This is a genomic window from Streptomyces sp. LE64, assembly GCF_052606915.1.
Genome location: NZ_CP199708.1, coordinates 5,578,279 through 5,634,253 on the forward strand (window position 1 = coordinate 5,578,279; position 55,975 = coordinate 5,634,253).

The window sequence follows — 55,975 nt, forward strand, 5'->3', positions numbered from 1 at the left end:
GTCGACGGGGGAGGGAACGCCCCGCCGTCCAGCGCCGTTTCAGCAGGGCCCGGCGCCCGGCCACGGCCCCGGGGTCGCCACCTCGGGCTCCTCGGCCACCGCGGTGTCGAAGAGGCGGAAGCCCCGCCGCAGGTAGTTGTCCATCGCGTGGACGCCGTCCTTGCTACAGGTGTGGAGCCACACCCGGCGGGTGGGCGGCAGGTCCGGCCAGCGGGACGCCAGGTCCCAGGCCCGGGCCGTGCCGAGGGTGAGCAGATGGCCCCCGATCCGGCGCCCCCGGAAGGCGGGCAGCAGACCGAAGTACACGATCTCCACCGCGCCCTCGCCCCCGGTCGCCAACTCCACGTACCCCGCCGGGGTGCCCCGGTCGTACGCCACCCAGGTCTCGGTGCCCGGCCGCTCCATCTGCTCCCGCCACGCGGCGTACGGCAGGGGGAGCCGGTCCGTCCAGCGGATGTCCCCGCCCACCGCGGTGTACAGGAACCGGCTGAACTCGGGGGAGGGGACCTCGGCCCGGACGATGCGGACGTCGCCCTCCGGCTCCTTGGCGGGGATCAGGTCGCCCGGCGAGGTCTGCTCCAGGGACCAGGTGGTCACGGTGATGCTCATGGGCCCAGGGTACGGAGTGCCCCGGGCCCGTCCGACCCTCGCCCGGCGGCCCCGTCCGCCCCCCGTCCCGCGCCCGGCGAGCGGACCTCCGGGGCCGTCGAATGGGGGAGCAGGTCGCAGCGGCGCTCCGGCAGCACCACCTCGACCGCCACGTCCTCCCGGAACCGGTAGGGGCGGTGGTGGAGCAGCCCGCCCAGGTACCGACGCATCCGGGAGACCTCGGCCCGCACCGTCACGGTCCTCCCGCCGTCCCCGAACACCGCCCGGGCCAGCTCCCCCGCGCTGCGGCCCGGGCGGTGCACCGCCAACAGGTACAGCAACTCGGCGTGCCGCGGCGTCAGCTCGTGCGTCCAGTCCCCGGAGCCGCCAAAGACCGTCACCTGCCAGCGCCGCGGCTCGGAGAGGTCCAAGCGCACCCGGGTGGCGGCCGGGTCCCCCGGTTCCGCCACCCTGATCAGCCACCCGTCCGGCAGCGGCTCCACCAGACAGTCGCCCAGCGAGGGCAGCCAGGCCCGGCCCTGCCCCAGCCCTCGGGGCAGGGCCACCCGGTCCACCGGCGCCATCCCCACCACCCCGGCGGTCCAGCCGTCCCGGTCCACCGCCAGGGCCCGCCCGCCGACCCGGGCCAGCACCGGCGCCGCCGCCGACCGCAGCCGGCCCAGGCCCGTCAGGTGCTCCTCGCGCAGCCCGGACTCCGCCAGCTTCGCCACCGAGGACACCAGCGCCAGGGTGGCCGGGTGCTGGGTCCCGTACGGCCCGCTCACCACCACCGCGCCCAACAGCCGGCCGTTGCGCGGGTCGGACACCGGTGCGCCCGCGCAGGTCCACGGGTGCTGGGCGCGGACGTAGTGCTCGGCCGAGTGGACCCGCACCGGTCGGCGGACCACCAGCGGGGTGCCCACCCCGTTGGTGGCGACGGCGGCCTCGCTCCAGTCCGCCCCCGGGGCGCACCCCAGCAGGTCCGCCTGGCGCAGCACCGACGGATGGCCCTCCCGCCACAGCACCCGACCCTCCGCGTCGCAGACGGTCAGGATCGACCGGGACTCGCCGGTCACCGGCCCGAGCACCTCGCGCAGCAGCGGCAGCACCCGGCCCAGCGGCGAGCGGCGGCGCCGGTCCGCCAACTGCTCCCCGCTCAGCAACTCCCCCCGGCAGTCCCGCTCCGGGTCGATGCCGTCGCGCACCGCCCGGGTCCAGGACTCCCCGATCACCGGCCGCGGCGCGGCCTGCGCCGGGCCGCCCCTCAGCGTCGCCTCGTGGACCTCCCGCAGCAGCCGCGCGGCCCGCTCCGGGTCCATGGCCGCCAGCCGCGCCCCCTCGATGGTCGACGGCATCACCACAAGCCCTCCCGTTCACGCACCGCCCGCGCGTACCGCACCCTTCACGGGTGCGTGCGCTTCCATGGTGCCCGGCGGGGTGAGCGCGCCGTTCGGCCGGGGTGCTGCAACCCCCTGCAACTCTGGCAGACGGCCGTGACGTGCTCAAAGCTGGGCGCGGCGCCGCACGTTCGGCGCCCGCTCCGCACCACGGGGCCGTAGCGGGGGTGGCGCCGTGTCGGCGCGGCACCACCCCCGCGACCTGCTCCTCAGCGCGGCTGCGGACGCGCCCGCTCCACCACCGACGCCAGGTCGAGGGTGGGGGCGAGGGTGCCGAAGGCGCCGCCCCAGTCGCGGGCGAGCCGCGAGGAGCAGAACACGTCCGCCACCGCGGGCGGCGCGAACCGCACCAACAGCGCCCCCTGGAGCACCAGCGCCATCCGCTCCACCACCCGCCGCGCCCGCGCCTCCAGGGCCCCCAGGTCGGCCAACTCCGCGAGCAGGTCCCGGATCGCCCGGTCCAGCCGGTCGTCGGCGCCCCGCGCCCGCCCCACCTCCACCAGGAACGCGTTGAGCGCCTCCGGCTCCCGTTGCAGGGCCCGCAGCACGTCCAGCGCCTGGACGTTGCCCGAGCCCTCCCAGATCGAGTTCAGCGGCGACTCCCGCAGCAGCCGCGGCATCCCGGACTCCTCGACGTACCCGTTGCCGCCCAGGCACTCCAGGGCCTCCGCCACCAGCGGGGTGCAGCGCTTGGTGACCCAGTACTTGGCGACCGGCACCGCGAGCCGCAGCAGCGCCCGCTCGGCCGCCGCACCGGGCGCCCCGGGGTCCTGCGCCGCGTCGTACGCCGCCGCGAGCCGCAGCCCCAGCACCGTCGCCGCCTCGGACTCCACCGCGAGGTCGGCGAGGACGTTGCGCATCAGCGGCTTGTCGACCAGCGGCCCGCCGAACGCCTCCCGGTAGGTGACGTGGTGCACCGCCTGGGCGACCGCCTGCCGCATCAGCGCCGCCGACCCGAGGACGCAGTCCAGCCGGGTCGCCGCCACCATCCCGATGATGGTGCGCACCCCGTGCCCCTCGTCCCCGACCCGGTGCGCCAGGGTGCCGTCGAACTCGACCTCCGCGGAGGCGTTGGACCTGTTGCCGAGCTTGTCCTTGAGCCGTTGGATCGCGAACGGGTTCCGCGTCCCGTCGGGCAGCACCCGGGGCACCAGGAAGCAGCTCAGCCCCTCGGGGGCCCGGGCCAGCACCAGGAACCCGTCGGACATCGGCGCCGAGCAGAACCACTTGTGCCCGGTCAGTTCGTACGCGCCCGGTTCGGCGAGCGGGCGGGCGACCGTCGCGTTGGACCGCACGTCGCTGCCGCCCTGCTTCTCCGTCATGGCCATGCCGAACAGGGCGCCGGCCTTCCGGTCCGCGGTCCGCAACTCCGGGTCGTAGGTGCGGGAGGTGAGCCGCGGCTCCCACACCCCGGCCAGGGCCGGTTCGGCGCGCAGCGCGGGCACCGCGGCGTGGGTCATCGACAACGGGCAGCCGTGCCCCGCCTCCACCTGCGACCACACCAGGAACCCGGCCGCACGCCGCACGTGCCCGCCCGGCGTCGTCCAGGCCGCCGTCAGCCCCGCCCCGACCCCCTTGCCCAACAGCCGGTGCCAGGCGGGGTGGAACTCCACCTCGTCGACCCGGTGGCCGTAGCGGTCGTGGGTCCGCAACCGCGGCGGGTTCTCGTTCGCCAGCGCCCCCCACCGCTGCACCTGCGCCGAGCCCGCGGCCCGCCCGAGCAACGACAGCTCCGCGGTCGCCTCCGGCAGCAGCGCGGGGTCGAGGTGGCGACCGACGGCCTCCCAAAGTGCCAGGTCACCGGCGAAAACGTCATACCCGGTCAAGGGTGGGGGCTGGTTGGTCACGGTGTGAGTGCGCGCTGCCATGCCGCTACGGTAAGGAGGTGCACGAGGCGAACGAAACACCTGATCGGCCAGCCGGCCGTCTCCATCGGGCCAAAGCCCTGTACCGGGACGTCTCCAAGCGCAGGACCACGTGGCTCCTGCTCAAGGACACGGTCAACTCGTGCATCGAGTACCGGATCCTGGGCCTCGCCGCCGAGGCCGCCTTCTTCACCCTGCTGTCCGTGCCGCCGCTGCTGCTCAGCCTGGTGGGACTGCTCGGGTACGTGGACTCCTGGACCGGTGCCTCCACCATCGCCAGTCTGGAGTCCAACCTCCTGGAGGCGTCCCGCACCGTCCTGTCCGACCGGGGCGTCAGCGAGATCGCCCGGCCGATCCTCGACGACGTGATGGAGGGCGGCCGGCCCGACGTCATCTCCCTCGGCTTCCTGTTCGCCCTCTGGTCCGGCTCCCGCGCGGTGAACGTCTTCATCGACACCATCACCGTGATGTACGGGCTCGACGGCGCCCGGGGCATCGTCAAGACCCGGCTGCTGGCCTTCCTGCTGTTCATCGTGGCGCTGCTGATCGGCTCGATCGCGCTGCCGCTGCTGGTGGCCGGCCCCGACGCGGTGGTGAAGGTGGTGCCCTGGTCCACCACGGTCGTCCAAGTGCTCTACTGGCCCGTGGTGATCGTGCTGTCCGTCGCCTTCCTGACCACGCTCTACCACGTGTCGGTGCCGGTGCGCTCCCCCTGGGTGGAGGACGTGCCCGGGGCCCTGGTCGCCCTCGGCATGTGGGTGCTCGGCAGCTTCCTGCTCCGCATCTACCTCACCAACACCGTCGAGGGCCCCACCATCTACGGCTCCCTCGCCGCGCCCGTCGCCGTGCTCCTGTGGATCGGCGTCTCCGCCTTCGCGGTCCTCGTCGGGGCCGCGGTGAACGCGGCCATCGACCGGGTCTGGCCCTCCGTCGCCACCGCCGCCGCCCGCGCCGCCCAGGAGCGGGCCAAGCAGGAGCAGATCGCCGAGTACGTGGCCCGGGCCGCCGCCTGGCGCCGCCACGGCGGCGAACAGTACTCCGTCTTCCCCGACCTGCCCGGCACCGGCCACGAGGTCGTCGACCCCACCGGCTACTCCGACGACGCGGACTACGCCGACTACTCCGACGACCCCGAGATGCCGTCCGAGTTCCCCGAGCGGTGGTCCAAGTTCCTGCCGCCCGAGGACGTCGGCTCCCGCCTGCTCACCCCCCTGCGGCGCCCCGCGGACAGCGTCCCGCCCCTGCCGCCGCACCCCGACGACCCCACCGCCGGCGACCCGCGCCACCGAGGCGGCCACGGGCGTTGAGCACGACCCTCCCCGGCCCGCCGGAGCGCACCGGGTACGCGGAACGACCCGCCCGGGTGCCCGGCGCGGCGCTCTGGAGCAGCGGCCCCTCGCCCGGCGGCGGGACGGTCCTGCCCGACGGGTGCATGGACCTGATGTGGAGCGCGGGCCGGCTGTGGGTGGCCGGCCCCGACACCCGCCCGCACCGCCCGGACCGCACCGCCCCCTACGCCGGGGTGCGGTTCGCCCCCGGCACCGCGCACCCCGTGCTCGGGGTGCCCGCCCGGGCGCTGCGCGACCAGCGGGTGGAGCTGGCCGACCTCTGGCCCGCCCGCACCGTCCGCGCCCTGGCCGACCGGATCGCCGCGGCCCCCGACCCGGTGGCCGCCCTGGACGCCGTCGCCCTCGGACTCCGGGCGGCCGGCGGCCCCGACGATCCCCGGGTGGCCCGGATCGTGGCCGGGCTGCGCGCCGGCCGCAGCGTGGGCGCGGTCGCCGACGAGGTCGGCCTCGGCGCCCGGGCGCTGCACCGCAGGTCCCTGGAGGTCTTCGGCTACGGGCCCAAGACCCTGGCCCGGGTGCTGCGCTTCCAACGGGCACTCGCCCTGGTCCGGGCCGGCACTGCCCGCACGGACGCGGCCCTGGCCGCCGGGTACGCGGACCAGGCACACCTGGCCCGGGAGACCCGTGCGCTGGCCGGCACCACCCTCGGCCGGCTCGTCCCCGGGCCCGCGCCGGACGGTCAGGCGAGCGGCGCGAACAGGTCCACCCCGTTGCCGTCCGGGTCGGCGACCAGCGCGTACCGCTGACCCCAGGGCGCGTCCCAGGGGGCGCGCACGCCCCGGTAACCGGCCGCGAGCAGCGCGGCATAGGTGTCGTCGACGCCCCGCGCACCGCCCTCGCAGAGGAAGGCGAGGCCCACCCGCCCCTCCGGGACCCCGTGCCACTCGGGCAGGAATCCGCGGATGGTTTCCTCGGTGTCGAGGGCGAACCGCAGCCCCCCGGGCAGCTCCGCCTCCGCGTGCGGCAGTTCCTCGGACCCCGCGGGGAAGTCCAGACCGAGGCGACGGTAGAAGGCCACGGACGCCGCCATGTCGGAGACGACCACACTCACCAGATCGAATCGTGCGTTCATGCGGCGAGAGTAGGGGCACCCCGCTCCTACGGTCTTGAAGGAATCGGACAGCCGGGCGACCCCCGCCCGGGTGGCTCGGGGCGGCCGGTTGGTCCACCCTGGAGGTCCGCCCCGGCACCGCGCGGGGCTGGTGGGACGAAAGGGGAGCCGGGTGCCAGCGGTATCGGACCCGCAGGTCAGCACCGTCCACGGGACGGTGCGCGGACGCCGTGCGACCGTGGCCGGGCGGCCGATCGCCGTCTTCAAGGGCGTCCCCTACGCCGCGCCCCCGCAGGGCCCCCACCGCTTCCGGCCGCCCCGGCCCCCCGAGCGCTGGGACGGCGTCCGGGACGCCGCCGACTTCGGCCCCACCCCGCCCAAGCCCCCCTACAGCGAGCCCTTCGCCCGCATCCTCGCCGACCCGGCCCTCCCCGGTGACGACTGGCTCACCGTGAACGTCTGGACCCCGGACCCCGCCCTGGCGGCCCGGCTGCCGGTCGCGGTGTGGGTGCACGGCGGCTCCCTCACCCGCGGGTCCTCGGCGCTCCCGGTGTACGACGGGCGGGCCTTCGCCCGCGACGGGGTGGTCCTGGTCTCCTTCAACTACCGCCTGGGCGTCGAAGGGTACGGACTCTTCCCGGACGCCCCGCCCAACGCCGGACTGCGCGATCAACTCGCCGCCCTGGAATGGGTGCGCGACAACATCGCCGCGTTCGGCGGCGACCCGGACCGGGTGACCGTCTTCGGCGAGTCCGCGGGCGCCATCAGCATCGGGGTGCTGCTGGCGAGCCCCCGCGCCCGCGGACTGTTCCACCGCGCGGTGCTCCAGAGCGGGCCCCCGCAGACCGTGGAACGGGACCGGGCCCGCCGCATGGTGCGCCGGATGGCCGCCCGGATGAAGGTCCCCGCCACCGCGGAGGCGTTCGCCCGGGTCGACCCCGCCGCACTGCTCGCCGCCCAACGGGAGGCCGGCCGCCGCTCCAGCCCCCTGCTCGGCGGCGCCGCCTTCGGCGTGGTCGTGGACGGGGACCTGGTGCCCGAGGACCCGATGACCGCCCTCACCCGCGGCGACGGTGCGGCGGGCATCGACCTGCTGATGGGGTGGACCGCCCAGGAACACCTGCTGTGGCTCGGCCCCAGCGGCCTCGCCGAGCAGTTCGACCGGCTCGGCCCCCTCGCCCTGGCCTGGGCGAAGGCCCGCTGCCGGGGCGGGCCGGGAGTGGTCCGCGGCTACCGCTCCCTGCTGCCCGGGGCGGGCGCCGCCGAGGTGGTCGGCCAGGTCGTCACCGACCACTTGCTGAGACGCCCCGTCCACCGGCTGGCGGAAGTCCGTCGGCTCGCCGCTCCGGGCGCCCGCACCCACCTCTACGAGTTCGCCTGGCCGTCCGGGGTGCCCGGACTCGGGGCCTGCCACGCACTGGAGTTGGGCTTCGTCTTCGACACGGTCGACGTACCGGAGGCCGCCCAGCTCACCGGGGCCGGCGCACCGCGCTGGCTCGCCCGGGAGATGCACGGGGCCTGGGTGCGCTTCATCACCCACGGAGACCCCGGGTGGCCCGCCTGGGACGCCCGGCACCCGGTGCGCCGCTTCGGCCCCGAGCCCGGCGGCACGGTGCTCCACGGCCCCCGGGACCGGGCGTTCGCCCTCTGGGAGCAGGAACCCGGCCCCGGCGAACCCGCCCTCGCACCGACCGCCACCGGCTGAGCCCGGACCCGCTCCGCCTGCGGACCTACGTCCCGCGGCCCCGGGGGCACGTCGAACCGCCACCGGCGGGGGCATACGGTGGAGGACCGGACGCACGCACCGAGAGCGGCGGGACCCGACACCCGGGCCCCGCCGGAGACACCCTCCGCGGCCGGGGAGCGAGGAGACACACGATGGGCACCACGGGCACCGGCACCGCGGACGGCACGGTACGCCGCACCGAACTGGTCGAGGACCTGATGGAACGCTTCCCGCACGTCCCGCGGGAAGCGGTCATCAAGGAGGACCTGCTGCGCGGGGGCATGGCCTTCGACGAGTCCGCCCTCAGCGACACCGCCAACGAGGCGACCGGTGACGTCAAGCCCAAGTCGTACTTCATCTTCTCCTTCGACCACGGCACCCTGCCCGAACTGGGCGCCGCCGCGCTGCGCCGCCCGCCCGAGGAGATCGTCCTCACCGGCGGCCCCTACGACCTGCGCCGCACGGTGGTGTCGGTCCGGGTCAACCCGTCCTCCCCGTACCGGGTGGCCGCCGACGACGAGGGCATGCTGGGGCTGTACCTCGACGGACACCGGATCTCCGACGTCGGACTGCCCCCCATGCCGGACTACTACCGGCACGCCCTGGCCGGCGGGAAGTCGGTGATGGAGGTCGCCCCGACCATCCAGTGGGGCTACCTCATCTACCTGACGGTCTTCCGAGTCTGCCAGTACTTCGGCGCCAAGGAGGAGTGCCAGTACTGCGACATCAACCACAACTGGCGCCAGCACAAGGCCGCCGGCCGTCCCTACACCGGCGTCAAGGACGTGGCGGAGGTGCTGGAGGCCCTGGAGATCATCGACACCTACGACACGGCCCGCACCTCCACCGCCTACACCCTCACCGGCGGAGCCGTCACCTCCAAGGTCGCCGGCCGCGACGAGGCGGACTTCTACGGCCACTACGCCAAGGCCATCGAGGAGCGCTTCCCCGGCCGCTGGATCGGCAAGGTCGTCGCCCAGGCGCTGCCCAAGGACGACGTCCAGCGCTTCAAGGACTACGGGGTGCAGATCTACCACCCCAACTACGAGGTGTGGGACCGGCGGCTGTTCGAGCTCTACTGCCCCGGCAAGGAGAGGTACGTGGGCCGCGACGAGTGGCACCGCCGCATCCTGGACTCCGCGGACGTGTTCGGCGCCCGCAACGTCATCCCGAACTTCGTCGCCGGCGTCGAGATGGCGGAGCCCTTCGGCTTCACCACCGTCGACGAGGCCATCGCCTCCACCACCGAGGGCCTGCGGTTCTTCATGTCGCACGGCATCACGCCCCGCTTCACCACCTGGTGCCCCGAGCCCACCACCCCGCTCGGCAAGGCCAACCCGCAGGGCGCCCCGCTGGAGTACCACATCCGTCTGCTGGAGTCCTACCGCGCGACGATGGACGAGTTCGGCCTGACCTCGCCCCCCGGCTACGGCCCCGCCGGGCCCGGCCGGGCGGTGTTCTCGGTCAGCTCCTTCATGGACAGCCTCGCCCCGCAGGAGGCGGCGGAGGAGGGCTGAGCCCGTGCGCCGGACCGCCCCGGTCCCCGCGCGGGGACCGGGGCGGTGCTCAGCAGCGTTCGCCGTACTTCACGGCGTCCAGCGCGATCGGCTGCCCCGTGAACGGCGTGCCCGCCTTCGGCCGCTGGGCGCACACCTTCCAGTTGGACTCCACGATCACCTTGCGGCCCTCGCCGGTCGCGTCCTTGACGGACAGGCTGGTGGAACTGTCCAGCGACTGCCGCGCGGCCCGCACCGAGGTGCCCACGAAGTCCGGCAGGGCGTCCTCGGTGCGCGGGGGCGCCCCGTCCTCGCCCGGACACCGCTCCGCCAGCTTCACCGCGGCGAAGTCGACCTTCGTCCTCGTGGGGTGGGTGCCCGGCTTCGGGGTCTGCCCGCACACCTTCCAGTTGCGGTCCATCGCCTGGAGCCGCCCGCGCCCCAGCGCGTCGTGCGACTCAAGCCGCCGGAAGCCGGCCTCCCGGGCCTCGTCCTGCGCGTACTGGAGGCCCTTGCCCGTCAGATCGGGCAGCTTCGCGGTCTCCTCCTCGGCGGCGCCGCAGCCCGACAGGGCGGTCAGCCCCACGGTGAGCAGCACGGCGACGACACGACGGTGCACGGTTCCCCCCGGTGCGTGGTGGTTGTCCCCCTTGCCCCCCATGATGCGTCAACGGGGCGGCGCGCGGAGCGGAGTTGACCCTCCCGTGATCTACCGGCCGGAGCCGGTGCGCGGTCCGGACGGGACGTCGGCGGGGCGGCTGGGGTAGCGGCGGACGGAGCCGACGATCAGCAGGCCGGCCGCCACCCCGAGGCCGGTGGCGGTCACCGCCACCCCGGTGCCGTCGTGGGCGGAGACCGCCCAGCCGCCGACGGCCCCGGCGAGGGCGATGCCGACGTAGAGCCCACTGGTGTTGAGCGCCACGGCCTCCGCCTCCGCGCCCCGGGCCAGCGCCAGGGCACGGGTGTTCATCGGCGGGTTGAACCCCCAGCCGGCGAAGCCCCAGCCGGCCAGGAAGAGCAGCACCACCCAGACCGGGGCCTCGTCGGTCAGTAGACCGGTCACGGCGAGCGCGGCCGTGGCCGCCACCGACCCGCCGAAGGCCGCCACCAGCGTGCGGTCCGCGCCCCACCGGTCCGTGAGCCGTCCGCAGAGGAAGGAGCCGAGGGCGCCGAACACCCCGATGACGGCGATGAACAGGGCGAGCACCGCCCCGGTGCGGCCGGTCAGGTCCCGGGTGAGCGGGGCGATGTAGGTGTACGTCATCAGCCCGCTGGAGGCGCCCAGCACGGTGCCGGCCACCCCGAGCAGCACCGCGGGGCGGGTGAGGACGCGCACCTGTCGACCGACTCCGATCCCGGGCGCGCCCGGGAGGTCGGGCAGCAGCCGCCAGGAGGCGAGGGCCACGGCGAGGCCGAGCAGGGCGACGGCGACGAAGGTGGAGCGCCAGCCGAAGGCGGCGGAGAGCAGGGTGCCGGCCGGCACGCCGACGAAGAGGGAGACGGTCAGCCCCGCGGCCACCGTGCCCATGGCCCGTCCCACCCGCTCCGGCGCGGCGGCCCGCCCGGCCGTCGCGAAGACCGCGGGGGTGATGCCGGCGGCGATCAACGCGGTCAGCACGCGCAGCGCCATCAGGGTCGGGTGGTCGGGGGCGAGCGCGGTGAGCACGTTGGTGAGGGCGAAGAGGACCAGCCCGCCCACGATCACCGGTTTCCGGGGCAGCCGCGCGGTGGCGACCGCCAACGGCGGCGCGGCCAGGGCGTAGGTCACCGAGAACACGGTGACCAGCTGTCCGGCGGCGGCGGTGCTGACGTCGAGTCCGGAGGCGATCTCGGGCAGCACGCCCGCGACGACGAAGTCGTCGGTGCCGATCACGAACGTCGTCAGCAGCAGACACACGAGCCAGCCCGCCCCGCGTGGCCGGGGCGTTTCCTTCACGTCGGTAACCATGGCGGGACGGTAGGACCTTGACACCGGTGTCAAGGTCAACCCCGCGGGGTCGACCGGGGCCGCGCTCCGCCCGGGGCGCCCTCGGCGTCCGGCCCGCCAAGGACGTCGCGGGCGAAGCTCGGCCTACCGGGCTTCGCCGGGCGGCGGGGGTCCGAGGGACGCCTCCACCTCCGCCCGGTGCCGGACCAGCCGGTCCCGTAGTTCCCGGAGCCGCGAGATCCGGTCGTCCAGCGACTCCAGCCGGTGCCGCACGGTGTCCAGTTCCCCGCTGCACCGCGGTCCGTCGGTCAACGGGCGCTCCAGGCAGCCGCGTTCCAGGTAGTGGCGGACGTCCTCGGTGGTGAGTCCGGTGTCGAGCAACTCCTTGATGTTGCGGGCCCGCACCAGGGCGGCCCCGTCGTACTCCCGGTACCCGTTGTCGTTGCGGGCGGGCACCAGCAACCCCTGCTGCTCGTAGTAGCGCAGGGAGCGGGGGCTGGCCCCGATGTGCTCCGCGAGTTCCCCGATGCGCATCTTCCTCCTCCGTCCGGTGCCAGGATCCCACCCCGGCCGGCAGGCGCCCGGCCGAGGGGCGTCGCCGACAAATGGGTGGCGGACGGTCACGCGGCGGGACTACCCTTCGGACGTTCCGTCGGAAGGGCGCCGCGTCGTGCCCGCGCCGGCGGCGGTTCGTCGGTTCGTCGAGGTGGAGCAGGAGGTGAGGACAGTGGTGACGGTCATGGTCACGGGCGCTGCCCGCACGCAGGAGTTCGTCCTCCCCATTCCCGTGGTCTCCGGCTGACACCCAATCCGTCCGCGCGCAGCGCGCCGCCGGGGCCACCCTCCGAAGGGTTTCCCCGCTTTGTCCAGCAATCCGCTCGACCCCTCCGCCGGTCCGTCCGGCCCTTCCGCATCCTCCGACGGCCGTGCCGACGCCGTCCACGCCGCCCTCGCCCCGTACGGCTGGGACCGGGACTGGGCAGACGCGTTCGCCCCGTACGCCGCCCGCGGCCTGGTGCCCGGCCGGGTCGCCCGGGTGGACCGCGGACTGTGCGACGTCCTCGCGCCCGAGGGCACGGTGCGCGCCGACACCGAGTTCGTCGTGCCCCGTGACCCGATGAAGGTCGTCTGCACCGGCGACTGGGTCGCCGTCGACCCGGCCGGCGGCGATCCGCGGTACGTGCGGACCCTGTTGCCGCGCCGCACCGCCTTCGTCCGCTCCACCTCCTCCAAACGGTCCGAGGGCCAGATCCTCGCCGCCAACGTGGACACCGTCCTCATCGCGGTGTCCCTCGCGGTGGAACTCGACCTCGGCCGGATCGAACGGCTCCTCGCCCTCGGCTGGGAGTCCGGGGCACGGCCCGTCGTGGTCCTCACCAAGGCCGACCTCGTCCCCGACCCGGTGACCCTCGCCCATCTCGTCCGGGACGCGGAGACCAGCGCACCGGGCGTGCCCGTGCTCCCGGTCAGCGCCACCACCGGTCAGGGGCTGGACGTGCTCGCCGCCGTGGTCGCCGGCGGCACCGGCGTGCTGCTCGGCCAGTCCGGGGCGGGCAAGTCCACCCTGGCCAACGCCCTGCTCGGGACCGAGGCCCAAGCGGTCCAGGCCGCTCGGGACGTCGACGGCAAGGGACGCCACACCACCACAACCCGCAACCTGCTGGTGCTCCCCGGGGGCGGCACCCTCATCGACACCCCGGGGCTGCGCGGCGTGGGGCTCTGGGACGCCGGGAGCGGGGTCGACCAGGTCTTCTCCGAGATCGAGGAGCTGGCCCGCGACTGCCGTTTCCACGACTGCGCCCACCAGTCCGAACCGGGCTGCGCGGTGCAGGCCGCGGTGGACGAGGGGGCGCTGCCCGAACGGCGCCTCGACAGCTTCCGCAAGCTCCAGCGCGAGAACCGGTACATCGTCGCCAAGACCGATGCCCGAGCCCGGGTCGAGATGCGCCGCGAGGGCCGGCGCCGGGGGATGATCGGCCGGGCCGCCCAGCAGGTCAAGCGCGAGGGCCGCGGCTGACCGCGGTGCCGAGCGGCCCGGCGCATCGGCGCCGGGCCGCTCGGGCGCCGTGTCGGATTCCTGCCAGCCCCTGGGCGGGCCGCCCGGGACAATGGACGGGTGACGGAACGACGCACGAGCACCCCGACCCCGCCCCGACCGACCGCCGAACCGCTGTGGACCACGGTGGACGGTCCGCTGGGCACGCTGCTGCTGACCGCCGACGAGGACGGCGCACTGACCTCCCTGTCCGTTCCCGGACAACGCGGCGGCCGGCCCCCGGGCCCGGCTCCCCGGCGCGCCGAGGAGCCGTTCCGGGCGGCCCGCGAGCAGCTCGGCGCCTACTTCGCGGGGGAACTCACCGCCTTCTCGCTCCCGCTGCGCCCCTCCGGCACCGAGTTCCGACACCGCGTCTGGGACGCCCTCGACGCCGTCCCGTACGGGGCCACCACCACCTACGGGCGGATCGCCGCCGAGATCGGGGCCTCCCGGGCGGCGGTCCGCGCGGTGGGCGGCGCGATCGGCGCCAACCCGTTGCTGGTGCTGCGCCCCTGCCACCGGGTGATCGGCGCGGACGGCTCCCTCACCGGCTACGCGGGCGGCCTCGACCGCAAGACCCGTCTGCTCGCCCTCGAAGGAGCCCTGCCCGGCGACTGACGCACCCCGCCGGCCCGCTGCTCCGTACGGGTGGGGCCGGCGGCACGAAGGGCGCTCAGCCCCACACCAGCACCCCCAGCCAGGCCGCGATCACCAGCAGGCAGGCGAACCACTCCACGAGCACGTTCCAGCCGCCCAGCCGCAACACGGTCCGGGTGGAGGCCAGGGCCTCGCCGCGGCCGCCGAGCCGGATCCGCTCCCCGAGGTAGATCCCCGCCAGGAAGCCCGGCACCGCGCCCACCACGGGCACCAGGCAGAACCCCAGCAACGAGCCCGCGCCCGCGTACCCGGCCAGCCGCCGGGTGGCGGCGGTGTGCCGCAGCCGGCGGGGCGGCAGCAGCCAGCGCACCGTCTGGGCCACCAACAGCGCCGCGGTCGCCCCGACCAGCACGGCCCAGGCCACGGTGCGGGTGTCCTGCACCGCCCACCAGGCCAGCCCCGCCCACACCAGCCACGCCCCGGGCACCCCCGGGACCATCACCCCGCAGAGCCCGAACAGCAGCACCAGGCCGACCAGCAGGAGTTCCCACGCTCCCATCCGCCCAGCGTGCCGGAGGGCGCGCCGGCGCGCCCGGCGGGGCGTTCAGCGGGGGCGGCCCACCCAGCCGTGCTCCCGGGCGTGCCAGCCGAGCTGGAGCCGGGTGGTCACCCCGGCGCGTTCCATCAGCCCCCGCACCCGTCGCTGCACGGTGCGCAGACCGAGGTCGAGCTGCTTGGCCACGCTGGCGTCGGTCAGCCCGGCCAGCAGCAGGGACAGGATCGCCAGGTCGGTCCCGTCCGGCGTCTCCGGCACGGACGCTCCCTCGGGCTCGTGCGGGGCCCCTCCCAGGTGCAGGGGCCGGGCGTGCCGCCACACCGTGGCGAAGAGGCCGTACAGGGACTCCAGCAGGGCGCAGTCGTGCACGACGAGCGCCGAGGGCTCGTCGGCGTGCTCCGACAGCGGCACCATCGCCAGCGAGCGGTCCGCGATCAGCAGCCTGGTGGGCACCCGCTCGGCGACCCGCACCTCCTCGGCGCGGCCGAAGGCGGCGCTCACGTCCCGCACTCCGGTGGGCCGGGTCAGCACCTCGTGCTCGACCACCACCCGGTAGGCCACCCCGCGGTCGGCGGCCCGCGCCCGGGTCCCCTCCTCCGCGTCCGCACCGGCGATCGGGCCGTCGGTCACCAGGGCGCAGACCTCCTCGACCGCACCGAGTTGGAGTTGCAGGAACCGTTGTGTCACGGCCGCACGGCCGGTGACCACCTCGACCAGCTCGTGCACGCCGGGCTCGCTCCTGCGCGCCCGGTACTCCCGGGCGAGCAGCGCGGCCGAGGACTCGGCCCGTTCGAGTTCGTGCCGCCGTCGTGTCACCAGGGCGCCGAGCGCCACGTCGGGGGGTGCGGCCACCCAGCGTCCGGGGCGCCCGGACGTCTGCGCGGCCAGTCCGTGCCGCTCCAGGTGCCGCAGCGCCCGTTCGGTGGCCACCTCGCCGAGCGGGAGCCTGCGGGCCAGGTCGAGGACGTCGGCGGCGCCCAGGGAGACCAGGGCGCGGTAGGCCGCTTCATGGGTTTCGTCCAGCCCCAGCGCGGACAACATCTGACGGCTTCCTCCCCGTGCGTTCACCGTTGCCGCCCATCATCCCCGCACCCCCCGCCCTGACGGCAAGGTGCGGGCGACCGGTCCGGGGCGCTCGGCCTCGGCCGGACGCGCTCCACCGGCAGGAGGGGCGGACTTCGGCCAACTTGCAGGGGCGGACCCAGCCGCACCGCACGGGCGAGAGGGAAGGGGGGCACACCTGTGGGCACATGGTCACGGGTCCGCCCCGGGGCCGAGCGTACCGTCCTGACCTGGGGAGATCGCCATCGGGGCGGTGTCGCACCGGAACCTGCTCCGGTGCGTGGCTCGCTTTGTCGATTCATCTCCTTCCGGGTCGGCTGATTTTCTGAGTGACCGTTTTCGGGCGCGGCCGGCCGTGGACAATGTCGGCATGAGCCAGCAGGGGGAGCGGACGTCGGCCCGCCCGGAGGACGATTGGTGGGGCGACCTGTACGCGGGGTGGCCCCAAGTGGCCCGGGTGCCGGCCCAACCCTCGGCGCGCGCGGAGGGCGCCCAGGACCTCGAACACACCGCCCCGGCCGAGGCGGGGGCGAAGGCCCCGGAGCCCGCCGGTGCGGCACCGAGCGCCACCCCCGGGCGCTCGGCGGCGGGACCGGTGGAGCCGCCCGCCCCGGTGACCCCCGGCGCCCCGCCCCCGTCCCGTCCGGCGGCGCCGGCCACGGCCCCGCGGCCGCCCTGGCAGCCCGGCGGCGCCGTCTCCGAGCCGCGCACCTTCCGGCTGGGCCGGTTCGGACGCCGCAGCACCGGGGGCGGCGAGGGGGACGACCCGGTCGTGGTGGCGCTGCCGCCCCCGGTGGAGCACCTGGGCGACCGGTCGCCCGCCCACGAGGGGGAACCGACCGCCCTGCCCGCCGCCGACCCGGACGCCCTGGCCGAACTGGTCCCGGACACCGTGCTGGACGGCGCCCGGTACGGAACCGGCACCCTGCGGACCGTCTCCACCCGGGGCGACGCCGCCCGCCACGGCGGCGGAACCCGCCGGGACGCCCTGCTGACCGCCCGGTTCGGCACCGGGGACGACGCCCTGGTCCTGGTCGCCGTGGCCACCGGGGCCGGCCCGGCCGGCACCCACCGGGCCGCCGCCGAACACATCGCGGGTGCTGTCGGCCGCAGCCACGAACGGCTCGCCGCCGACCTCCGCGCCAGCCGCCGGGGCGAGTTGAAGTCGGGTCTGCACCGGCTCACCGACCGCAGCCTCGGCACCCTCCGGGCCGGCCTTCCGGGGGCGGCCACGGAGGCCGCGGCGGATGCGCTGAGCCTGCGCTGCCTGCTCCTCCCGGCCGATCCCGCCTGCCGGGTGCGGGTGTTCTTCGGGGTCGGTGACGGCGGGCTGTTCCGCCTGCGCGAGGGGGCGTGGCAGGACATCGAGCCGCGGGTCACCGACACCGCCGGCGAACCGGTCGTCGGCTTCGGCTCGCCGCCCGGCGACGCGGACCGGGCACCCGCGGGCCCGCGCTCCGTCACCCCGCCGGGCCCGCTGGATCCGGAACCCTTCGGGGCGCCCCGCGCCCCGTTCCGCTTCCGCGCCTCCGTCGCCCGCCCGGGGGACGCCCTGCTGCTCTGCTCGGAGGGCCTCGCCGTCCCGCTGCGCGCCGAGCAGGCCCTCGCGGCCCATCTCGCCGGCCGCTGGGCGGACGGGCCCCCGGGGCTCGCCGCCTTCCTGGCGGACGCCACCGTCCGCGTCACGGGGTACGCCGAGGACCGGACGGCCGCGGTGGTCTGGGAGGCGTAACCCCGCGGCCTGTGCCTTGATGGACGCAACGCATACCCGGGCCGGAAACGGGCACGGGCGCTGACGACCGGAACAGGCGTGCGGGGACGAGGCGCAACAACGGCCCCGCGAGGCACGGACGGGGTACGTGGAGCCATGGCCAAGCAGAACGTCGCCGAGCAGTTCGTCGACATCCTCACCCGCGCGGGTGTCCAGCGGTTGTACGGGGTGGTGGGCGACAGCCTCAACCCGGTGGTCGACGCCATCCGCCGCAACCCGGACATCGACTGGGTCAGCGTCCGCCACGAGGAGACGGCGGCCTTCGCGGCGGGTGCTGAGGCCCAGATCACGGGACGGCTCGCGGCCTGCGCGGGCTCCTGCGGGCCCGGCAACCTGCACCTGATCAACGGGCTCTACGACGCCCACCGCTCGATGGCGCCCGTCCTCGCCCTGGCCTCCCAGATCCCGTCCAGCGAGATCGGCCTCGGCTACTTCCAGGAGACCCACCCGGACCAGCTCTTCCGGGAGTGCAGCCACTACAGCGAGCTCATCTCCAACCCGCGGCAGATGCCCCGGCTGCTCCAGACCGCCGTGCAGCACGCGGTCGGGCAGGGCGGGGTGAGCGTGGTGTCGCTGCCCGGGGACATCGCCGCACAGCCCGCCCCCGAGCGGGCGGCCGAGAGCGCGCTGGTCACCTCCCGGCCCACGGTCCGCCCCGGGGACGCGGAGATCGACCGACTGGTCCGGATGATCGACGCGGCGGACAAGGTCACCCTCTTCTGCGGCAGCGGCACCGCGGGGGCCCACGCCGAGGTGATGGAGCTGGCCGGCCGGATCAAGTCCCCGGTCGGACACGCCCTGCGCGGCAAGGAGTGGATCCAGTACGACAACCCGTACGACGTGGGCATGAGCGGGCTGCTCGGCTACGGGGCCGCCTACGAGGCGACCAACGAGTGCGACCTGCTGATCCTGCTCGGCACCGACTTCCCCTACAACGCCTTCCTGCCGGACAAGGCCCGGATCGTGCAGGTCGACGTGCGCCCGGAACGGCTCGGACGGCGCTCCAAGCTGGACCTCGCGGTGTGGGGCGACGTCCGGGAGACCCTGCGCTGCCTGCTGCCGCGGGTCGCGGAGAAGACCAACCGCCGCTTCCTGGACAAGATGCTGAAGAAGCACGCCGACGCCCTGGAGGGCGTCATCAAGGCGTACACCCGCAAGGTCGACAAGCACGTGCCGATCCACCCGGAGTACGTGGCGTCGGTCCTGGACGACCTGGCCGCCGAGGACGCGGTGTTCACGGTGGACACCGGGATGTGCAACGTGTGGGCCGCCCGCTACCTCTCGCCCAACGGGCGCCGCCGGATCATCGGCTCGTTCTCGCACGGCTCCATGGCCAACGCGGTGCCGCAGGCCATCGGCGCCCAGTGCGTCGACCGCGACCGGCAGGTGGTCTCGATGTCCGGGGACGGCGGCTTCGCCATGCTGATGGGCGACTTCCTGACCCTCGTCCAGCACGACCTGCCGGTCAAGGTGGTGCTCTTCAACAACTCCTCCCTCAGCATGGTGGAGTTGGAGATGCTGGTGGCCGGGCTGCCCTCCTACGGCACCGACAACCGCAATCCGGACTTCGCGGCCGTCGCCCGCGCCTGCGGCGCCTACGGGGTGCGGGTGGAGAAGCCCAAGGACCTGCCGGGCGCCCTGAAGGCCGCCTTCCGGCACCGGGGCCCCGCCCTGGTCGACGTGGTCACCGACCCCAACGCCCTCTCCATCCCGCCCAAGATCAGCGCCGACATGGTGACCGGCTTCGCACTCTCCGCCTCCAAGATCGTGCTGGACGGCGGGGTCGGCCGCATGGTGCAGATGGCCCGTTCCAACCTCCGTAACGTGCCCCGACCGTGAACCCCTGCGCCCCCGTGAGCCCCGATCCGCCGCGCCCCGCGCCCCCGCACGTCGGTGCGCCGGGCGCACGCCATACCGCGACACCCCCGCCCACCGCGGGAGGCGTGCACCGGACCGGTACGGGCATGCATTCCGTAACGGGGGCCGAGAGGTCGTGCGGACCCCGTCGCAACCGAACGGCACGGACGACCGGCGGACGTTGACGCACACACGAGGACGCGGAAGGCGGCGGGCAGACCATGGGGGCGGGGGCCATGAGGGGGCGGACGAGAGTGCGACGGCTGAAGCGGCGGTTCACCCGGACGGAGGACCTGCGCGCGGTACCGGAGTCCCGGCGCGCGGTACGGGAACTCCTCGACCACTGGGGGCGGCCGGGACAGGCGGAGACCGCCGAACTGCTCACCAGCGAACTGGTCACCAACGCGCTCGTGCACACCGAACGCGCCGCCGTCCTCCGGGTGGCGGCCGACCCGCGACGGTTGCGGGTGGAGGTGCGGGACTTCGTCCGCAGACGCCCCGAGAAACGGGTCCCGGTGCCGCACGAGGGAACCGGTGGGCGCGGACTGGTGCTGGTGGAGTCCCTGTCCGACCGGTGGGGGGTGCGGGGCCACGGCTTCGGCAAGGCGGTGTGGTTCGAGTTGGAGAGCGGCCACCCCTGACGGCCGCGGGGCGGCGGCACCTACCGGTACCACCGCCCCGTGAGGGTCCCGCACCGGAACCATCCGGTGGCCGGGCGTCAGCCGAACTGCTGCTCCAGGTCCTTCAGCTTGCGTTCCAAGGAGTCCAACCTCGGCAGGGCCTGGGTGTCGTCCTCGGCCGTCAGGTCGACCGTGATGGGCTCACCTTTCCGACGGACGGGGGCGAGGGAACGCGGTGATGCGGGCGAGGGCGGCTGTTCCTCCGGTATGGCAGGGTCCGCGCCGGACTGGGCAGAACCCGTGCCCGCCGTCACCGCGGGCTGCACCTCCACCTGGCGTCCGCCGCGGGTCAGGACCCCCCGGTGGTGGCTGCGGCTGATGGCCTTCAACTGAGCGCGCTTCAGCTTCTGCTGCTCGCGCTGGACCTGACGGTTGTGCAGCTTCTGACGGCGGTCCTCCCGCACCTCGTCCACGGCCTCGTCCAGTGTGCGCACGTTCTCCAGCAGCATCAACGACCAGGCCGCGAAGGTCTCCCGGGGAGCGCGCAGCCAACGGACCACCCGGATCTGCGGCAGCGGACGGGGCACCAGGCCCTGTTCGCGCAGCGCGGCCCGGCGGGTCTGCTTCAGCGCGCGGTCGAAGAGGATCGCCGCCGACAGCGACATCCCCGCGAAGAAGTGCGGAGCACCCGCGTGCTCCAGTCCGCGCGGGGCGTGCACCCAGTTGAACCAGGCGGCGGCACCGGCGAACAGCCACACCAGCAAGCGCGAACCGAGGGCCGCGTCTCCGTGGCTGGCCTCGCGGACGGCCAGGACGGAGCAGAACATGGCCGCACCGTCCAGACCGAACGGAACGAGGTACTCCCAGCCGCCGGACAGGTTCAGGTTCTGCCGGCCGAAGCCGACCAGCCCGTGGAAGGACAACGCCGCCGCGACGGCCGCACAGCAGAACAGCAGCACGTAGGAGGCGGTGGCGTACATCGCCTCCTTGCGCCTGCGGCGCTCCTCGCTGCGCTCCCAGGAGTCGTCCGCGGGCTTGGACTGCTCCTTGGCCCGCTTGGACCGCGCCAGCACCGCAACCGCCGCCAGAATGCCCAGGAGCAGAACGGCGCCCGGAAGCAACCAGTCAAGCGATATGTCGGTCAATCTCATCACGCGTCCCTTGCGTCGCAGTAGGGCTTTTCGGGCGCCATCGTTCCTCAAACCCGGAGCCGGACAGGAGCTTTCGGTGCAAGAGAACGCCAAGGGGGTGTGGGGAGCCACCACGTGTCGCCATCCGCTCGAACTCCCGCGCGAGTGGTGCGAGTTGAGTTCGCCTCACATTACCGGTACGGGCTGTTCAGGAGGAAGCTGCCTCACTGAGCCTGGCCACCCTATCCTCATCGCAGGTCCGGGGGCACGTGACGCAGGTTTCCTCGGGGCGCAGCGTATAGAACAAACAGCAGCTCGCGCGGTCGCGGGTTGGCAAAGACTGCCCGTGAGGGCCCGTCAACATCCGGAAGTCCGCGGCCCCCGCGTAGGGCTTGGTCGCCCCCGGCAGCAGCGCCTCCAGCTCGCGCATGCCGCGCTCCTCCTCGCCGAGGAGGTGGGAGACGTACCAGAGCCCCTCCACGATCTCGTCGGTGGCCATGCCCCACAGGGCCCGGCCGCGCCGGCGCATGCGCGGGCCGAACCCGCCGAGCAGCGGCTCCAGGTGCTCGGCCACCGCCGCCCGCACCTCCACCCGCAGCGCCTCCTCGTCGGGGACCACCCGGGCGTCGGGGTGCTCGGCCAGCGGGTCGTCCGGAAGGCAGGAGAACGTGCCCACGCGCACCGACATCCGTCCCAGGGCCCGTTGGAAGGAGACCCGGTCGGTGGGGAAGCGGGGCACCCGGCGGTGCAGGAACCAGGGCAGGGTGATGAGGAGGCAGGCGGGCCAGGCGTAACGGTGCAGGCCGAAGCTGGCGACCACGTCGGGCCGGGCCTGCTGACCGTAGTCCCGGAGCACCTGGGCCGCGTCCCAGGCGAGGAAAGCGTCCAGTTCCGCGCCTCCGGCGGACAGTCGGGTCGCGGTCACCCAGCCGCCGCCTTCCGGCTGCCGTTCGCCGGGGGCCAGTTCGTCGATCCTGAGTCCGGGGAAGACCTCGGTCAGCCGGGCGTAGGCCGCGGCGACGGGGGAGGGGGAGAGGGGCGGACGACCGTCGGTGACCGTGCACGGGCGTGCGCCATGCGAGCGGGGGATCTCCACGGCGGGGGCGGGAGTGCTCATCCTGGACCACCGAATCATGAATGCCGACAGGTAAGGCTAACCTTACCCGATGTGATCGTGGTGTGGGCCGGGGGCCGGTCGGCCTATGGTTCTCGGGAGCGGTCACCGGGCCGCCGCAGTGCACGAGCGCCGGAGGAGGACCCCGATGACCCGTCCCGGACCACTGCCCGCACCGGTCCCGACCGGTACCGGCCCGGTCGACGACGACCGCACCCCGCGGGCCCCGGGCCGCCCGCCCCGGCCGTTAGGGGACCCCGCCCGCCACGCCTCCGCCGCCCCGGTCGGACAGGAGCGTGGTCGGGTACCGGTCCAGGCCCGTCCCGGCGACCCGGGGCCGAGCGCCCGCGGGGAGCACACCCACGACCAGCCCCCGCCGCTGCCCCGTCGCGGCTCCGTGGTCCGCGCCAGCGTGCGCGGCCAGGTGCTCGCCGCGCTGCGGGTCGCGCTGGTGGAGGGGGAACTGGCACCCGGCGAGGTGTACTCCGCGCCCCTGCTCGGCGAACGGCTCGGGGTCTCCGCCACCCCGGTGCGCGAGGCCATGCAGCAACTCGCCGCCGAGGGCGCCGTCGAGGTGGTGCCGAACCGGGGCTTCCGGGTGGTGGAGCGCAGTGCCCGACAACTCGCCGAGCTGGCCGAGGTGCGGGCGCTGATCGAGGTGCCCGTGCTGCTGAGGCTCGCCACCACCGTGCCCACGGCCTGCTGGGCCGAGCTGCGTCCGCTGGCCGAGGCAGCCGCCGCGGCGGCTGCGTGCGGCGACCGCGCCGCCTACGCGGAGTCGGACCGCGCCTTCCACCGGGCGCTCCTCGCCCTCTCCGGCAACCAGCAGTTGGTGCAGGTGGCCGACGACCTGCACCGCCGCGCCCAGTGGCCGTTGCTCAGCGGCCCGCTGCCGCGGCAGCAGGCCGACCTGATGGCCGACGCCGCCGAGCACACCGCGCTCCTCGACGCCTTGGCCGCCCGGGACGCGGACGCGGTCCAGCGACTGGCCCGCGCCCACTTCTCCGGTTCCTGAGCCGCGGCCGGAGGCCCGGGCTCAGGAAGCCGTCGGCTCGGCGCTGCGCGCCGCGAGCGCCTGGGCGGCGGCCAACTGGCCGCCGAGCCAGGTGGGGACCCCGCCCAGCAGGCGCAGCAGCCGTCCGGCCTCCTGGCGCAGCCGGGTGGCCTCCGGCTCCGGTTCCGCTTCGGCGAGCGAGGCCAGCGCCGGGGCGGTGCCGACCAGGTAGCCCAACTCCTCGCGGATGCGCAACGACTCGGCGAAGCCGTGCCGGGCCCCGCCCCGTTCGCCCTCGCGCAGGTCGAGCCCGGCCAGCTGGCGCCAGGTGAACGAGAGCAGCAAGGCGTCCCCGGCGGTGGTGGCGGCGGTGTGGGCGCGCCGGTAGGCGGCCCGGGCGGCCTCCGGGGAATCGGTCAGGTTCTCCGCGATCAGGCCCCGGCGGAAGTCCAACAGCGCCCGTCCCGGTGCCTGCGGCGCGATCAGGGCCGCGGCCCGACCGAGCGCGGAACGGGCCTCGTCGGCGCGGTCGCGCACCCCGAGCAGGGTGGCGGCGTAGGCGAGTTGGCCCCGTTCGCAGGCGGCGGCGCCCCGTTCGTCGTCCCCCCGGGCCAGGGCTTCGGCGGTGCGCAGCGCGTCCTCCGCCTCCGCCCAGCCCTGTTCGGTGTAGAGGCAGCGCTCGACGAACAGGGCGACCCGTTGGAGCGCCGCTCCGAAGTCCGTCCGGGCCCGTCGTTCCAGCAGTGCGGCGGCATCGCCCCAGCACGCGCGCGAACGCAACCGCCATACCGCGGTCTGGAGCGGATCGTCACTGGAGGTCGTTCCTGAACCAGACACCGCGGTAAACGCCACATCGCCCTCCCCGAGCACACCCTCGTGTTCCTGAGCCGATGCGGAATCTCAGCACGGAACCGAGGGCCGGGCCAAGAGGATGGGTGAAACTTTTCACAAAGTCTTGGGGGTGCGCACCGGAGCGGAGCGGGGTAGCAGCGGTGTCCGGGAGGCGACGGCGGACGACCGGAGACGCACGGGCCCCTTGGGGGTCAGCTCATCCGCAGGGCGAGGAAGAAGTCCAACTTGTCCTCCAGCCGGGACAGGTCCCGCCCCGTCAACTGCTCGATCCGTCCGACGCGGTAGCGCAGCGTGTTGACGTGCAGGTGCAGTCGGGCGGCGCAGCGGGTCCACGAGCCGTCCGAGTCCAGGAACGCCTCCAGGGTCTCCACCAGGTCCGCCCGGTGCCGCCGGTCGTAGGCCCGCAGCGGGTCGAGCAGCCGTGCGGTGAACGCCCGCCGGACGTCGTCGGGCACGAACGGCAACAGCAACACGTGCGAGGCCAACTCCTGGTGGCCCGCCGCACTGACCGGGCCGGGCCGGGCCGCCGCCACCCGACGGGCGTGCCGGGCCTCCTCCAGGGCCCCGCGCAAGCCCTCCGCCGAGTGCACCGCCGCGCTCACCCCGAGGGTGAGCCGCCCGCCCTCGCCGAGCCCGGCGGTCAACGGCTCCCGCACCGACCGCAGCAGCGTTTCGGCCACCAACTCGCCCCGGGCGGGGCCCTCGCCCGGCTCGGCGTCCCGCTCCTCGGCATCGGACGCCACCAACGGCACCAGGGCGACGGCCTCGTCCCCGGCATAGGCCACGGCGATCCGGTCCGCCGGCCCGGTCCCGGTCGCCAACGGGTCGACCAGGACCTCCTCCAGCAGTGCCCGGGCCAGCCGACCCCGGTCCTCGACGCCCTGCTCGGCGCCGGTGCCCCGACCGTCCGGCGCCCCGGACCCCTCGATGCGGGCCACCACCACCTGCCAGTGGGGGGCGGTCGTCCGGCCCGGCAACAGCACCGGTCCGGCCACCCGCAGCCGGGCTGCGACCTCGGCGGGGGCCGCGTCCGAGCGCACCAACTCCCACACCTCGTGGGCGAGCTGCCGCCGCACGGTGCGCGCCGCGTCCCGGCGGTCCCGTTCCACCGCGATCAGCTGGCCCACCCCGTGCACCAGGTCGAGCCGCTCCTCGGGCCAGTCCGCGATGTCGGCCGCCACCACCAGCACCCACTCGGTGAGCGCGGCCGCGGTGCCCGCGAGCTCGCGCGCCTCCCGGGCGCCGCCCGGCGCGGTCCGCCCGCCCCGCACCGGGAACAGTGCATAGGGGGCGTCGCCGACCGTCGTCCGGTAGGGGCCCCGTCGACCGCTGCGCACCGCGGTCAGGTGCGCTGTCGCGAGCGCCGTGCACGCCTCCTCGGAGAGCGTGCGTCCGGCGGTGTGCGGGCCGGCGATCCGACGCCCGGTCGGGGAGAGCACCCAGGCCCGCAGGTCCAGGTCGGTGCCGAGCAGGTCCAGCACCGCGTCCGGGCCGCCGCCCCCCGGGCCGGGGGCCATCAGCCTGCGGTGCCGGTCGACCACCGCCGCGAGGTCGCCCGCGCGCTCCCCCGAGACCTGCCGCACCACGTGCTCGGTGATGGTGGCGAAGGCCACCCGCTCGTCGACCGAGAACAGCGGCACCCGGTGCCGGACGCACACCGCGACCAGGTCCTCGGGCACGTCCCCGAGTTCCGCCTCGCCGACCGCGAGGGCGGCCACCCCGGCGCCCGCCAGGACGCGCACGAACGGTTCGGGGTCCTCCGCACCGCGCCGCCAGGCCAGCCCGGTGAGCACCAGTTCGCCCCCGGAGAGGTAGCGGCTGGGGTCCCGCAGGTCGGTGGTCATCACCCCGCGCACCGTGCGGTCCAGTTCGTCCGCGCCGCTGAGCAGCCGCAGCCCCAGCGCGTCGGTGTCCAGCAGTGCGCGCAGCCGCATGTGTCGCCGCCGATCCTCGTGGTCCTGCCCGTGTCCGGAGGCCGTCCCGGGGGTCGGCCGAACGCCCCGGGGCCGACACCCACGGGAAGCCGTTCTTCATACGAATCTACAAGACCGGACATCTGGCCAGCCAATCCGCGGACCGCTCCGACCGCTCAGCGGCCCTCGCGCAGCAGGCCGTCGACGGTGCGCCCGAACAGCCGTCGACCGGCCGCCGCGAGCAGCGGGTCCCCGGGGCCGGGGAGTCCGCGCACCCGGAGCTCCTCCCGCCACCGCACCCGGGCGCCCGAGGAGTCGGAACGCACCTCGATCTCCGCCCAGCCGTGCACCAGCCGTCCCCGCTTCTCCAGACGACAGCGCCCGGGGCCGGACCCGGTGGGCGGCATCCACACGGTGATCTCCATGGGGTCGTCGAACCCGAGGCGGCCGATCCCGGTGCGGGCCACGCACCGGGTGCCGGGGCCGACCGGCGGCGGGGTGGTCACGGTGATCCGGGTGAAGGGGACGTACACGCCGTGCCGCTCCCAGTCGACCAGCCGCCGCCACGTCTCGATCACGGTGAGCGGGGAGTGCCGTTCCACGATGACGAGTGCCATGCCCCGAGCCTAAGGGCCGTCCCGCCGACCCCGAACCGCGACCGACCACTCGCAGGGACACCTTCGCACCGCCCGACGCCGGTCCGCCCGCCGTAGGGTCGCTCGCATGAACCCCTGCGACCTGGGCCAGTTCCTCCACAGCCGCCGTGCCCGCACCACTCCCGTGAACGCGGGCCTGGTGCCGCCGCCCGGGCGCCGTCGCGTCCCGGGGCTGCGCCGCGAGGAACTGGCCCGGCTGGCCGGGGTGAGCGTGGCGTACTACACCAGGCTGGAACAGGGGCACAGCCGCAACGCCTCGGACTCCGTGCTGGACGGTCTCGCCCGGGCCCTGCGCCTGGACGAGACCGAACGGGCCCACCTGTACGACCTGGCGCGCGCCCCCCGGCGGGTCACCCGTCGCCCCGCGCCGCCCGAGGTCCCGCACCCGAGGACCCTGGCCCTGCTGGACGCACTGCCGGGGCTGCCCGCCGTGCTGCTGGGCCGCCGCAACGACGTCCTGGCCTGGAATCCGCCGGGGCACGCACTGCTCGCCGGCCACCTGGACCCCGAAGCGCCGGAGGACCCGGCGCGGCGGCCCTCGCTGACGCGGATGCTCTTCCTGGACCCCCGCTCGCGCGAACGGGAAGCCGACTGGGAAGCGTACGCACGCACCCACGTCGGCCATCTGCGATTGGTCGCCGGCCGCCACCCGGACGATCCCGAGCTCGCGGCGCTCATCGGCGAACTCGCCATGAAGAGCCCCGAGTTCACCGCGCTCTGGGCCGTGGGGCACGTGCGGGACTGCACCTTCGGCAGCCGTCGGCTGAACCACCCGGAGGCCGGCCCGCTGGAGCTGACCTACCAGGTGTGGCTCCAGCCCGACAGTCCCGACTGCCGGCTGGAGGTCTACACGGCCGAGCCCGGTACCCCGTCGGCGGACGCCCTCGCCCTGCTCACCGGCGCCGCCGCCCCGGCACCTCGACGAGGCTGAGCCCGTTCCGCCGCGGCGGACCACCGACCCCACCACCGACCTACCGGGCCGCGCGCCGTCCGGCGATCAGCGCTGCCCGCTGTCGGAACGAACCAGGAGACCCTCGTGACCACCCACCCCGTGCCCCCCGTCCCCCGCCGGTCCGCCCCGGAACCAACCGGGCCGCGCCTCGCCCTCGTGGTGGGCGGCACCGGCATCGCGGGCCGCGCCCTGTGCCGGGAACTCGTCGAGCGCGGCTGGCAGGTCCTCAGCCTCTCCCGGACCGCTCCGGAACCCCGGGCCGGGGTGCGCGCGGTCACCGCCGACCTGACCGACCCGCGGTCGGTGGCGGCGGCGCTGGCCGGGCTCGCCCCGACCCGGGTGTTCCTCACCGCCTGGAGCCCGCGGGCCACCGAGGCGGAGAACATCGCCGTCAACTCCGCGATGGTCCGCCACGTGCTGGACGCCGCCGGCGGTGCGGGCCGTCTGCGCCACGTCGCCCTGGTCACCGGCATGAAGCACTACACGGGGCCCTTCGACGCCTACGCCTTGGGGGAGATCAGCGACACCCCGTTCCGGGAGACGGCGCCCCGGCTGCCGGTGCCGAACTTCTACCACGCCCAGGAGGACGAGCTGTGGCGGGCCGCGTCGCGGTACGGGTTCTCGTGGAGCGTCCACCGGGCGCACACGGTGATCGGCCACGCGGTGGGCAACGCGATGAACATGGGCACGACCCTGGCGGTCCAGGCCGCCCTGTGCCGGGAGACCGGGCGGCCGTTCGTCTTCCCCGGCAACGAGGTCCAGTGGAACGGGGTCACCGACATGGTCGACGCGGGGCTGCTCGCCCGGCAGATGATCTGGGCCGCGACCACCGAGGGGCTGCCCAGCCAGGCGTACAACGCCGTCAACGGGGACACCTTCCGCTGGCGCTGGATGTGGCCCCGGATCGCCGAGTTCCTGGGCGTCGAGCCGGAGGGCTACGCCGACCGGGCCCGACCGCTGGCGGAGCAGATGGCGGGGACGGAGGAGACCTGGCGGAGGATCGCGGCCCGGGAGAGGCTCGTCGAACCCGTCCTGGGGCGGGTCGCCTCCTGGTGGCACACCGACGCCGACCTCAACCGGCCCGTGGAGTGCTTCGCCGACGTGTCCCGCAGCCGTGCTGCGGGGTTCACCGAGCACGTCGACACCCTGGCCGCGTTCGCCTCGCTCTTCGCGACCCTGCGCGCCGAGCGGGTGGTGCCGCCCCGTCCCTGAATCGCCGGGGTTCCCGCCTGCGCCGCGGTCGGCCCGGGTCAGCGGTAGATGGTGCCCGGTTCGGGCACGCCCGGGGCGAAGAGCTGGGAGACGGTGACGAAGGTGTAGCCCTCGGCCTTCAGCTTGTCGATGATGCCGGGCACCGCGGGGACCGTGCCGCGGTAGATGTCGTGGAGCAGGATGATCCCGTCCCGTCCGGCCTGCTTCAGGACCCGCTCCTCGATGAGGTCCGAGTCGTTGGTCTTGTAGTCCTTGGCCGTGACCGTCCACAGGATCTCGGAGAGCCCGAGCTCGCGCGAGACCTCGTTCACGTCGTCGTCGGTGCGGCCCTGCGGGGGGCGCATCAGCGTCGGCTTCTTGCCGGTGAGCTCCTCTATCGCGTCGTTGGTCCGCTTCAGCTCCACGCGCACCTCCTCGGTCGAGAGGTCGGTGAGCCGACGGTGGGTCCAGGTGTGACTGGCCACCTCGTGCTTCTCGTCGGCTATTCGCCGGACCAGCTCGGGGTAGGTGTCGATGTGCTTGCGGCCCAGCAGGAAGAAGGTCGCGGGGACCTTCTCCTCCTTGAGGATGTCCAGCAGGCGCGGGGTGTACTTGCCGGGGCCGGCGTCGAAGGTGAGCGCTATGCACTTCTCCTTCCGGCAGTCGACCGGGCCGGAGACGTTCTTGCCGTCGTCCGCGGCGGCGGCCCGGACGTCCGCGGGGGACTCGGTTTCGAGGCGGCCCCAGTTGGTCAGCCAGCCGGTGGTGACCACGGCGGTGGTGACGATCACCACAGCCGCGATGACGGTGCGCGGACGCAACCTGAAGCGACGCTTGCCCGTCTTGTTGGCCGTGACGGGTTCCTGGGGCGCGGTCGCGCCGAGCTGATCATCGGATTCATGCATGGGCGTCACTATACGCAGGGTGTATACACGGAATTCATAGTGGGGGTGCCGGGCGCCTTCCGGCCCGCCGGGCCCACCGGCTCCGGGCCCGTGGGGCCGCACCGCGGTGGTCGGACCCGGACCGGCCCGACCCCGCGTCAACGGGATGTCAACGTCCGGGGCCGACCCGCCAAGGGCCCGTCAAGACCGGCCCGGTCGACCCCGTGCGCGGGGTTGTGTGGGGGCAGAACGGAACCCCGACAGCCGGACGCGCGCCATGCCGCCCGGCGCCCCGAAGGAGCCGAGCCGTGACCGTGGAGAACGTGGTGGGCCTGCTGGTCGCCCTGGGCCTGATCGGCTACCTGGTGATCGCGCTGATCTTCCCCGAACGGTTCTGAACCGGGGAGTCCGAGCACCGTCCGGGCCCGAGGGGCCCGGACGCCGGCGTGCGCCCCGGCCCGTGCCGGGCCGCCCCTGCACCCGCATCGCATGCCCCCGCGTGCGCCGGTCGAGCGGGGGTGCCCTCGTGCGGCGTGCGGCCCCGCGGCGAGCGCTCGCGGGGGTTGGACGCCGGGGGGTGCCGGGCCGGCGCGAGGCCCCTTCCGCCTCTCGCGTCACACCCTTGTCCGCCCTCCCGTCGGGCGATCTTTGTGCAGGTCAGGGCGGGCGGGCCCGAAGGACGTATGGGAGCCGTCAAGACCGCGCCGGCCGCCGTAAGAGGAGCGTCAACGAAGGGCCGGTGTCCGCCCGGGAGCGGTTTCCTCAAACCCGTCCGATTGTCTGATTACGCCCGGTCGATCATGCCGGCCGTCCCGCACACCCAGGAGCTCACGATGGCCGACGTGGCCTTCGTCGTCACCACGATCGCGGTCTTCGCGCTGGTGGCGCTCGTCGCCAAGGGGGTGACGAAGCTGTGACCGTCGAGAACACCGTCGGCCTGGTCGTGGCCGTCGCCCTGCTGGGCTATCTCGTCCTCGCCCTCATCTACCCGGAGAGGTTCTGAGCCCGGTCATGAGCCCCGAACTCGCTGGAGTGCTCCAGCTCCTGGCGCTGATGGCCGCGCTCGCGCTGGCCTACCGCCCGCTGGGCGACCACATGGCACGCGTCTACTCCTCCGACCGCCACCTGCGGGTCGAGAAGTGGGCCTACCGGGCCATCGGCGCCAACCCCGGCGTCCAGATGCACTGGCCGGCCTACCTGCGCGGCGTCCTCGCCTTCTCCCTCGCCGGCGTCCTCTTCCTGTACCTGCTGCAACGGGTCCAGGGCAGCCTGCCCGGCTCCCTCGGCTTCGCCTCGATCGACCCCGACCAGGCGTTCAACACCGCGGCCTCCTTCGTCTCCAACACCAACTGGCAGTCCTACTACGGCGAACAGGCCATGGGACACGTCGTCCAGACCGGCGGCCTCGCGGTGCAGAACTTCGTCTCCGCCGCCGTGGGCATGGCCGTCGCGGTCGCCCTGGTCCGCGGCTTCGCCCGCTCCCGCACCGGTGAACTCGGCAACTTCTGGGCCGACCTGGTGCGCGGAGTGGTCCGCATCCTGCTCCCGCTCGCGGTGGTCGGCGCCCTGGTGCTGGTGGCCTGCGGCGCCCTCCAGAACTTCGCCGGCATCCACGAGGTCGGCCAGTTCGCCGGAGACGCCCAACAGTGGAACGGCGGTGCCGTCGCCTCCCAGGAGGTCATCAAGGAACTCGGCACCAACGGCGGCGGCTACTTCAACGCCAACTCCGCCCACCCGTTCGAGAACCCCAACGCCTTCACCAACCTCTTCGAGGTCTTCCTGATCCTGCTGATCCCGTTCTCCCTCACCCGTACCTTCGGCACCATGGTCGGCTCGGTGCGCCAGGGGTACGCGATCCTCGGCACCATGGTCGCCATCTGGGTCGCCTTCATCGTCCTGATGTGGTGGACCGAGTTCGCCCACCGCTCGCCCGCCTACGAGATCGCCGGCGGTGCCATGGAGGGCAAGGAGACCCGGTTCGGCATCGCCGGTTCGGCGATCTTCGCGGTCTCCACCACGCTCACCTCGACCGGCGCGGTGGACTCCTTCCACTCCTCCTACACCGGGCTGGGCGGCGGGATCACCCTGCTCGGCATGATGCTGGGCGAGATCGCGCCCGGCGGCGTCGGCTCCGGGCTCTACGGCATGCTGATCATGGCCATCATCGCGGTGTTCCTCGCTGGACTGATGGTCGGCCGCACCCCCGAGTACCTGGGCAAGAAGATCGGCACCCGCGAGATCAAGCTCGCCGCCTGCTACATCCTCGTCACCCCGACGCTCGTCCTCGTCTTCACCAGCGCGGCCATGGCCCTGCCCACCCCGCCGGACTCGATCCTCAACCCCGGCGCGCACGGCTTCACCGAAGTGCTCTACGCCTACACCTCGGGCGCCAACAACAACGGGTCGGCCTTCGCCGGCCTCGGCGCCGACACCCAGTGGTACAACACCACGATCGGCCTCGCGATGCTGCTCGGACGGTTCGTCCCCATGGTGTTCGTGCTGGCCCTCGCCGGCTCGCTCGCCGCGCAGCAACCCGTGCCCGTCACCTCCGGCACCCTGCGCACCGACAAGCCGCTGTTCACCGGGCTCCTCGCCGGAACCATCCTCATCATCACCGGTCTGACCTACTTCCCCGCCCTGGCCCTCGGCCCGCTCGCGGAAGGGTTGGCGTGATGACCCCGCGCACCGACAACACCGCAGGTGACCCCATGACCGTTTCCGCGCCGCCCGGCGCCTCGCCGACCCGGGCGCCCCACCAGGACGTCCCGACCGGACGCAAGGACCAGGTGGGCGCCGGCCTCTTCGACCCGGCGCAGCTGCTGCGGTCGCTGCCCGACGCCGTCCGCAAGCTCGACCCGCGACTGATGGTCAAGTCGCCCGTCATGTTCGTGGTCCTGGTCGGTTCGGTGCTCACCACCGCCTTCTCCCTCACCGACCCCGGCGACTGGTTCGGCTGGACCATCTCCGCCTGGCTCTGGCTCACCGTCCTCTTCGCCAACCTCGCCGAAGCCGTCGCCGAGGGGCGCGGCAAGGCCCAGGCCGACACCCTGCGCAAGGCCAAGACCGACACGGTCGCCCGGCGCCTGGCCGCGGACGGCCGCACCGAGGAACTGGTGCCCGGCACCGAACTGCGCGTCGGGGACCGGGTGGTGTGCGAGGCGGGCGACATCATCCCCGGGGACGGCGACGTCGTCGACGGCGTCGCCTCCGTCGACGAGTCCGCCATCACCGGCGAGTCCGCACCCGTCATCCGGGAGTCCGGAGGCGACCGCTCCGCGGTCACCGGCGGCACCAAGGTGCTCTCCGACCGGATCGTCGTGGCCATCACCACCAAGCCCGGCGAGACCTTCATCGACCGGATGATCGGCCTGGTCGAGGGCGCCGCCCGGCAGAAGACCCCGAACGAGGTCGCGCTCAACATCCTGCTCGCCTCGCTCACCATCGTCTTCCTGCTGGCGGTGGTCACCCTGCCGCCGTTCGCCGAGTACGCCGGGACCGAACTGTCCATGGTGGTGCTGGTGGCGCTGCTGGTCTGCCTCATCCCCACCACCATCGGGGCGCTGCTCTCCGCCATCGGCATCGCGGGCATGGACCGGCTGGTGCAGCGCAACGTCCTCGCCATGTCCGGCCGCGCCGTCGAGGCCGCCGGCGACGTCTCCACCCTGCTGCTCGACAAGACGGGCACCATCACCCTCGGCAACCGTCAGGCCGCCGCGTTCGTCCCGGTCGACGGGACCACCGAGGCCGAGGTGGCCGACGCCGCGCAGTTGTCCTCCCTCGCCGACGAGACCCCCGAGGGCCGCTCGATCGTCGTGCTCGCCAAGGAGCGGTACGGGCTGCGCGAGCGCCACCGCGGGGAGTTGGCGGACGCCGACTGGATCGCCTTCACCGCCCAGACCCGGATGTCCGGCGTCGACGTCGACGGCCGCAAGGTGCGCAAGGGCGCCTCCGGGGCGGTCCTCGCCTGGGTCCGCGACCAGGGCGGCACCATCGCCCCGGACGCCTCCGCCCTCGCCGAGGGGATCTCCGCCTCCGGCGGCACCCCGCTGCTGGTCGCCGTCGAGGACGGGGCCGGAGCGCGGGTGCTCGGGGTGATCCACCTCAAGGACGTGGTCAAGGACGGCATGCGGGAACGGTTCGCCGAACTGCGCCGCATGGGCATCAAGACCGTCATGATCACCGGGGACAACCCGCTGACCGCGAAGGCCATCGCCGAGGAGGCGGGCGTCGACGACTTCCTCGCCGAGGCCACCCCCGAGGACAAGATGGCCCTCATCAAACGGGAGCAGGCGGGCGGCAAGCTGGTCGCGATGACCGGCGACGGCACCAACGACGCCCCGGCGCTCGCCCAGGCCGACGTCGGCGTCGCCATGAACACCGGCACCTCCGCCGCCAAGGAGGCCGGGAACATGGTCGACCTCGACTCCAACCCGACCAAGCTGATCGAGATCGTCGAGATCGGCAAGCAACTGCTGATCACCCGCGGCGCGCTCACCACCTTCTCCATCGCCAACGACGTGGCCAAGTACTTCGCGATCATCCCCGCGCTGTTCGCGGCGGTGTACCCGGGCCTGGACACGCTGAACGTCATGCGGCTCTCCTCGCCCGACTCGGCGATCCTGTCCGCGGTCGTCTTCAACGCGCTCGTCATCATCGCCCTGGTCCCGCTCGCCCTGCGCGGCGTGCGCTACCGGGCGGTGAGCGCCGACCGGCTGCTCCGCCGCAACCTCGGGGTCTACGGACTCGGCGGGCTGATCGCGCCCTTCCTCGGCATCAAGGCCATCGACCTGCTCATCTCCCTCATCCCCGGGATCGGCTGACCGCCATGAACAACTCCGTCCTCACCACCGCCCGACTCCTGGGCGCCGGGCTGCGCGCGCTGCTGGTGCTCACCCTGGTCACCGGCGTCCTGTACCCGCTCCTCGTCACCGGGATCGCCCAGACGGCCTTCCGGGACCGGGCCAACGGGTCCGAGGTCACCTCCGACGGGAAGGTCGTCGGCTCGTCCCTCATCGGTCAGTCGTACCTGCTGCCCGCGAAGGAGGGGGAGCAGGACCGCGCCCCCGACCTGCGCTGGTTCCAGGGCCGGCCGCAGAACGGCCTCGGCACCAACTCCGTCAACACCCAGTACGAGCTGCTGCTCTCCGGCGCCACCAACCTGGCCGGGGACAACCCGGAGCTGATCGAGCAGGTCAAGCAGGCCAAGGCCGCCGTGGTCGAGGACAACTCGGTGCCCGGCCACCCGGTCGACCCGAAGGACGTGCCCGCCGACGCGGTGACCTCCTCCGGCTCCGGCCTCGACCCGGCGATCTCCCCCGCCTACGCGGACCTCCAGGTCCGTCGGGTCGCCGCCCGCAACGGCCTGCCCGTCGAGCGGGTGCAGCGCCTGGTGGACGAGCACGAGGAGGGCCGGCTCCTCGGCTTCCTGGGGGAACCCACCGTCAACGTGCTCGAACTGAACATCGCCCTGAAGGAACTCACCCAGCGTTGAACCGGGGTGCGGGGGCCGGCACACCGGCTCCCGCACCCGTCGCGCACCGACCGCAGGAGGCTGCACACCGATGACCCGGGTCCTGGTGGTGGAGGACGATCCACAACTCGTACGGGCGCTGGTCATCACCCTCAGAGCCCGGGGCTACGACACCGCATCGGCCTCGGACGGCGCCACCGCCCTCGACAGCGCCGCCGCGCACCCGCCCGACGTGGTCCTCCTCGACCTGGGGCTGCCCGACATGAGCGGCGTCGCCGTGCTGCGCGCCCTGCGCGAACGCGGCCCGGTGCCGGTGGTGGTGGTGTCGGCGCGCCGGTCGCCCGACGACAAGGTCGCCGCCCTCGACGCGGGGGCCGACGACTACGTGACCAAGCCGTTCAGCATGGACGAACTCCTCGCCCGGATGCGGGCCGCCGCCCGCCGCGGCGGCAGTGTCGTCGGCGGAGTCAACCCGCCGGCGATCGCCACCGACGACTTCACCGTCGACCTGGTCACCAAGCGGGTGGTGCGCGGCGGGCACGACGTGCGGCTCACCCCCACCGAGTGGCACATCCTGGAGATCCTGGTCACCAATCCGGGCCGGCTGGTGGGGGGCAGGGAACTGCTCCACGAGGTGTGGGGGCCGTCCCACAGCGACAAGTCCCACTACCTGCGGGTGTACCTGGCCCAGTTGCGCCGCAAGTTGGAACCCGATCCGCCGCACCCGCGCTACTTCATCACCGAACCGGGTAGGGGGTATCGATTCGAGAAATGAGGACCACCGGAACATGGGACGCGGCAGGCTAAGGATTTATCTCGGTGCGGCGCCGGGTGTGGGGAAGACGTATGCGATGTTGTCGGAGGGGCATCGGCGGGTGGAGCGGGGGACGGATTGTGTGGTGGGGTTCGTGGAGCATCATGGTCGGCCGCGGACGGAGGTGATGTTGCACGGTTTGGAGCAGGTGCCTCGGGTGGGAGTGGGGTATCGGGGTGGGGTGTTTGAGGAGATGGATGTGGTGGGGGTGTTGGCGCGGCGGCCGGTGGTGGTGTTGGTGGATGAGTTGGCGCATTCGAATGTGCCGGGGTCGCGGAATGCGAAGCGGTGGCAGGACGTGGAGGAGTTGTTGTCGGCGGGGATTGATGTGGTGTCGACGGTGAACATTCAGCATTTGGAGTCGTTGGGTGATGTGGTGGAGTCGATTACGGGGGTGCGGCAGCGGGAGACGGTGCCGGATGAGGTGGTGCGGCGGGCGGATCAGATCGAGTTGGTGGACATGTCGCCGCAGGCGTTGCGGCGTCGGATGGCGCACGGGAACATTTATCAGTCGGACAAGGTCGATGCGGCGTTGTCGAATTATTTCCGTCCGGGGAATTTGACGGCGTTGCGTGAGTTGGCGTTGTTGTGGGTGGCGGACCGGGTCGACGAGTACCTCCAGCAGTACCGCAACGAACACCGGGTGAAGAAGATCTGGGGCTCGCGGGAGCGGATCGTGGTGGGGGTGACGGGGGGTCCGGAGGGGGAGACGTTGATACGGCGTGCGGCGCGGTTGGCGGAGAAGGGTGCGGGGGGTGAGGTGTTGGCGGTGTACGTGTCGCGGAGTGACGGGTTGACGGCGGCGTCGCCGAAGGAGTTGGCGGTGCAGCGGGGGTTGGTGGAGGGGTTGGGGGGGACGTTTCATCATGTGGTGGGGGATGATGTGCCGTCTGCGTTGTTGGAGTTTTCTCGTGGGGTGAATGCGACGCAGGTGGTGTTGGGGTCTTCGCGGCGTCGGGCGTGGCAGTACGTGTTCGGGCCGGGTGTGGGTGCGACGGTGGCGCGGGATTCGGGTCCTGATCTGGATGTGCACATCGTGACGCACGAGGAGGTGGCGCGGGGGCGTGGGTTGCCGGTGGCGCGGGGTGCGCGGCTGGGTCGGCAGCGGATCGTGTGGGGATGGCTCACCGGCCTCGTCGGTCCCGTGCTGCTGACCCTGCTGTTGGACCTGGCGACCCCCGAAGTCGGCCTGGCCAACGACATGTTGTTGTTCCTGACGCTCACGGTGGCCGCGGCGCTGCTGGGCGGACTATGGCCGGCGCTGGCCTCCGCGGTCTTCGGTTCGCTGCTGTTGAACTGGTTCTTCACCCCGCCGCTGCACGCCTTCTCCGTCGCCAACGCGGAGAACCTGCTGGCCATCGTGGTGTTCGTGGGGGTGGGGGTGGCGGTGGCGTCGGTGGTGGACGTGGCGGCGCGGCGTACGCATCAGGCGGCGCGGTTGCGGGCGGAGTCGGAGGTGTTGTCGTTCTTGGCGGGGAGCGTGTTGCGGGGGGAGACGTCCTTGGACGCGTTGTTGGACCGGGTGCGGGAGACGTTCGGGATGGAGTCGGTGGCCTTGCTGGAGAGGGCGGGCGACGTGGCGCCCTGGACGTGCGTGGGGAGCGTGGGCCCCGCACCGGCGGAACGTCCGGAGGACGCGGACGTGGACGTGCCGGTGGACGACCACCTGGCGTTGGCGCTGTCCGGGCGGGTGCTGCCGGCCGAGGACCGCCGCGTCCTGGCGGCCTTCGCGGCGCAGGCGGTGGTGGTGCTGGACCGCCGACGCCTGCGCGAGGAGGCCGAACAGGCCCGCCGCCTCGCCGAGGGCAACCGCATCCGCACCGCCCTCCTCGCCGCCGTCAGCCACGACCTCCGCACCCCCCTCGCCGGCATCAAAGCAGCCGTCTCCTCGCTGCGCTCCGACGACGTCGCCTGGTCCGAGGACGACCAGACCGAACTGCTCGCCGCGATCGAGGAGGGGGCCGACCGCCTTGACCACCTGGTGGGGAACCTGCTCGACATGTCCCGGCTCCAGACCGGCACCGTCCAACCCCTGATCCGGGCGATCGATCTGGAGGAGGTCGTGCCGATGGCCCTGGGCGGACTGGCCGACCCGGCGGTGAGCGTGTTGCTCCACATCCCGCCGAGGCTGCCGATGGTCCAGGTCGACAAGGGCCTGTTGGAACGGGCGGTCGCCAACGTCGTCGAGAACGCCGTCAAGTACAGCCCGCCCCTCACCCCGGTCCTCGTCTCGGCCAGCGCCATGGCCGGCCGGGTGGAGATCCGGGTGGTGGACCGCGGCCCGGGCGTCCCCGAGGAGGCCAAGGAGCGCATCTTCGAGCCCTTCCAGCGCCATGGGGACGCCCCGCGCGGTGCCGGGGTCGGCCTCGGGCTCGCCGTCGCCCGCGGCTTCGCCGAGTCCATGGGCGGCACCCTCACCGCGGAGGACACCCCCGGCGGCGGCCTCACCATGGTCCTGTCGCTGCGCTGCGCCCCCGGTCCGGACGTCGCCGGCTGACCCGGTCGCCCCCGGTCCGGCCCGGGTGGACGCACGTACGGCGCCCACGGCGCGTGTCGCCCGGCGCGGCGGTTCGGTGCGCGCCCCGTGCGGGGGTGGTCGGGTCCCGGTGTGGGTAATATGCCCAGTTCGGGCCGGAGGTGGTAGGTGTGATGTCTTCTTCGTCGACCGGGGTGCTGGCACGTGTCCCCGAACTGGTGCGGGGCGCCCCGCGCGGGCACGGCGGTGCGCTGTGGCGACTCGCGGCCCGGGCCCGTCAACTCGACGCCAACGTCATCCGGTTGCGGCCGGGCGCCACGGTGGCCGCACACGTGGAGCCCGACCTGGACGTGTTGGTGTACGTCACCGGGGGCGGCGGCTGGCTGGTGGTGGACGGGGTGCGCAAGGAGGCGCTGCCCGGTGCGGTGGTCTGGCTGCCCCGCGGCACCGCCCGGGAGATCGGTGCGGACGGGGACGGGCTCACGTACCTCACGGTGCACCGCCGACGTCCCGGGCTGACGATCCGTCGGGGACCCGTGACCACGGGTGCCGGTGCGCAGGAGGGGCGGGAGCCGTGCGGGGAGTGCGGCCAGCCGACGCGCGAGCCGGGCGCCCGCTTCTGCGCCCGGTGCGGTACCGCCTTGCGGTGAGCCCGTCGAGGTGGGTCTCGGGACCGTGCGCGTCCGGGGCGACTCGGTCAAGACCACGGACGGGATCGCTCAACGCGACCTAAAAAGCTGATCAGTACAGAGCAAAAGCGGGCAGCAACCGTGGCGTGTCCTCGGACGGTCCGCCACCATCGATCTCGGGCGTCACAAGCCGGTCCGCGTCCGGCGAAGGGCGACCGCGCCCTCTGTGCGGGGGTGCGGTCGCCGGCCCGGGGGTGAGACCCGGGCGAGTGGCGGACGCGGACCGGTGCCCCGGACGGCCCCGAAGGGCCGTCCGGGTCGGTACGGCGCGGATCAGTACAGCGCGAAGGCGCGCACCGGGGTGGCGAGGTCCCCGAGCGGGCGGGTGGCGAGCCGGACCAGCGAGACCGGGTGGTCGTCCCCGGCGATCCGGTTGGCGCTGAGTTCCCCGCAGGACCGGCACTGGTGGATGATCAGCCACTCGCCGTCCTCCCGCACCGTCACGCTCAGCGCCGGCATCCGTCCCCGGCACCGGGCGGCCCGGTCGCCGGGTACCCGGCCGTCCACGTGCAGGCTCAGCAGGCAGTGCGGACAGTGGTTGCGGTGCGCGGTGCCGGGGGCGTGCAGGGACACGTCCAACCGGCAGCCCGCGCAGCGGAACGACTCCCCGCGCTCACCGCCCGGGCCGTGCAACACGTCCTTGGGTCGCTGGGGCCGTGGGGTGCCGCGGCGCCCTCCTCCGCCGGGGCGGGCGTCAGCGGTGCGTCTGGTGCGTCGGGGCACGGTCCGTTCTCCTTCCGGTCGCTCGGTCGCGTTCGTCACCACTGGGCGAAGACGTCGAGGGGGAAGGGGGGTTGGGCCAGCGGACGGACGGCCATCCGCATGAGGATGAGCTGGTTGTCGTCGGGGCTGACGGGGCTGGAGGTCAACTCGTCGCAGCGGGTGCAGCGGTGGACGACCCGCCAGTCGCCGGTGCGCAGCACCGCGATGGAGATGGGGCTCATCCGCGAGCGGCAGTCGGACCGGCCGCCGGCCACGTGGTCGACGAGGTGCTGGGAGTGCAGGCAACTCGGGCAGTGGTTGCGGACGGCGCCCGCGGGGTCGAGCGTGCCGACGGTGAGCCCGCAGCGGACGCAGGTGAAGGTCCGGGTGCGCAGCACGGGACCGGGCTGCGGGGACGGACGGTCGGACGGGCCGTGGCCCTGGTGAAGGGTGGACACCCTGGGTCTCCTGGCTGGAAGGAAGGCGATGGGCAGCAGGAGGCACCGAGCGGCGTCGGGAAACGGGGCCCCGCGGCTCCGCGGTCACGCCCGGGGACACCACCGGCGGCGCGGGGGCGCGACGGCGGGCCCGGTCCGGACGGGGCGGGCGGGGTGGTGGCATGCGGCAGGGAGGACCCGCGCACGGAAGTCGTCGGGCACCGGGGCCGATCGGGTCGGCGGCGGGCACGGCGGTGGCGGCGGGGTCAGCAGCCGGTTGCGCTCACGTCTCCACGAGGCGCGCTCGGCAGGGGCCGGGGCATACATCACCGCTTTCCGGGGCCGGGGGCCCGAGGGAGGAGGGCCGCGGCCCGGGTGGCCGCGGGACGCCCTGGTACGGGCGTTCGAGGACGGTAACAACGCCCCCGCGGGCCGGCCAACCGATTTTCCGCAGCGCGCCCTGGCGCGGCCCGTCGCACCGTCGCGGGCCGCGCCGGGCGGGCTCACCGGGCGTCGGTGGTGCGCAGGGTGAGGATGCGGACCTGACGGGCCCCGGTGTGCGCGTCCCGGCCGTGCCAGCAGCGGTAGTTGTCCAGGACGAGGACGTCACCGGCGTCGAGCCGGACGCGGGGCAGGTCCGCTTCGAGCGCGTGCACGGTCTCCGTGAACCGGGTGAGCATGGCGCTGATCCGGTCGGCGTCGGGGTCGCGGTGCAGCGGGACCGCGCCGTCCCCGCGGCGCACCACCCGCCGTCCGGTGCGGGTGTACTCCACGTGGCGGGCGACCCGGGGGGTGGCGGGCAGCCCGCGCAGCCCGGCCCAGGCCCCGTAGAGGTCGACGTCGCAGCCGGTGAGGAAGTCCCACAGGTCCGGGTCCTCGCTCTCGCAGGCGTCGACGAAGCGGTAGGCGTCGAGGAGGAAGGTCTCGCCGCCGATGGGCGCGGGTTCGACGCACTGGAGGAGGACGTGGTCCTCGTCGGGGTGGCGGCGCCGGCCGGGGACGCCGGCGACGTCGACGACGACGTCGAAGCCGTCCGCGTGCAGGTGCACGGGGCCGCCGTCCCGCGAGGCCCGCAGCCGTTGGGGGAAGAGTTCGCTCAGTCGGCTGCCGAGGGTGCGGGCGGCCGCCTCCACCAGGGCGTCCGGGGTGGTGCCGTAGCCGCTGAGGACCACCGCGCCCTGCCGGGCGAGGAGTTCCCGGGCCCGCCCGGTGTCGTCGGCGGCGAGCCGGGCCGGGGTGATGCCCGCGGTGGGGTGGCGGCCCGGTGCGGCCGGGGCGGGGCCGCGGGTCGAGGGGGTCGTGGTCGAGGTGGTGTGGTGCGCACTCATCCGGTGAGGTTGCCATGCGGAGCGTCGTCCCGGGAGAAGCGACGCGCGCTCGGCACGAGGGCGGCCAGCGCGGGTGCGACGAAGCAGGCCAGCGCGCAGCCGGCGAGGACGGGGCGGGCCCCGAAGGCGTCGATGGCCGGTGCGATGAGCGCCAGTCCGACCGGGGCCAGCCCGTAGGACAGCATGAAGTCGAGGGAGGAGACGCGGGCCAGCTTGTCGGGGGCCATCTCGCGCTGGGTGGCGGTGAACCAGGGGACGTTGAAGAGTTCGATGCCGATGCCGGCGGCGGCGTAGGCGGCGATCACGACCACGGGGTGCACCGGCAGGAGCAGGCTCAGCGGGGCCAGGCCGTAGGCGGCCAGTCCGGCGAGGGCGGTCCAGCCCTCGGCGACGGGGTGCCACCGGGCGATGAGCAGCGCGGCGGCCAGCGCGCCGGCCGTGTAGGCGGTGGTGGCGGCGGCGAGGACCACCTCGGTGTCGTACCGGTCGCGGCTGACCAGGGGGAGGGCGACGCCGGTGGCGGAGTAGCCGGTGGCGATCACGGTGGTCAGGGCGGCGAGGCCGGCGACGAACCAGGGGTGGCGCCGGGCTTCCCGCACGCCCTCGGCGAACTCCGCGAGCAGTGACGTCCGGTGGACGGCGGGGGCCGGGCCGGGCCGGCCGGCGCCCGGTGCCAGTGCGGCGACGAGCCAGAGCAGTCCGGTGCCCAGCAGCAGGGTGCCGGTGTCGAGGACCAGGGCGAGCAGGGCGGTCAGGGCGGGGCCGGTGAGGGTGCTGGTGCGGATCGACAGGGTCATGGCGGCGTTGGCCTGCTTGCGGCGGTCGGGTTCGACGACCTCGGCCGTCAGCGCCTGGAACGCCGGTCGGCAGGCCCCCTGGCCGGCCCCGGTGACGGCGGCGGCGGCCACCATCAGCGGGAGCGAGTGCCCGGCGCCGAAGGCCAGCAACGGTGCGGCGCCGGCGGCGAGGAGCCCCGACCACAGCACGACGCCCCGGCGGGAGTGGCGGTCGGCCAGTACCCCGCCCACGGGGACGGCGAGCAGGAACCCGGCGGTGCGGGCGGCGAGCACCAGGCCCAGACCGGTGGGGGTCAGGACGCGGTCGAGCACGGCGAGGCCGAGGACGAAGGGCAGGGCCCAGGTGGCGAGGCCCGATGCGGTGGTGCCCGACCACAGCCGCAGGAAGGCCGGGTCGCGGAGCAGGGAACGGCCGGACGGCGGACCGGCCTCGCGGGCGGGGGTCGCGGGGGGTGAGGTCTGCACGGCAGGGGCCTCCTTCGTCTCGGGCTTCCCCCTCGGACCCCGGCCCGGCGAGGGGCGAGGAGGGCCCGGGGGTAGCGTGATGAAAATGATTATCGTTAGAGTACTGGCTGATCCGCCCCGCGCACACCAATCACCCTTCCACCCGGAGGAGTTCCGTGGACACCACAGCGACCGGTTCCGCCCTGCTCGCCCAACTACCGCCGCCCCTGCCCGCCGCCCGGGTCATCGCGCTCAACCAACCGAAGGCCGATCTGCACACCACCCGCCACCACGCCTGGAACGGCTGGTCCTTCGAGGCGCCGCCCGGGGTCTTCCTCCCCGGCTGGACCAGCCGCCTGATCCACGAGCGGGTGCTGGACGGCCGGATCGAGGTCCGCGGGCGGGTCTACGCGGCCATGGGCGTCGGGTTGGGGGTCGAGGCCGTCGCCGCCGGAGTGCGCGGCGCCCGCGAGGTCTACGCGCTGGACGTCCACCCCGGCAGCGTCGCCGCCACCGCCGACCACTACCGCAGGATCGTGGGTCAGGACGCCGCGCCTCCCCTCCACCCCCTCGTCAGCGACGTGTTCGACGCCCTCCCCGACGGCGTCCGCCTGGACGTCGTCACCTTCAACCCGCCCGCGGTCCGCGAACGGGTCAGCACCGATCCCGACGTCATCCGCAACGTCTGCGTGGGGGCGCCCCTGCTGGAGCGGTTCTTCGCCCAGCTCGACGAACGGGACCTGCTGGCCGAGCGGGGGGAGGCGTTCGTCGTCGTCTCCAACACCGCCGACCTGCCGGCCATCGTCCGACATGCGTGGGACCGGCGCCTCGTGCCGGAGATCGCCCACCACCACGACTGGGGCGACGGCGTCGTGACCCTCCTGTTCCGGCTGACCCGAGGAGGTCGGGCATGACCGCCCCGCACCCCGCCACCGTCGACGGGCTGATGGCCTCCGTGCTCGACGGCGCCCACGGCGTCGATCCCGCCGGGTCCGTGGCCACCAGCGTGTTCTGGCTCCACCACGGCACCCGGCTCGCCGGCGGGGACACCACCTACCTCAACCAGTACGTCCTGGTCAGACTGCGCGGGGCGTTCGGAGCCTGTGCCTTCGAGCCCGGCGAGATCGACGCGGCCGTCTGCAAGGACGCCTCGGGCGCCCCCCTGGACGTGCTCCTGCGGGAGGCTCCGCGCCCGCTGCGGATCGCCGCGCTGGACGTGGTGCTCGCGGACGCCCGACCGTACGAGGGTGACCCCGGCGCCGAACCGGTGACCCTGCCCGCCGGCACCCCGGAGGTCCGGGCCCGGGCGCGGGACGCGGCCGTGGCCGGCCTGCTGGACGTCCCCCGGGGCGCCCGGGTCGGACTGATCGGCGTGGTCAACCCGTTGGTGGCGGCGATCCGGGAGCGTGGGGGCGTTCCCCTGCCGTGCGACTTCAACCTGCGGACCACCCAGTGGGGCGACGCGGTGACCGACGACATGGAGGAGGTCCTCGACGTCGCGGAGGCCGTGGTGGCCACCGGCATGACCCTCGGCAACGGCACCTTCGACACCCTGCTGGCCCGGTGCCGTGCCCGTGGCATCCCGCTCACCGTCTACGCCCAGTCGGGCAGCGCGGTGGCACGGGCCTTCCTGGGGGTCGGGGTGAGCGCCCTGTCCGCAGAACCGTTTCCCTTCTCCCAGTTCAGTGCCGGACCGACCACGCTCTACCGCTACCGAGCGGACCGCACCTCATGACCCGACGGTCCGTCCCCCGGGCCCGTCCCCCCGGCCGTGCCGCCGTCGGCCGGGGCCGCGCCTCCTGCCACCACGGGGAGATCCTCCAGGGGGTGTTCCTCGACGAACGGGGGCGCGCCTGCGCCGGCCTGGTCACCCTGCCGATGGCGGGACCGGGCACCCGCGCGGAGTTCACCCCCGACCCGCACGGGACGCCCGGCCCCCTCACGGTGACGCCGGCCGACCGCACCAAGGCCCTACGGGCGGCGACCCTCGCCCTGGCGGAGTGCCACCGGGCCGGGCCCCACGCCCCGCCCCCCGGCGGCGTGTTGCGGCTCGGCGGAACGGTCCCGCTGGGCCTCGGGATGGGATCGTCCAGCAGCGACGTGGTCGCCGCGGTGCGCGCGGTCGCCGACGCGTACGGACGCCGGCTCGCGCCGGAGGCCGTCGCCAGCCTCGCGGTGGCGGCCGAGAAGGCGACCGATCCGCTGATGCTCGACGACCGGCCACGGCTGTTCGCCCAACGGGAGGGCCGGGTCCTCGAAACCTTCGGCGAGGCGCTGCCGCCCGCCGTGGTGGTGGGCTGCGCACTCGACGGAGGGCGCCCGGTGGACACCCTGTCGCTGCCCTCCCGGCCTTCCGGCCCGGACGACCTCGCCGGTTACGAGCGGCTGCGCCGGCTGCTGCGCCGGGCGGTGGGCGACGCGGACGTCGAACTCCTCGGGCACATCGCGACCGAGAGTGCCCGCCTGTCGCAACGGGTCCTCCCGCGGGTGGAGTTCGACCGGCTGGTGCGGATCGCGGAGCGGACCGGGGCCACCGGTGTGCAGATCGCGCACAGCGGCAGCGTGGCGGGTCTCCTCTTCGACCCGACCGCCCCCGGGCTCGACGCCCGACTGCGTGACTGCGCGCGCGCCCTGCACCACGACGGCATCCCCGTCACCCGAACCTTCACGACGTTCCCCACGGGCGAGGAGTTCCCGCATGGACCGACACCCGGCAGAGGCGATGGCCCGACCGGACCTGATACGGCTGGACGACGGCTTCGTCTGCCTGCGCTTTGAATCGATGAAGGTCGTCTCCGCCCTGGCGGCGGTACGGCATCTGCTGGACACCGGGGTGGTGCGCCCCGGGGACACCCTGCTGGACAGCTCCAGCGGCATCTACGCCCATGCGCTGGCCCTGGCCTGCCACCGCTACGGCATGCGCTGCCACATCATCGGGTCGAGCACCGTGGACCACGCCCTGCGCACCCAACTCGCCGTCCTCGGCGCCCACCTGGAGCAGATGGAGCCGAGCGACGACCTGAAGCTCGACCAGAACCGCCGGGTGGCCCGGGTCCGCGCACTGCTGGCCGAGCACCCCGAGTACCACTGGATGCGGCAGTACCACGACGACGTCCACTACCTCGGCTACCGCACCGTCGCGGACCGGATCCGTCGGGAGCTCGGCACCGAGCGGCTGACCCTGGTCGGCGGGATCGGCTCGGGCGCCTCCACCGGCGGGCTCGCCCGCGCACTGCGGGAACGCGCCCCGGACCTGCGCCTCGTGGGCGTCCAACCCTTCGGCAGCGTCACCTTCGGCAGTGCCCACGTCCGCGATCCGGAGATCATCATCGCCGGGATCGGCAGCTCCATCCCCTTCGCCAACGTCGACCACGGCCTCTACGACACCATCCACTGGCTCGCCTTCGAGGCGGCGCTCGCGGGCAGCGTCGACCTGCTGCGCTCCCGCGCAGTCTTCGCCGGACTCTCCACCGGAGCGGCCTACCTCGCCGCCCGTTGGGAGCGGGACCGCGCACCGGACCGGATGGTGGTCTTCGTCGCCGCCGACACCGGTCACCGGTACGTCGACTCGGTGTTCGCCCGGCACGAGGAGGCGGTCCCGGTGGCGGACCTCGCCCCGCGCGAGGTCGCAGGGCCAAAGGAACTCGTCCTCCCCTGGTCCCGGATGCGGTGGAATCGAAGACCGGTGGGGCCCGGTGGCTCCGGGTTCGACGGCCGGGTGGGCGAGGGGGCCTCCCGCGCCGGGGCCGCTCCGTGATATAAGAATGGAAATCATTGTCAATAACGTTCGGTGGGGGTGCCCCGGCCGCCGCTCCGGCGGGCCGGGCCCCTCCCCGGGCGCGACCCCGGAGAGCCGCGGGGCCGGTGCGCACCGCACGGCCCCCGCTCCCCGGCCCGCGGGCCGTGCGCGCCCGCCCCCACCACTCCGCCGCACCGTCAGGAACCCCTCGCATGCACCCTCGTGCCGCCTCGTCGACGGCGCCCGCCCGCACCGGGCGGGCCCGGCCATGACCTCCACCTCCACCGCCACCATCCGCCCCGGGACCGGCTCCCCGAAGCCCGCACCGCCCGCCCGGGAGGCACCCCTCCACCGGCGCGGAGCGGTCCTGGCCGTGTGCGCGGCGCTCACGGCCCTGCTCCTGGTCTCGATGCTGCTGGCCATCGGCCTCGGGCCGGCCGCCGTCGCCCCCGGCGACACCGCCCGCTTCCTGTGGGCGGCGCTCACCGGCGGCACCCTGCCCGCCGGGGACCTCACGGCCTACCACATCGTCTGGGAGATCCGCACCCCACGGGTCCTGCTCGCCGCGCTGGTGGGGGCGGGACTCAGCGCGATCGGCGTCGCCGTCCAGGCGATGGTGCGCAACGCCCTGGCCGACCCGTTCGTCCTCGGCATCTCCTCGGGAGCCTCGGTGGGAGCCGTCGCCGTCACGGTCACCGGCTCGCTGGCGGTGCTCGGCGTCCACGCCATGTCCGTGGGCGCCTTCGCGGGCGCCCTGATCGCGTCCGCGCTGGTGTACCTGGTCTCCACGCGCTCCGGTTCGCTCTCCCCGCTCCGGCTGGTGCTCATCGGCGTCACCGTGTCCTTCGGCTGCCAGGCCGTGATGAGCGTGATCGTCTACCTGGCGCCCAACAGCGAGGCCACCAGCACCATCCTGTACTGGAGCATGGGCAGCTTCGGCGCGGCGAACTGGGAATCGCTCCCGGTGGTCGCGGGCGCCGTGCTGCTCGGCACCGCCCTGCTGCACCGGCGGAGCCGGACGATGGACGTCATGGCGCTCGGCGACGAGACCGCGGCCAGCCTGGGCGTGGGCCCCGACCACCACAGACGGCTGCTCCTCGTGCTCGCGTCCCTGGTCACCGGGGTGATGGTGGCCGCCAGCGGCGCCATCAGCTTCGTCGGACTCGTCATGCCCCATCTGGTGCGCCTGGTGGTGGGGGCGGGCCATGCCCGGGTGCTCGCCGTCGCCCCGCTGGCCGGGGCCGTCTTCATGGTCTGGACCGACCTCGTCGCCCGCACCGCGGTGGCCCCGCGCGAACTGCCGCTCGGGGCCATCACCGCCCTGGTCGGCGTCCCCGTCTTCATCGCGCTGATGCAGCGCAGGAGCTACGTCTTCGGAGGCCGCTGAGATGGAACTGACCCTGGAGGACCTCACCGTCGCCGTGGACGGCTCCCGACTGGTCGACGCCCTGTCCCTGCACGTCGGCACGGGCCAGGTGGTCGGTCTCGTGGGCCCCAACGGCAGCGGCAAGTCCACCGCGCTGCGCTGCGTGTACCGGGCGCTGAAGCCGACCAGCGGCGTGGTGCGCATCGACGGGACCGACCTGGCCACCCTGAGCCTGCGCCGCAGCGCCCGGGCCCTGGCCGCCCTCACCCAGGACGGCACCGTCGACCTCGACTTCACCGTGGCGGAGGTGGTCGCCCTGGGCCGCGCCCCGCACCTCCCGGGCAACCGGGCTCCGGACGCCCGCGAACGGGCCTTGGTCCAGGCGGCCATGGACCGGCTGGACGTCGCCCACCTCGCCCACCGCGGGGTGCTGAGCCTGTCCGGGGGCGAACGCCAACGCGTGCTGATGGCCCGCGCCCTGGTCCAGGAACCCGCGGTCCTGGTCCTGGACGAACCCACCAACCACCTCGACGTCCGGCACCAGATCGCGCTGCTGTCCCGGCTGCGCACCGCGGGGATCACCGTGCTGGTCGTCCTCCACGACCTCAACCTCGCCGCGGCGGCCTGCGACCGGCTCGGGGTGCTCTCCCACGGCCGGCTGGTCGCCTCGGGCACCCCGGAGGAGGTCCTCACCGCCGACCTCGTCCACGAGGTCTTCGGCGTACGGGCCAGCGTCGTCCGCCACCCGCTGACCGGTGGCCCGCAACTCCTGTACTCGCTCACCCCCGCCCCATGAACAGAGAGAACGCACCCATGCCCACGGCATCCGCCCCTTCCGCACCCCGCCGGTTCCTCGCCCTCGGGGCCGTGCTGACGGCCGTCGCCCTGCTGAGCGCCTGCGGCGCCGAGGTCGACACCGACGACGCGGCGAGCGCCGAAGTCACCGTCAAGCGCTGCGGCGAGCCGGTGTCGTACAGCGTCCCCCGGCGCGCCGTCGCCTACGAGGGAGGCAGCGCCGACAAGCTCTTCAGCCTCGGCCTGACCGACCACGTCCTCGGCTACGTCCTGCCGCCGGCGAACCCGCCCGTCAGCCAGTCGCCCTGGGCGTCGGAGTACGCCAAGGTCAAGATGCTCAGCGACGACCTGCTCAACAAGGAACTGATCGTCTCCCACCGGGCCGACCTCGTGGTCGCCGGCTGGAACTCCGGCTTCAGCGACCAACGGGGCATCACCCCCGACATCCTCGACAAGCTCGGCATCCAGAGCTTCATGCACACCGAGAGCTGCTACAACTACCCCCGCTTCCCGCAGCGGACCGCCCCCTTCGAGGCGCTCTACACCGACCTCGAACGGCTCGGCGCGATCTTCCGGGTGGAGGAACGGGCCGAGAAGGTCGTCGACGGGCTCAAGGAGCGGGTCGCCGCGGTGGCCCGCCGGGTGCCGGCGGGGGACCGCCCGCGGGTCTTCCTCTACGACTCGGGCACCGACCAGCCGTTCACCGCCGGCAACCAGGTGCCGCCCAACGACATCATCGAGACCGCCGGCGGCCGGAACGTCTTCGACGGGCTGGACGCCCGCTGGACCCAGGTCAGTTGGGAGTCGGTCGCCGAGGCGGCACCCGAGGTCGTCATCATCCTCGACTACGGCGACCAGCCGGCCCAGAAGAAGATCGACTTCCTGAAGGAGTCGCCCCGCACCAGCAAGCTGCCCGCGGTGAAGAACGACCGGTTCTTCGTCCTGAACTACAACGAGGGCATCAGCGGCCCGCGGAACGTGGACGGCCTGGAGAAGTTCGCCGACTACCTCCGCACCCTGAAGCGCTGACGCGGCCGGTCCCGTGCCCACCGGCACGGGACCGGCCCGCCGGGGCTCAACCCGCCCAGACGTCCTCCACGTAACGCTCCTCGGCCATCAGCGCGGACAGCCACGCCTCGGCCCCCTCGGCCGTGGAACCGGCGTGCCGGCGGTGCAGGGTGCGCAGGGCTTCCCGCACCGCCGGGGCCATGGCACGGCCGTCGCCGCAGACCCGGACGTGCGCCCCGGCCGCCAGCAGCCCCCACACTTCGACGCCTTCGGCGAGCAGGCGGTCCTGGACGAACCGTGCGCCCCCGCGCGGGGCGCGGGAGAAGGCGGGGCGCAGCCCGACCGCGCCGGCGGCCTCGGCCGCCTCCAACTCCGCCCGGTGCAGGTAGTCGACGTCCGGGTGGTCGCAGCCGAAGTAGCACAGCATCGCGGCCCGGGCGGTCCCCGCCGTGGCGACCCGGTCGGCGACGGCGGCCCGGAAGGGGGCCAGCCCGGTGCCCGCGGAGACCAGCACCACCGGCACCGCGGGGTCCGTCGGGAGGCGGAACGCCTCCCGGCACGGGGCGAGCCGGGCGTACACGGTGTCCCCGGCTTGCCGCGTGGCCAGGAACGCCGCGCCGGTGCCGAGGAAGGTGCCGGTGCCGTCGCGGTGCGGTACCGGGTGCGCGGCCACCATGAGGTCGACCGTGCGGGGGGCCGCGGCGGGGGAGGAGGACACCGAGTAGTAGCGCGGGTTCATCGGCGTCAGGACGTCGAGGAGTTCGGCGAGCGGGGGCCGGCAGGAGGAGTGCCGGGCCAACAGGTCCACCACCGAGTCGCCGCCGGGTGCGGTGGCGAGGGCTTCCAGGGCGGCCCGTTCCGGGGGGCAGGGGGTGTGGCCGGCCAGTGCGCCGATCTGGCGTGCGGTGGCGGTCCGGCCGAGTTCCACGAAGTGGGTGAGCAGGGTGCGCACCGTCATCGGACGGTCCACCGGCAGCGCGGGCCGACCCCCGCCGGTGGCGCGCAGCACCACCACCCGGCCCGGGTCGAGGTCGAGGAGCGTGACGGCGCGGTCGACGAGGGCGGTGGGGTTGGCCGGTCGGACGAGCAGGTGGTCGCCGGTGCGGTACTCCGTGCCGCCGGGCGGGCCCAGCCGGAGGAACCGCTTGGAGCGGCCCAGTTCGTGCGCGGTGTCGACGAGTTCGGCGTTCTCGGTGACGACGAACGGGAGCAGGCCGTCGGTGGCCGGCGGTTCGACCGCGGCCGGGTCGCCCTCCGCCACGGTGTACCGGGCGCCGGGGGCAGCGCCCCCGGGCGCCTCCTCGACCGGCACCCCGTACCGCTCCAGGAGCACCGTCCACGCCCGGGCGCTCCACGCGTCGATCGACGCCCGGGCGTCGCCGGAGACGTCGACGGCGACCCGTTCCAGCAGCGGGGCGCCACCGGCGGCGGCGAGGCCGTCGTGGATCAGGGTGGGGATGCGCTGGTAGGTGGCGGACCAGTTGCGGTCGCCGATGCCGAGCACCGCGTACCGCAGCCCCGCCGGGGCGCCGCCCTCCTCCAACCGGGCGAGGAACCGGCCGGCGTCGTCGGTGGGGCGGCCGTTGTAGGACGAGGCGACGACCAGGACCGGGTGGGCCGGGTCCAGGGAGTCCACCGCGTCGTCCAGCGGGGCGAGGACGGTGGCGAAGCCGTGGCGGGCGCCCGCGTCGGCGAGTTCGGCGGCGATCGCGCGCGAGGTGCCGAGGTTGGAGCCGTACAGGACGGTGAGGGTGGTGCCGGGGGCGCGCAGCCCGCTCGGGACGGGGTCCCGGTGCGCCGGGGCTCCGGTCGCGGCCCGTTCGGGCGCCGGCGCGACGGCGGCGCGTCCGGCGCTGGTGCGCCGTACCGGGACGAGGGTGAAGCCGTCCGGCTTGATGGTCAGGGTTTCCTTGATCTTCAGCCGGTAGTCGCTCCGGTCCAGCAGGCGGTAGCGGTGCAGGAGCAGCCCGAGCACCAGGGTCGCCTCGTGCAGGGCGAACTGGCGCCCGATGCAGGAGCGTTCGCCGTTGCCGAAGGGCTTGTAGAGGTGTCCGGGGCGGGCGTCCAGGGCCTCGGGGTCGAACCGGGTCGGATCGAAGAGTTCGGGGTTGTCGCCCCAGCCGGGATCGCGGTGCAGCATGGGTGTCACCACGGTGACGACCTGGCCCTTGCGGACCGGGTACCGGCCGCCGATGACGGTGTCCGCCAGGGCCTCCACGGCGAAGGCGGGGGCGGTCGGCCACAGGCGCAGGCTCTCGTTGAGCACCTGGCGCACGTAGCGCAGTCGTCCCACGTCCGCGTAGGACGGGTCCGGGTCGGCGGCGTCGCCCCAGAGGGCGTCCGTCTCGGCCTGGGCGGCGGCGAGCACGGCCGGGTTCTTGAGCAGGTAGTAGAGCGCGAAGGAGAGGGCGCCGCTGGTGGTTTCGTGGCCGGCGATCAGGAAGGTGATCAGCTGGTACCGGATGTTGGTGTCGTCCAGCGCCTCGCCGGTGTCCTTGTCGACGGAGTGCAGCATCAGCGACAGCAGGTCGTCGGGGCCGTCCCCGGGGGCGCCCTCGGCCCGGCGGCGGCGCACGATGTCGTCCGCGAGGCGGTTCATGGTCAGGACGTTGGCCTGCTGGCGCTTCTCGGCCGCCGCGTACAGCAGGTCGAGTCCCGGGACGAACGCGGTCTTCCTCTGCGCGTGGTCCAGCGCCCGGACCATCGCGGTGATGAACGGGTGCGGCTCGGAGCGCTCGAAGCAGCCGAAGTCGTAGGTGAAGCCGCAGAGTCCGATGGTGTCGAGGGTGAGCCGGGTCATGTCCTCGGCGACGTCGACGGGGCGTCCCTCCTGCGCGTCCCACGCGGCGAGCAGCCGTCGGGCCACCCGGACCATGGTGGGGTGGTAGGAGCGCAGGGCGTCGAAGGCGAACGCGGGCAGCAGGATGTGGTGCGCCTTGCGCCAGTTGGGTTCGTCGCCGTAGGCGGTGAACAGGCCGTCACCGGCGAAGTCCCGCACCGGCTCCAAGGGGGCGGGGGTCTTGCGGAACCGGCTCTCGTCGCAGACCTCGGCGACCAGGTCGCCGCCCGAGACCATCAGGGTGTCCTCTCCGAAGGCCCGGACGTTGAAGATCGGGCCGAGTTCCCGTGCCTCCCGCATGGACCACCGGGTGAAGGCGTCGGTCGGGATGCGCAGGGCGTGCCCGAAGACGGGGATCCGGGGCCGCTCGGGAACGGAGGCGGTGCCCGTGGTGCGGTGGACTGCTGTCGGGTTCATGGACCGTCCCCTCGTGGTCTTCGCTGCGTGGACGCCCGCGGCGCACGAGGTCCACGGCGGCTGGGCGGGGTGCCGCCCGGGCCGCTCCTGACCGTCAGCCTACGCATGACTTTGTCGGCTGACAAAGTCGCCTGACGGGGACGGATGACTATGTCGCTATAGTGGCTTGTATGGCTCACGTAACCGCCGCCGAGCGTCGACCCCAGCTCATTGCCGCGGCCATCGAACTCATGGCCCGCGAAGGGGTCGCCGCCGGCTCCACCCGGGCGATCGCAGCGGAACTCGGGGTCGCCCAGGCGACCGTGCACTACACCTTCGGCACCAAGGCGGACCTGTACCGGGCGGTGCTGGAGTCGCTCTCCGCGGAACTGATCGACGGGGCGCAGCGGGGGGTGGCCGCGGCGAACGGCCTGGAGGAGGCGTTGCGGGCCACCGCCGACGCGTTCTGGGCGGACCTGGGCGACCGTCCCGAACTGCACCTCGTCTGGTTCGAACTGGTGGCCTTCTCCTTGCGCACCCCCGAACTGCGGGACGTGGTGGAGCGCCACTACCGGTACATGACCCGGATCGCGACGGACGCGCTGACCGAAACGGGCAGCCGCACCGGCCGCGGCTACGCGGTTCCCGCGGAGGAACTCGCCGACTTCCTGGTCACCGGCTTGGACGGGGTCTGCATGGGGTACCTGCTGCGCGGCGAAACGGAGCCGAGTCCGCAGACCCGTCGAATCCTGGACCAGGTGGTCCGGGCCACCCTGGCGCTGGCCGACGCCCGGCCGGCCCCGGCCGGCTGACGTCGGCTGCCGGCCCCCGAAGAGGGGTGGCCGAAAATAATCACTCGGGTCCTGCGCGGCCCGGTGGAGTCGAACGCCCTTGCGGGCAGGGCGGGTTGGGTGGTGACTGGATTCCCCTCCCGGGTCCGGCGGTGCCGCGCGCGGGGGGTCCGGTCAAGGTGGAGTAAAGGAGGATCTAAACTTAGCCAAGCCTAACCAAACCTAACCGGGTGGATGTGCCGCCGTGCCCTGCACCGGAAAGCAGAGACCATGACCGCCAAGACCGCAGTCCGCCGCCGCGCGGCCATCGCCCTCGCCTCCGCCCTCGCGGGTTCCCTCGCCCTGACGGCCTGCGGCTCGTCCGACTCGGACGCCGACGGCGAGGCCAAGAAGAGCGACGGGAAGTCCACGGCCGGCACCGACCTGCGCACGATCAAGACGGTCATGGGTGACGTCGAGGTCAAGGCGCAGCCGCAGCGGATCGTCGCCCTCGACACCGCCGAGCTGGACTCGCTCATCACCCTCGGCGTCAAGCCGGTCGGCGCCACCCGCACCGACTCCGTGTCCGGATTCCCCGGGCACGTCCCCGCGGAGCAGGTCAAGGACACCAAGCTGGTGGGGGAGATGACCACGCCGAACCTGGAGGCCGTCGCCGCCCTCAAGCCCGACCTGATCCTCACCAGCAAGCTCCGCCACGGCGACCGGTACGACGAGCTGAAGGCCATCGCGCCCACCGTCATGACCGAGACCACCGGCCTGCCCTGGAAGGAGAACTTCCTCGTCCACGCCGATGCGGTGGGCAAGAAGGCCGAGGGGCAGCGGGCGATCGCCGCCTACCAGGCGCGCACCGCGGAGGTCACCGAGGCGCTGGGCGGCAAGGACAAGGCCGCCGCCATCGAGGTCAACATGGTCCGCTTCGTCGAAGGTGCGGACATCCGCATCTACGGCAAGGAGAACTACCTCGGCACGATCTTCAAGGACGTCGGCCTCGGCCGTCCGGCCGTGACGGACAAGGCGGAGGAGGGCTTCATGCTGAACGTCAGCCCCGAGAAGATCGACATGGCCGACACGGACGTCATCTTCCACTCCACCATCGGCGACCCGAAGAAGGCCAAGGCCACCCAGGTGCTCGCCAGCCCGCTGTGGAAGAACATGGACGCGGTGAAGAAGGGCGATGCCCACGCCGTCAAGGACGAGCTGTGGATCCAGGCGATCGGCTACACCGGCGCCACCAAGATCCTCGGCGAGTTGGAGACCGCGCTCACCAAGTAGGCGCCGCCCGCTCCCTGCGGCCCGGGACGGTACGGGTCCGACCCGCCTCCCGGGCCCGGGCGCCGTCAGCGCGTACGGTCCCCGCGGTCGCCGCGCCCTGCGCCGGGAGCCGGACGTGGCGTGACGTGAAGACACCGACGGCGGGGGCGGGGCCTGTGCGGCCCGCGCCCCCGCCGTCCGCTCGGCCTGCGCAGCGGGCTCGCCGACTACATGCTCTCCGGGGCGATCGACGGACTGCCGGCAGGATGCCGAGGTCCCGGGCGATGTCCCGGGTCTGGCGCGGTTGGCACCGCACCACCGGTTCGGCCAACGCCGCACCGCGGCCGACGAGACGGTCGTCGCCGAGGCCCTGGCCGCCACCGGGACCGCCGAACTGATCGACTGCCCCGTCGAGGAACTCTCCGGCGGCCAGCGCCAGCGCGTGTGGATCGCCCTCGCCCTGGCCCAGGACACGGCGACGCTGCTGCTGGACGAGCCCACCACCTACCTCGACGTCGCCCACCAGGTCGAGGTCATGTACCTGCTGGCCGGCCTCAACGAACGCACCGGCAAGACCGTCGACCGGTAGCCTGCCACCCCGATGCAGTGTGACCTAAGTCACCATCCTTCCGGGGCGGGGGTGGCGAACGCGGTGCAAACGGACGTCCGTGGTCGGAGCGGTCCGCCGATCGGCTGGTCGGGGCGGTGCTGCGGGCCCGGTCGCGAAGATCGAAGTTGCTGGGCAAAGGGACTCCGGTGGTCAGTAATGAGCAAAACTTGGAAGATCCCCATGGCAAAGTCGAATTGCCTTTGCACACAATGCCGTTCAGATCAGTCCTGAAGGGTGACGTGCGCAGTGCGACGCACTCTCGGCGGTCCCCCGGGCGCGAAGCGGGGCCGGCCGCCGGGCGACCGGCGAGGGGAACCGAACCATTCATGACCACGACACGTGCCGCGAAGTCCACCGGGGCGACCGCCCCCGGGCCGGTCACCCGGGCGGCCACCGGACCGACCCGCACCCCCGGGAGCGGCCCCGGCACCCCGCCGGCC

The 55,975-nt window shown here is 73.9% G+C and carries 51 protein-coding genes and 1 pseudogene (1 of these 52 cut by a window edge); 32 read left to right on the plus strand and 20 right to left on the minus strand.

The window, feature by feature from the left end; translation table 11 throughout:
* Nucleotides 1-39 precede the first annotated feature (39 nt).
* The 3 genes from ACSMX9_RS24895 to ACSMX9_RS24905 form a co-directional block, all read right to left on the minus strand.
* A complete protein-coding gene (locus ACSMX9_RS24895; protein WP_445397136.1) occupies nucleotides 40-609 on the minus strand; it encodes a GNAT family N-acetyltransferase in 570 nt (189 codons plus the stop codon).
* The gene (locus tag ACSMX9_RS24900) at nucleotides 606-1,943 is read right to left on the minus strand and encodes a GAF domain-containing protein (protein WP_445397138.1); all 1,338 of its coding nucleotides are present in this window, start codon (nucleotides 1,941-1,943) and stop codon (nucleotides 606-608) included. Before ACSMX9_RS24900 ends, ACSMX9_RS24895 begins: the two co-directional genes overlap by 4 nt.
* Before the next feature lie 251 nt (nucleotides 1,944-2,194).
* On the minus strand, nucleotides 2,195-3,853 hold the full coding sequence (locus ACSMX9_RS24905; RefSeq protein WP_445397140.1) for an acyl-CoA dehydrogenase family protein: 1,659 nt from the start codon (nucleotides 3,851-3,853) through the stop codon (nucleotides 2,195-2,197).
* Between the two features lie 17 nt (nucleotides 3,854-3,870).
* Between ACSMX9_RS24905 and ACSMX9_RS24910 the strand changes: the two genes are divergently transcribed.
* Nucleotides 3,871-5,157, plus strand: a complete 1,287-nt coding sequence (locus ACSMX9_RS24910; RefSeq protein WP_445397142.1) for a YihY/virulence factor BrkB family protein — start codon at nucleotides 3,871-3,873, stop codon at nucleotides 5,155-5,157.
* Nucleotides 5,154-5,945 carry a helix-turn-helix domain-containing protein gene (locus ACSMX9_RS24915; RefSeq protein ID WP_445397144.1) on the plus strand — a complete coding sequence of 264 codons (792 nt, stop codon included), beginning with the start codon at nucleotides 5,154-5,156 and terminating at the stop codon, nucleotides 5,943-5,945. The genes ACSMX9_RS24910 and ACSMX9_RS24915 overlap by 4 nt, the downstream gene beginning before the upstream one ends.
* Here ACSMX9_RS24915 and ACSMX9_RS24920 read toward each other — a convergent pair.
* Nucleotides 5,879-6,271, minus strand: coding sequence for a VOC family protein (locus ACSMX9_RS24920; protein ID WP_445397146.1), 393 nt, complete (start codon nucleotides 6,269-6,271; stop codon nucleotides 5,879-5,881). The two genes, ACSMX9_RS24915 and ACSMX9_RS24920, sit on opposite strands and share 67 nt — an antisense overlap.
* Before the next feature lie 151 nt (nucleotides 6,272-6,422).
* Here ACSMX9_RS24920 and ACSMX9_RS24925 point away from each other — a divergent pair, with 151 nt between their 5' ends.
* Together ACSMX9_RS24925 and ACSMX9_RS24930 are read left to right on the plus strand one after the other, a co-directional pair.
* On the plus strand, nucleotides 6,423-7,955 hold the full coding sequence (locus ACSMX9_RS24925) for a carboxylesterase/lipase family protein (protein ID WP_445397148.1): 1,533 nt from the start codon (nucleotides 6,423-6,425) through the stop codon (nucleotides 7,953-7,955).
* A gap of 173 nt (nucleotides 7,956-8,128) precedes the next feature.
* Complete coding sequence (locus tag ACSMX9_RS24930; RefSeq protein WP_351239441.1) at nucleotides 8,129-9,493, plus strand: radical SAM protein; 1,365 nt, start codon at nucleotides 8,129-8,131, stop codon at nucleotides 9,491-9,493.
* A 49-nt stretch (nucleotides 9,494-9,542) separates the two neighbouring features.
* Here ACSMX9_RS24930 and ACSMX9_RS24935 read toward each other — a convergent pair whose 3' ends face one another.
* The 3 genes from ACSMX9_RS24935 to ACSMX9_RS24945 form a co-directional block, all read right to left on the minus strand.
* The gene (locus ACSMX9_RS24935; protein ID WP_445397150.1) at nucleotides 9,543-10,091 is read right to left on the minus strand and encodes a PASTA domain-containing protein; all 549 of its coding nucleotides are present in this window, start codon (nucleotides 10,089-10,091) and stop codon (nucleotides 9,543-9,545) included.
* 90 nt (nucleotides 10,092-10,181) lie between these two features.
* Nucleotides 10,182-11,420: an MFS transporter gene (locus tag ACSMX9_RS24940; protein ID WP_445397152.1), complete on the minus strand. Its 1,239-nt coding sequence runs from the start codon at nucleotides 11,418-11,420 to the stop codon at nucleotides 10,182-10,184.
* A gap of 123 nt (nucleotides 11,421-11,543) precedes the next feature.
* A complete protein-coding gene (locus tag ACSMX9_RS24945) occupies nucleotides 11,544-11,933 on the minus strand; it encodes a MerR family transcriptional regulator (protein ID WP_445397154.1) in 390 nt (129 codons plus the stop codon).
* A 328-nt stretch (nucleotides 11,934-12,261) separates the two neighbouring features.
* On the opposite strand from ACSMX9_RS24945, the gene rsgA reads away from it, so the two are divergent.
* Both rsgA and ACSMX9_RS24955 read left to right on the plus strand, forming a co-directional pair.
* Nucleotides 12,262-13,416, plus strand: coding sequence for a ribosome small subunit-dependent GTPase A (gene rsgA, locus ACSMX9_RS24950; RefSeq protein ID WP_445397156.1), 1,155 nt, complete (start codon nucleotides 12,262-12,264; stop codon nucleotides 13,414-13,416).
* 99 nt (nucleotides 13,417-13,515) lie between these two features.
* Entirely contained in the window at nucleotides 13,516-14,052 is a 537-nt protein-coding gene (locus ACSMX9_RS24955; protein ID WP_445397158.1) for a methylated-DNA--[protein]-cysteine S-methyltransferase, read from the plus strand.
* Between the two features lie 55 nt (nucleotides 14,053-14,107).
* Here ACSMX9_RS24955 and ACSMX9_RS24960 read toward each other — a convergent pair whose 3' ends face one another.
* Complete coding sequence (locus ACSMX9_RS24960; RefSeq protein ID WP_445397160.1) at nucleotides 14,108-14,590, minus strand: DUF456 domain-containing protein; 483 nt, start codon at nucleotides 14,588-14,590, stop codon at nucleotides 14,108-14,110.
* 45 nt (nucleotides 14,591-14,635) lie between these two features.
* Complete coding sequence (locus ACSMX9_RS24965; RefSeq protein ID WP_445397162.1) at nucleotides 14,636-15,628, minus strand: helix-turn-helix domain-containing protein; 993 nt, start codon at nucleotides 15,626-15,628, stop codon at nucleotides 14,636-14,638.
* A 391-nt stretch (nucleotides 15,629-16,019) separates the two neighbouring features.
* On the opposite strand from ACSMX9_RS24965, the gene ACSMX9_RS24970 reads away from it, so the two are divergent.
* From ACSMX9_RS24970 to ACSMX9_RS24980, 3 genes are all read left to right on the plus strand, one after another.
* A complete protein-coding gene (locus ACSMX9_RS24970) occupies nucleotides 16,020-17,381 on the plus strand; it encodes a protein phosphatase 2C domain-containing protein (protein ID WP_445397164.1) in 1,362 nt (453 codons plus the stop codon).
* Nucleotides 17,382-17,516: 135 nt separating this feature from the next.
* Complete coding sequence (locus ACSMX9_RS24975) at nucleotides 17,517-19,259, plus strand: pyruvate dehydrogenase (RefSeq protein ID WP_445397166.1); 1,743 nt, start codon at nucleotides 17,517-17,519, stop codon at nucleotides 19,257-19,259.
* A gap of 254 nt (nucleotides 19,260-19,513) precedes the next feature.
* Complete coding sequence (locus ACSMX9_RS24980) at nucleotides 19,514-19,918, plus strand: ATP-binding protein (protein ID WP_351239645.1); 405 nt, start codon at nucleotides 19,514-19,516, stop codon at nucleotides 19,916-19,918.
* Between the two features lie 77 nt (nucleotides 19,919-19,995).
* On the opposite strand, the gene ACSMX9_RS24985 is transcribed toward ACSMX9_RS24980, so the two are convergent.
* Both ACSMX9_RS24985 and ACSMX9_RS24990 read right to left on the minus strand, forming a co-directional pair.
* The gene (locus ACSMX9_RS24985) at nucleotides 19,996-21,048 is read right to left on the minus strand and encodes a DUF2637 domain-containing protein (RefSeq protein WP_351239423.1); all 1,053 of its coding nucleotides are present in this window, start codon (nucleotides 21,046-21,048) and stop codon (nucleotides 19,996-19,998) included.
* A gap of 187 nt (nucleotides 21,049-21,235) precedes the next feature.
* A complete protein-coding gene (locus ACSMX9_RS24990) occupies nucleotides 21,236-22,144 on the minus strand; it encodes a (2Fe-2S)-binding protein (RefSeq protein WP_445397168.1) in 909 nt (302 codons plus the stop codon).
* 145 nt (nucleotides 22,145-22,289) lie between these two features.
* Between ACSMX9_RS24990 and ACSMX9_RS24995 the strand changes: the two genes are divergently transcribed.
* The gene (locus ACSMX9_RS24995; RefSeq protein WP_445397170.1) at nucleotides 22,290-23,156 is read left to right on the plus strand and encodes a GntR family transcriptional regulator; all 867 of its coding nucleotides are present in this window, start codon (nucleotides 22,290-22,292) and stop codon (nucleotides 23,154-23,156) included.
* A 21-nt stretch (nucleotides 23,157-23,177) separates the two neighbouring features.
* Here the strand turns inward: ACSMX9_RS24995 and ACSMX9_RS25000 are convergent, their stop codons facing one another.
* The 3 genes from ACSMX9_RS25000 to ACSMX9_RS25010 all read right to left on the minus strand — a co-directional run bounded on the left by ACSMX9_RS25000 (nucleotide 23,178) and on the right by ACSMX9_RS25010 (nucleotide 26,517).
* On the minus strand, nucleotides 23,178-23,987 hold the full coding sequence (locus ACSMX9_RS25000; protein ID WP_445397172.1) for a hypothetical protein: 810 nt from the start codon (nucleotides 23,985-23,987) through the stop codon (nucleotides 23,178-23,180).
* Nucleotides 23,988-24,178: 191 nt separating this feature from the next.
* Nucleotides 24,179-25,921 carry a PucR family transcriptional regulator gene (locus tag ACSMX9_RS25005; protein WP_445397174.1) on the minus strand — a complete coding sequence of 581 codons (1,743 nt, stop codon included), beginning with the start codon at nucleotides 25,919-25,921 and terminating at the stop codon, nucleotides 24,179-24,181.
* A 155-nt stretch (nucleotides 25,922-26,076) separates the two neighbouring features.
* On the minus strand, nucleotides 26,077-26,517 hold the full coding sequence (locus ACSMX9_RS25010; protein ID WP_445397176.1) for an SRPBCC family protein: 441 nt from the start codon (nucleotides 26,515-26,517) through the stop codon (nucleotides 26,077-26,079).
* A 106-nt stretch (nucleotides 26,518-26,623) separates the two neighbouring features.
* On the opposite strand from ACSMX9_RS25010, the gene ACSMX9_RS25015 reads away from it, so the two are divergent.
* Together ACSMX9_RS25015 and ACSMX9_RS25020 are read left to right on the plus strand one after the other, a co-directional pair.
* Nucleotides 26,624-27,487, plus strand: a complete 864-nt coding sequence (locus ACSMX9_RS25015; protein ID WP_445397178.1) for a helix-turn-helix domain-containing protein — start codon at nucleotides 26,624-26,626, stop codon at nucleotides 27,485-27,487.
* 105 nt (nucleotides 27,488-27,592) lie between these two features.
* Nucleotides 27,593-28,720, plus strand: coding sequence for an SDR family oxidoreductase (locus ACSMX9_RS25020; protein WP_445397180.1), 1,128 nt, complete (start codon nucleotides 27,593-27,595; stop codon nucleotides 28,718-28,720).
* Nucleotides 28,721-28,758: 38 nt separating this feature from the next.
* Here ACSMX9_RS25020 and ACSMX9_RS25025 read toward each other — a convergent pair whose 3' ends face one another.
* Nucleotides 28,759-29,604, minus strand: a complete 846-nt coding sequence (locus tag ACSMX9_RS25025) for a polysaccharide deacetylase family protein (protein WP_445397182.1) — start codon at nucleotides 29,602-29,604, stop codon at nucleotides 28,759-28,761.
* A 287-nt stretch (nucleotides 29,605-29,891) separates the two neighbouring features.
* Here ACSMX9_RS25025 and kdpF (ACSMX9_RS25030) point away from each other — a divergent pair, with 287 nt between their 5' ends.
* From kdpF (ACSMX9_RS25030) to ACSMX9_RS25070, 9 genes are all read left to right on the plus strand, one after another.
* Nucleotides 29,892-29,981, plus strand: a complete 90-nt coding sequence (gene kdpF / locus ACSMX9_RS25030; RefSeq protein WP_351239405.1) for a K(+)-transporting ATPase subunit F — start codon at nucleotides 29,892-29,894, stop codon at nucleotides 29,979-29,981.
* Nucleotides 29,982-30,359: 378 nt separating this feature from the next.
* Nucleotides 30,360-30,500 (plus strand): hypothetical protein, encoded by a 141-nt coding sequence (locus ACSMX9_RS25035; protein WP_351239403.1) that lies wholly within the window; start codon nucleotides 30,360-30,362, stop codon nucleotides 30,498-30,500.
* Nucleotides 30,497-30,586, plus strand: coding sequence for a K(+)-transporting ATPase subunit F (gene kdpF, locus ACSMX9_RS25040; protein WP_351239401.1), 90 nt, complete (start codon nucleotides 30,497-30,499; stop codon nucleotides 30,584-30,586). Before ACSMX9_RS25035 ends, kdpF (ACSMX9_RS25040) begins: the two co-directional genes overlap by 4 nt.
* 8 nt (nucleotides 30,587-30,594) lie before the next feature.
* Nucleotides 30,595-32,256: a potassium-transporting ATPase subunit KdpA gene (kdpA, locus tag ACSMX9_RS25045; protein WP_445397184.1), complete on the plus strand. Its 1,662-nt coding sequence runs from the start codon at nucleotides 30,595-30,597 to the stop codon at nucleotides 32,254-32,256.
* Nucleotides 32,257-32,291: 35 nt separating this feature from the next.
* Entirely contained in the window at nucleotides 32,292-34,403 is a 2,112-nt protein-coding gene (gene kdpB / locus ACSMX9_RS25050) for a potassium-transporting ATPase subunit KdpB (RefSeq protein ID WP_445397186.1), read from the plus strand.
* Nucleotides 34,404-34,408: 5 nt separating this feature from the next.
* On the plus strand, nucleotides 34,409-35,074 hold the full coding sequence (locus tag ACSMX9_RS25055; protein WP_445397188.1) for a potassium-transporting ATPase subunit C: 666 nt from the start codon (nucleotides 34,409-34,411) through the stop codon (nucleotides 35,072-35,074).
* Nucleotides 35,075-35,144: 70 nt separating this feature from the next.
* On the plus strand, nucleotides 35,145-35,828 hold the full coding sequence (locus tag ACSMX9_RS25060; protein ID WP_351239393.1) for a response regulator transcription factor: 684 nt from the start codon (nucleotides 35,145-35,147) through the stop codon (nucleotides 35,826-35,828).
* 13 nt (nucleotides 35,829-35,841) lie between these two features.
* The gene (locus ACSMX9_RS25065) at nucleotides 35,842-38,364 is read left to right on the plus strand and encodes an ATP-binding protein (protein WP_445397190.1); all 2,523 of its coding nucleotides are present in this window, start codon (nucleotides 35,842-35,844) and stop codon (nucleotides 38,362-38,364) included.
* A gap of 152 nt (nucleotides 38,365-38,516) precedes the next feature.
* Entirely contained in the window at nucleotides 38,517-38,993 is a 477-nt protein-coding gene (locus tag ACSMX9_RS25070; protein ID WP_445397192.1) for a hypothetical protein, read from the plus strand.
* A gap of 312 nt (nucleotides 38,994-39,305) precedes the next feature.
* On the opposite strand, the gene ACSMX9_RS25075 is transcribed toward ACSMX9_RS25070, so the two are convergent.
* From ACSMX9_RS25075 to ACSMX9_RS25090, 4 genes are all read right to left on the minus strand, one after another.
* Nucleotides 39,306-39,755: an RNHCP domain-containing protein gene (locus ACSMX9_RS25075; RefSeq protein ID WP_445397194.1), complete on the minus strand. Its 450-nt coding sequence runs from the start codon at nucleotides 39,753-39,755 to the stop codon at nucleotides 39,306-39,308.
* A 35-nt stretch (nucleotides 39,756-39,790) separates the two neighbouring features.
* Nucleotides 39,791-40,132 carry an RNHCP domain-containing protein gene (locus ACSMX9_RS25080; RefSeq protein WP_445403092.1) on the minus strand — a complete coding sequence of 114 codons (342 nt, stop codon included), beginning with the start codon at nucleotides 40,130-40,132 and terminating at the stop codon, nucleotides 39,791-39,793.
* A 542-nt stretch (nucleotides 40,133-40,674) separates the two neighbouring features.
* Nucleotides 40,675-41,499 (minus strand): TauD/TfdA family dioxygenase, encoded by an 825-nt coding sequence (locus ACSMX9_RS25085; RefSeq protein ID WP_445397196.1) that lies wholly within the window; start codon nucleotides 41,497-41,499, stop codon nucleotides 40,675-40,677.
* Entirely contained in the window at nucleotides 41,496-42,761 is a 1,266-nt protein-coding gene (locus tag ACSMX9_RS25090) for an MFS transporter (protein ID WP_445397198.1), read from the minus strand. The genes ACSMX9_RS25085 and ACSMX9_RS25090 overlap by 4 nt, the downstream gene beginning before the upstream one ends.
* Nucleotides 42,762-42,916: 155 nt before the next feature.
* On the opposite strand from ACSMX9_RS25090, the gene ACSMX9_RS25095 reads away from it, so the two are divergent.
* From ACSMX9_RS25095 to ACSMX9_RS25125, 7 genes are all read left to right on the plus strand, one after another.
* Nucleotides 42,917-43,654, plus strand: a complete 738-nt coding sequence (locus ACSMX9_RS25095; RefSeq protein WP_445397200.1) for a methyltransferase — start codon at nucleotides 42,917-42,919, stop codon at nucleotides 43,652-43,654.
* The gene (locus ACSMX9_RS25100) at nucleotides 43,651-44,475 is read left to right on the plus strand and encodes a Rossmann-like domain-containing protein (protein WP_445397202.1); all 825 of its coding nucleotides are present in this window, start codon (nucleotides 43,651-43,653) and stop codon (nucleotides 44,473-44,475) included. The genes ACSMX9_RS25095 and ACSMX9_RS25100 overlap by 4 nt, the downstream gene beginning before the upstream one ends.
* Nucleotides 44,472-45,518 carry a GHMP family kinase ATP-binding protein gene (locus ACSMX9_RS25105; protein WP_445397204.1) on the plus strand — a complete coding sequence of 349 codons (1,047 nt, stop codon included), beginning with the start codon at nucleotides 44,472-44,474 and terminating at the stop codon, nucleotides 45,516-45,518. Before ACSMX9_RS25100 ends, ACSMX9_RS25105 begins: the two co-directional genes overlap by 4 nt.
* Nucleotides 45,439-46,497 carry a pyridoxal-phosphate dependent enzyme gene (locus ACSMX9_RS25110; RefSeq protein ID WP_445397206.1) on the plus strand — a complete coding sequence of 353 codons (1,059 nt, stop codon included), beginning with the start codon at nucleotides 45,439-45,441 and terminating at the stop codon, nucleotides 46,495-46,497. Before ACSMX9_RS25105 ends, ACSMX9_RS25110 begins: the two co-directional genes overlap by 80 nt.
* Before the next feature lie 349 nt (nucleotides 46,498-46,846).
* A complete protein-coding gene (locus tag ACSMX9_RS25115) occupies nucleotides 46,847-47,866 on the plus strand; it encodes a FecCD family ABC transporter permease (RefSeq protein WP_445403093.1) in 1,020 nt (339 codons plus the stop codon).
* A gap of 1 nt (nucleotide 47,867) precedes the next feature.
* On the plus strand, nucleotides 47,868-48,641 hold the full coding sequence (locus tag ACSMX9_RS25120) for an ABC transporter ATP-binding protein (RefSeq protein WP_445397208.1): 774 nt from the start codon (nucleotides 47,868-47,870) through the stop codon (nucleotides 48,639-48,641).
* A gap of 17 nt (nucleotides 48,642-48,658) precedes the next feature.
* On the plus strand, nucleotides 48,659-49,669 hold the full coding sequence (locus ACSMX9_RS25125) for an ABC transporter substrate-binding protein (protein ID WP_445397210.1): 1,011 nt from the start codon (nucleotides 48,659-48,661) through the stop codon (nucleotides 49,667-49,669).
* A 46-nt stretch (nucleotides 49,670-49,715) separates the two neighbouring features.
* On the opposite strand, the gene ACSMX9_RS25130 is transcribed toward ACSMX9_RS25125, so the two are convergent.
* On the minus strand, nucleotides 49,716-52,904 hold the full coding sequence (locus tag ACSMX9_RS25130; RefSeq protein WP_445397212.1) for a cytochrome P450: 3,189 nt from the start codon (nucleotides 52,902-52,904) through the stop codon (nucleotides 49,716-49,718).
* A 170-nt stretch (nucleotides 52,905-53,074) separates the two neighbouring features.
* On the opposite strand from ACSMX9_RS25130, the gene ACSMX9_RS25135 reads away from it, so the two are divergent.
* The 4 genes and pseudogenes from ACSMX9_RS25135 to ACSMX9_RS25150 form a co-directional block, all read left to right on the plus strand.
* On the plus strand, nucleotides 53,075-53,695 hold the full coding sequence (locus ACSMX9_RS25135; protein WP_445397214.1) for a TetR/AcrR family transcriptional regulator: 621 nt from the start codon (nucleotides 53,075-53,077) through the stop codon (nucleotides 53,693-53,695).
* 249 nt (nucleotides 53,696-53,944) lie between these two features.
* Nucleotides 53,945-54,946: an ABC transporter substrate-binding protein gene (locus ACSMX9_RS25140; protein WP_445397216.1), complete on the plus strand. Its 1,002-nt coding sequence runs from the start codon at nucleotides 53,945-53,947 to the stop codon at nucleotides 54,944-54,946.
* Nucleotides 54,947-55,218: 272 nt separating this feature from the next.
* A pseudogene (locus ACSMX9_RS25145) lies at nucleotides 55,219-55,505 on the plus strand (ATP-binding cassette domain-containing protein); the annotation flags it as partial.
* A 356-nt stretch (nucleotides 55,506-55,861) separates the two neighbouring features.
* Nucleotides 55,862-55,975, plus strand: the 5' portion of a protein-coding gene (locus tag ACSMX9_RS25150; RefSeq protein ID WP_351239359.1) for a hypothetical protein. Its footprint extends 30 nt past the window's final position; the window shows 114 of its 144 coding nt (coding positions 1-114); it begins with the start codon at nucleotides 55,862-55,864; the stop codon falls past the right edge of the window.

Coding starts and splice junctions, on each gene's coding strand:
- ACSMX9_RS24895 (WP_445397136.1), bottom strand. CDS start 609: ATGAGCATCACCGTGACCACCTGGTCCCTGGAGCAGACCTCGCCGGGC.
- ACSMX9_RS24900 (WP_445397138.1), bottom strand. CDS start 1,943: ATGCCGTCGACCATCGAGGGGGCGCGGCTGGCGGCCATGGACCCGGAG.
- ACSMX9_RS24905 (WP_445397140.1), bottom strand. CDS start 3,853: ATGGCAGCGCGCACTCACACCGTGACCAACCAGCCCCCACCCTTGACC.
- ACSMX9_RS24920 (WP_445397146.1), bottom strand. CDS start 6,271: ATGAACGCACGATTCGATCTGGTGAGTGTGGTCGTCTCCGACATGGCG.
- ACSMX9_RS24930 (WP_351239441.1), top strand. CDS start 8,129: ATGGGCACCACGGGCACCGGCACCGCGGACGGCACGGTACGCCGCACC.
- ACSMX9_RS24940 (WP_445397152.1), bottom strand. CDS start 11,420: ATGGTTACCGACGTGAAGGAAACGCCCCGGCCACGCGGGGCGGGCTGG.
- ACSMX9_RS24945 (WP_445397154.1), bottom strand. CDS start 11,933: ATGCGCATCGGGGAACTCGCGGAGCACATCGGGGCCAGCCCCCGCTCC.
- ACSMX9_RS24960 (WP_445397160.1), bottom strand. CDS start 14,590: ATGGGAGCGTGGGAACTCCTGCTGGTCGGCCTGGTGCTGCTGTTCGGG.
- ACSMX9_RS24965 (WP_445397162.1), bottom strand. CDS start 15,628: ATGTTGTCCGCGCTGGGGCTGGACGAAACCCATGAAGCGGCCTACCGC.
- ACSMX9_RS24970 (WP_445397164.1), top strand. CDS start 16,020: ATGAGCCAGCAGGGGGAGCGGACGTCGGCCCGCCCGGAGGACGATTGG.
- ACSMX9_RS24975 (WP_445397166.1), top strand. CDS start 17,517: ATGGCCAAGCAGAACGTCGCCGAGCAGTTCGTCGACATCCTCACCCGC.
- ACSMX9_RS24980 (WP_351239645.1), top strand. CDS start 19,514: ATGAGGGGGCGGACGAGAGTGCGACGGCTGAAGCGGCGGTTCACCCGG.
- ACSMX9_RS24985 (WP_351239423.1), bottom strand. CDS start 21,048: ATGAGATTGACCGACATATCGCTTGACTGGTTGCTTCCGGGCGCCGTT.
- ACSMX9_RS24990 (WP_445397168.1), bottom strand. CDS start 22,144: ATGAGCACTCCCGCCCCCGCCGTGGAGATCCCCCGCTCGCATGGCGCA.
- ACSMX9_RS24995 (WP_445397170.1), top strand. CDS start 22,290: ATGACCCGTCCCGGACCACTGCCCGCACCGGTCCCGACCGGTACCGGC.
- ACSMX9_RS25005 (WP_445397174.1), bottom strand. CDS start 25,921: ATGCGGCTGCGCGCACTGCTGGACACCGACGCGCTGGGGCTGCGGCTG.
- ACSMX9_RS25010 (WP_445397176.1), bottom strand. CDS start 26,517: ATGGCACTCGTCATCGTGGAACGGCACTCCCCGCTCACCGTGATCGAG.
- ACSMX9_RS25015 (WP_445397178.1), top strand. CDS start 26,624: ATGAACCCCTGCGACCTGGGCCAGTTCCTCCACAGCCGCCGTGCCCGC.
- ACSMX9_RS25025 (WP_445397182.1), bottom strand. CDS start 29,604: ATGCATGAATCCGATGATCAGCTCGGCGCGACCGCGCCCCAGGAACCC.
- kdpA (WP_445397184.1), top strand. CDS start 30,595: ATGAGCCCCGAACTCGCTGGAGTGCTCCAGCTCCTGGCGCTGATGGCC.
- kdpB (WP_445397186.1), top strand. CDS start 32,292: ATGACCGTTTCCGCGCCGCCCGGCGCCTCGCCGACCCGGGCGCCCCAC.
- ACSMX9_RS25055 (WP_445397188.1), top strand. CDS start 34,409: ATGAACAACTCCGTCCTCACCACCGCCCGACTCCTGGGCGCCGGGCTG.
- ACSMX9_RS25060 (WP_351239393.1), top strand. CDS start 35,145: ATGACCCGGGTCCTGGTGGTGGAGGACGATCCACAACTCGTACGGGCG.
- ACSMX9_RS25065 (WP_445397190.1), top strand. CDS start 35,842: ATGGGACGCGGCAGGCTAAGGATTTATCTCGGTGCGGCGCCGGGTGTG.
- ACSMX9_RS25070 (WP_445397192.1), top strand. CDS start 38,517: ATGTCTTCTTCGTCGACCGGGGTGCTGGCACGTGTCCCCGAACTGGTG.
- ACSMX9_RS25085 (WP_445397196.1), bottom strand. CDS start 41,499: ATGAGTGCGCACCACACCACCTCGACCACGACCCCCTCGACCCGCGGC.
- ACSMX9_RS25100 (WP_445397202.1), top strand. CDS start 43,651: ATGACCGCCCCGCACCCCGCCACCGTCGACGGGCTGATGGCCTCCGTG.
- ACSMX9_RS25105 (WP_445397204.1), top strand. CDS start 44,472: ATGACCCGACGGTCCGTCCCCCGGGCCCGTCCCCCCGGCCGTGCCGCC.
- ACSMX9_RS25110 (WP_445397206.1), top strand. CDS start 45,439: ATGGACCGACACCCGGCAGAGGCGATGGCCCGACCGGACCTGATACGG.
- ACSMX9_RS25120 (WP_445397208.1), top strand. CDS start 47,868: ATGGAACTGACCCTGGAGGACCTCACCGTCGCCGTGGACGGCTCCCGA.
- ACSMX9_RS25125 (WP_445397210.1), top strand. CDS start 48,659: ATGCCCACGGCATCCGCCCCTTCCGCACCCCGCCGGTTCCTCGCCCTC.
- ACSMX9_RS25130 (WP_445397212.1), bottom strand. CDS start 52,904: ATGAACCCGACAGCAGTCCACCGCACCACGGGCACCGCCTCCGTTCCC.
- ACSMX9_RS25135 (WP_445397214.1), top strand. CDS start 53,075: ATGGCTCACGTAACCGCCGCCGAGCGTCGACCCCAGCTCATTGCCGCG.
- ACSMX9_RS25140 (WP_445397216.1), top strand. CDS start 53,945: ATGACCGCCAAGACCGCAGTCCGCCGCCGCGCGGCCATCGCCCTCGCC.